Source organism: Kitasatospora sp. NPDC057738 (assembly GCF_042798815.1).
Classification (GTDB): Bacteria; Actinomycetota; Actinomycetes; order Streptomycetales; family Streptomycetaceae; genus Kitasatospora; species Kitasatospora lactacystinica.
The window spans coordinates 1-57,204 of record NZ_JBHVJT010000066.1; the positions used below are offsets into that span (position 1 = coordinate 1).

Annotated in this window: 47 protein-coding genes; 14 read left to right on the forward strand and 33 right to left on the reverse strand. The window is 73.7% G+C overall.

Going from position 1 to position 57,204, the window contains the following annotated elements:
* Positions 1–4 precede the first annotated feature (4 nt).
* On the reverse strand, positions 5–823 hold the full coding sequence (locus ACFVGO_RS29585) for a proline hydroxylase (protein WP_380635065.1): 819 nt from the start codon (positions 821–823) through the stop codon (positions 5–7).
* 364 nt (positions 824–1,187) lie between these two features.
* Positions 1,188–2,453, reverse strand: coding sequence for an FAD-dependent monooxygenase (locus tag ACFVGO_RS29590; RefSeq protein WP_359910251.1), 1,266 nt, complete (start codon positions 2,451–2,453; stop codon positions 1,188–1,190).
* A gap of 207 nt (positions 2,454–2,660) precedes the next feature.
* Here ACFVGO_RS29590 and ACFVGO_RS29595 point away from each other — a divergent pair, with 207 nt between their 5' ends.
* Positions 2,661–3,587, forward strand: coding sequence for a LysR family transcriptional regulator (locus ACFVGO_RS29595; protein ID WP_359910254.1), 927 nt, complete (start codon positions 2,661–2,663; stop codon positions 3,585–3,587).
* Positions 3,588–3,916: 329 nt separating this feature from the next.
* On the forward strand, positions 3,917–4,684 hold the full coding sequence (locus ACFVGO_RS29600) for a serine hydrolase (RefSeq protein WP_380635068.1): 768 nt from the start codon (positions 3,917–3,919) through the stop codon (positions 4,682–4,684).
* Between the two features lie 128 nt (positions 4,685–4,812).
* On the opposite strand, the gene ACFVGO_RS29605 is transcribed toward ACFVGO_RS29600, so the two are convergent.
* The 4 genes from ACFVGO_RS29605 to ACFVGO_RS29620 all read right to left on the reverse strand — a co-directional run bounded on the left by ACFVGO_RS29605 (position 4,813) and on the right by ACFVGO_RS29620 (position 8,356).
* A complete protein-coding gene (locus ACFVGO_RS29605) occupies positions 4,813–5,856 on the reverse strand; it encodes a hypothetical protein (RefSeq protein ID WP_380635070.1) in 1,044 nt (347 codons plus the stop codon).
* Positions 5,838–7,124 carry a hypothetical protein gene (locus tag ACFVGO_RS29610; protein WP_359910263.1) on the reverse strand — a complete coding sequence of 429 codons (1,287 nt, stop codon included), beginning with the start codon at positions 7,122–7,124 and terminating at the stop codon, positions 5,838–5,840. The genes ACFVGO_RS29605 and ACFVGO_RS29610 overlap by 19 nt, the downstream gene beginning before the upstream one ends.
* 60 nt (positions 7,125–7,184) lie before the next feature.
* Entirely contained in the window at positions 7,185–7,505 is a 321-nt protein-coding gene (locus tag ACFVGO_RS29615; RefSeq protein ID WP_359910265.1) for a chaplin family protein, read from the reverse strand.
* Positions 7,506–7,714: 209 nt separating this feature from the next.
* A complete protein-coding gene (locus ACFVGO_RS29620; RefSeq protein WP_359910268.1) occupies positions 7,715–8,356 on the reverse strand; it encodes a nucleotidyltransferase domain-containing protein in 642 nt (213 codons plus the stop codon).
* 599 nt (positions 8,357–8,955) lie between these two features.
* Between ACFVGO_RS29620 and ACFVGO_RS29625 the strand changes: the two genes are divergently transcribed.
* Positions 8,956–10,218, forward strand: coding sequence for an APC family permease (locus ACFVGO_RS29625; protein ID WP_380635074.1), 1,263 nt, complete (start codon positions 8,956–8,958; stop codon positions 10,216–10,218).
* Positions 10,219–10,411: 193 nt separating this feature from the next.
* Here the strand turns inward: ACFVGO_RS29625 and ACFVGO_RS29630 are convergent, their stop codons facing one another.
* The 4 genes from ACFVGO_RS29630 to ACFVGO_RS29645 all read right to left on the reverse strand — a co-directional run bounded on the left by ACFVGO_RS29630 (position 10,412) and on the right by ACFVGO_RS29645 (position 14,765).
* Positions 10,412–11,050, reverse strand: coding sequence for a class I SAM-dependent methyltransferase (locus tag ACFVGO_RS29630; protein ID WP_380352749.1), 639 nt, complete (start codon positions 11,048–11,050; stop codon positions 10,412–10,414).
* Positions 11,051–11,148: 98 nt separating this feature from the next.
* Positions 11,149–12,225 carry a tRNA (adenosine(37)-N6)-threonylcarbamoyltransferase complex transferase subunit TsaD gene (gene tsaD, locus ACFVGO_RS29635; protein ID WP_359910277.1) on the reverse strand — a complete coding sequence of 359 codons (1,077 nt, stop codon included), beginning with the start codon at positions 12,223–12,225 and terminating at the stop codon, positions 11,149–11,151.
* Between the two features lie 186 nt (positions 12,226–12,411).
* Positions 12,412–13,071 carry a fasciclin domain-containing protein gene (locus ACFVGO_RS29640; RefSeq protein ID WP_380352753.1) on the reverse strand — a complete coding sequence of 220 codons (660 nt, stop codon included), beginning with the start codon at positions 13,069–13,071 and terminating at the stop codon, positions 12,412–12,414.
* Positions 13,072–13,196: 125 nt separating this feature from the next.
* Positions 13,197–14,765, reverse strand: a complete 1,569-nt coding sequence (locus tag ACFVGO_RS29645) for a molybdopterin-dependent oxidoreductase (protein ID WP_380635077.1) — start codon at positions 14,763–14,765, stop codon at positions 13,197–13,199.
* 350 nt (positions 14,766–15,115) lie between these two features.
* Here ACFVGO_RS29645 and ACFVGO_RS29650 point away from each other — a divergent pair, with 350 nt between their 5' ends.
* The gene (locus tag ACFVGO_RS29650) at positions 15,116–15,700 is read left to right on the forward strand and encodes a sigma-70 family RNA polymerase sigma factor (protein ID WP_359910286.1); all 585 of its coding nucleotides are present in this window, start codon (positions 15,116–15,118) and stop codon (positions 15,698–15,700) included.
* A complete protein-coding gene (locus ACFVGO_RS29655; RefSeq protein ID WP_380635079.1) occupies positions 15,697–16,446 on the forward strand; it encodes an anti-sigma factor domain-containing protein in 750 nt (249 codons plus the stop codon). The genes ACFVGO_RS29650 and ACFVGO_RS29655 overlap by 4 nt, the downstream gene beginning before the upstream one ends.
* 115 nt (positions 16,447–16,561) lie before the next feature.
* Here the strand turns inward: ACFVGO_RS29655 and ACFVGO_RS29660 are convergent, their stop codons facing one another.
* The 10 genes from ACFVGO_RS29660 to ACFVGO_RS29705 form a co-directional block, all read right to left on the reverse strand.
* Entirely contained in the window at positions 16,562–17,059 is a 498-nt protein-coding gene (locus tag ACFVGO_RS29660) for a MarR family transcriptional regulator (RefSeq protein ID WP_359910292.1), read from the reverse strand.
* Between the two features lie 19 nt (positions 17,060–17,078).
* Positions 17,079–17,807 (reverse strand): alpha/beta fold hydrolase, encoded by a 729-nt coding sequence (locus ACFVGO_RS29665; protein ID WP_380635082.1) that lies wholly within the window; start codon positions 17,805–17,807, stop codon positions 17,079–17,081.
* 202 nt (positions 17,808–18,009) lie between these two features.
* Positions 18,010–19,125, reverse strand: coding sequence for a YncE family protein (locus ACFVGO_RS29670; RefSeq protein WP_359910298.1), 1,116 nt, complete (start codon positions 19,123–19,125; stop codon positions 18,010–18,012).
* Between the two features lie 106 nt (positions 19,126–19,231).
* Positions 19,232–20,098, reverse strand: coding sequence for an alpha/beta hydrolase (locus ACFVGO_RS29675; RefSeq protein WP_359910301.1), 867 nt, complete (start codon positions 20,096–20,098; stop codon positions 19,232–19,234).
* Positions 20,099–20,117: 19 nt separating this feature from the next.
* Positions 20,118–21,263: a glycosyltransferase family 4 protein gene (locus ACFVGO_RS29680; RefSeq protein ID WP_380635110.1), complete on the reverse strand. Its 1,146-nt coding sequence runs from the start codon at positions 21,261–21,263 to the stop codon at positions 20,118–20,120.
* Between the two features lie 62 nt (positions 21,264–21,325).
* The gene (locus ACFVGO_RS29685; RefSeq protein WP_380352763.1) at positions 21,326–22,405 is read right to left on the reverse strand and encodes a fatty acid desaturase family protein; all 1,080 of its coding nucleotides are present in this window, start codon (positions 22,403–22,405) and stop codon (positions 21,326–21,328) included.
* 257 nt (positions 22,406–22,662) lie between these two features.
* Positions 22,663–24,003, reverse strand: coding sequence for a cytochrome P450 (locus ACFVGO_RS29690; protein WP_380635085.1), 1,341 nt, complete (start codon positions 24,001–24,003; stop codon positions 22,663–22,665).
* Positions 24,004–24,210: 207 nt separating this feature from the next.
* Positions 24,211–24,516 (reverse strand): GNAT family N-acetyltransferase, encoded by a 306-nt coding sequence (locus ACFVGO_RS29695; protein WP_380352766.1) that lies wholly within the window; start codon positions 24,514–24,516, stop codon positions 24,211–24,213.
* Between the two features lie 114 nt (positions 24,517–24,630).
* Positions 24,631–25,983 carry a cytochrome P450 gene (locus ACFVGO_RS29700; protein WP_380352768.1) on the reverse strand — a complete coding sequence of 451 codons (1,353 nt, stop codon included), beginning with the start codon at positions 25,981–25,983 and terminating at the stop codon, positions 24,631–24,633.
* The gene (locus tag ACFVGO_RS29705) at positions 25,983–26,993 is read right to left on the reverse strand and encodes a hypothetical protein (RefSeq protein ID WP_380352770.1); all 1,011 of its coding nucleotides are present in this window, start codon (positions 26,991–26,993) and stop codon (positions 25,983–25,985) included. Before ACFVGO_RS29705 ends, ACFVGO_RS29700 begins: the two co-directional genes overlap by 1 nt.
* Positions 26,994–27,604: 611 nt before the next feature.
* Here ACFVGO_RS29705 and ACFVGO_RS29710 point away from each other — a divergent pair.
* Together ACFVGO_RS29710 and ACFVGO_RS29715 are read left to right on the forward strand one after the other, a co-directional pair.
* Positions 27,605–28,624 (forward strand): hypothetical protein, encoded by a 1,020-nt coding sequence (locus ACFVGO_RS29710; protein WP_380352772.1) that lies wholly within the window; start codon positions 27,605–27,607, stop codon positions 28,622–28,624.
* A 42-nt stretch (positions 28,625–28,666) separates the two neighbouring features.
* On the forward strand, positions 28,667–29,662 hold the full coding sequence (locus ACFVGO_RS29715) for a TauD/TfdA family dioxygenase (RefSeq protein WP_380352773.1): 996 nt from the start codon (positions 28,667–28,669) through the stop codon (positions 29,660–29,662).
* Positions 29,663–29,792: 130 nt separating this feature from the next.
* Here the strand turns inward: ACFVGO_RS29715 and ACFVGO_RS29720 are convergent, their stop codons facing one another.
* Positions 29,793–31,607 carry an amidohydrolase gene (locus tag ACFVGO_RS29720; protein WP_380635089.1) on the reverse strand — a complete coding sequence of 605 codons (1,815 nt, stop codon included), beginning with the start codon at positions 31,605–31,607 and terminating at the stop codon, positions 29,793–29,795.
* Between the two features lie 462 nt (positions 31,608–32,069).
* The gene (locus tag ACFVGO_RS29725) at positions 32,070–32,297 is read right to left on the reverse strand and encodes a hypothetical protein (RefSeq protein ID WP_359907425.1); all 228 of its coding nucleotides are present in this window, start codon (positions 32,295–32,297) and stop codon (positions 32,070–32,072) included.
* Positions 32,298–32,711: 414 nt separating this feature from the next.
* Between ACFVGO_RS29725 and ACFVGO_RS29730 the strand changes: the two genes are divergently transcribed.
* On the forward strand, positions 32,712–32,915 hold the full coding sequence (locus ACFVGO_RS29730; RefSeq protein WP_359907422.1) for a cold-shock protein: 204 nt from the start codon (positions 32,712–32,714) through the stop codon (positions 32,913–32,915).
* Between the two features lie 109 nt (positions 32,916–33,024).
* Here the strand turns inward: ACFVGO_RS29730 and ACFVGO_RS29735 are convergent, their stop codons facing one another.
* From ACFVGO_RS29735 to ACFVGO_RS29765, 7 genes are all read right to left on the reverse strand, one after another.
* Positions 33,025–35,691, reverse strand: a complete 2,667-nt coding sequence (locus ACFVGO_RS29735) for a TIM-barrel domain-containing protein (RefSeq protein WP_380635092.1) — start codon at positions 35,689–35,691, stop codon at positions 33,025–33,027.
* 120 nt (positions 35,692–35,811) lie between these two features.
* Positions 35,812–36,831: an SIS domain-containing protein gene (locus ACFVGO_RS29740; RefSeq protein ID WP_359907419.1), complete on the reverse strand. Its 1,020-nt coding sequence runs from the start codon at positions 36,829–36,831 to the stop codon at positions 35,812–35,814.
* A 53-nt stretch (positions 36,832–36,884) separates the two neighbouring features.
* Positions 36,885–37,724 carry a carbohydrate ABC transporter permease gene (locus tag ACFVGO_RS29745; RefSeq protein WP_380352781.1) on the reverse strand — a complete coding sequence of 280 codons (840 nt, stop codon included), beginning with the start codon at positions 37,722–37,724 and terminating at the stop codon, positions 36,885–36,887.
* Positions 37,721–38,743 (reverse strand): carbohydrate ABC transporter permease, encoded by a 1,023-nt coding sequence (locus ACFVGO_RS29750; RefSeq protein ID WP_380635095.1) that lies wholly within the window; start codon positions 38,741–38,743, stop codon positions 37,721–37,723. The genes ACFVGO_RS29745 and ACFVGO_RS29750 overlap by 4 nt, the downstream gene beginning before the upstream one ends.
* Before the next feature lie 19 nt (positions 38,744–38,762).
* Positions 38,763–40,034, reverse strand: a complete 1,272-nt coding sequence (locus tag ACFVGO_RS29755; RefSeq protein WP_380635097.1) for an extracellular solute-binding protein — start codon at positions 40,032–40,034, stop codon at positions 38,763–38,765.
* 255 nt (positions 40,035–40,289) lie between these two features.
* Positions 40,290–41,048: a DeoR/GlpR family DNA-binding transcription regulator gene (locus tag ACFVGO_RS29760; protein ID WP_359907407.1), complete on the reverse strand. Its 759-nt coding sequence runs from the start codon at positions 41,046–41,048 to the stop codon at positions 40,290–40,292.
* Between the two features lie 116 nt (positions 41,049–41,164).
* Positions 41,165–42,169, reverse strand: a complete 1,005-nt coding sequence (locus tag ACFVGO_RS29765; protein WP_380352787.1) for a LacI family DNA-binding transcriptional regulator — start codon at positions 42,167–42,169, stop codon at positions 41,165–41,167.
* 282 nt (positions 42,170–42,451) lie between these two features.
* Between ACFVGO_RS29765 and ACFVGO_RS29770 the strand changes: the two genes are divergently transcribed.
* The 5 genes from ACFVGO_RS29770 to ACFVGO_RS29790 all read left to right on the forward strand — a co-directional run bounded on the left by ACFVGO_RS29770 (position 42,452) and on the right by ACFVGO_RS29790 (position 50,067).
* Positions 42,452–43,750, forward strand: a complete 1,299-nt coding sequence (locus tag ACFVGO_RS29770; RefSeq protein ID WP_359907401.1) for an ABC transporter substrate-binding protein — start codon at positions 42,452–42,454, stop codon at positions 43,748–43,750.
* Positions 43,751–43,752: 2 nt separating this feature from the next.
* Positions 43,753–44,718 carry a sugar ABC transporter permease gene (locus tag ACFVGO_RS29775; RefSeq protein ID WP_359907399.1) on the forward strand — a complete coding sequence of 322 codons (966 nt, stop codon included), beginning with the start codon at positions 43,753–43,755 and terminating at the stop codon, positions 44,716–44,718.
* Positions 44,719–44,763: 45 nt separating this feature from the next.
* Complete coding sequence (locus tag ACFVGO_RS29780; RefSeq protein WP_359907397.1) at positions 44,764–45,609, forward strand: carbohydrate ABC transporter permease; 846 nt, start codon at positions 44,764–44,766, stop codon at positions 45,607–45,609.
* Positions 45,606–47,492, forward strand: a complete 1,887-nt coding sequence (locus ACFVGO_RS29785) for a DUF5107 domain-containing protein (RefSeq protein WP_380635101.1) — start codon at positions 45,606–45,608, stop codon at positions 47,490–47,492. Before ACFVGO_RS29780 ends, ACFVGO_RS29785 begins: the two co-directional genes overlap by 4 nt.
* Positions 47,493–47,580: 88 nt before the next feature.
* A complete protein-coding gene (locus tag ACFVGO_RS29790; protein WP_380635103.1) occupies positions 47,581–50,067 on the forward strand; it encodes an RICIN domain-containing protein in 2,487 nt (828 codons plus the stop codon).
* Positions 50,068–50,341: 274 nt separating this feature from the next.
* On the opposite strand, the gene galT is transcribed toward ACFVGO_RS29790, so the two are convergent.
* The gene (galT, locus tag ACFVGO_RS29795) at positions 50,342–51,448 is read right to left on the reverse strand and encodes a galactose-1-phosphate uridylyltransferase (RefSeq protein ID WP_380635105.1); all 1,107 of its coding nucleotides are present in this window, start codon (positions 51,446–51,448) and stop codon (positions 50,342–50,344) included.
* A 265-nt stretch (positions 51,449–51,713) separates the two neighbouring features.
* Between galT and galK the strand changes: the two genes are divergently transcribed.
* Entirely contained in the window at positions 51,714–52,859 is a 1,146-nt protein-coding gene (galK, locus tag ACFVGO_RS29800) for a galactokinase (RefSeq protein ID WP_359907386.1), read from the forward strand.
* Between the two features lie 24 nt (positions 52,860–52,883).
* Here the strand turns inward: galK and ACFVGO_RS29805 are convergent, their stop codons facing one another.
* The 3 genes from ACFVGO_RS29805 to ACFVGO_RS29815 form a co-directional block, all read right to left on the reverse strand.
* Positions 52,884–53,690, reverse strand: a complete 807-nt coding sequence (locus tag ACFVGO_RS29805; RefSeq protein WP_359907383.1) for a DeoR/GlpR family DNA-binding transcription regulator — start codon at positions 53,688–53,690, stop codon at positions 52,884–52,886.
* A gap of 623 nt (positions 53,691–54,313) precedes the next feature.
* Positions 54,314–55,354, reverse strand: coding sequence for an ABC transporter permease (locus ACFVGO_RS29810; RefSeq protein ID WP_359915158.1), 1,041 nt, complete (start codon positions 55,352–55,354; stop codon positions 54,314–54,316).
* Positions 55,355–55,427: 73 nt separating this feature from the next.
* On the reverse strand, positions 55,428–57,020 hold the full coding sequence (locus ACFVGO_RS29815; protein ID WP_380635108.1) for a sugar ABC transporter ATP-binding protein: 1,593 nt from the start codon (positions 57,018–57,020) through the stop codon (positions 55,428–55,430).
* Positions 57,021–57,204 lie beyond the last annotated feature (184 nt).

Below are 57,204 nucleotides of genomic sequence, written 5' to 3' on the forward strand. Positions count from 1 at the left end.
GCGGTCAGGACCAGACGATCAGTTCGCCGTTCAGGGTGAATCCCAGGAAGAGGGAGAGGGTGATCCGGCGGCCGCCCTCGAAGTCCCGCACCTGGTGGAAGTTGCGGCAGTCGAAGAAGACGCCTTCGCCGGGGTCGGCCCGCACCGTGGCCGACGGCGCGTCGGCGACGACCTCGGGGGCCCAGCCGTAGCCGTCCCTGCGGGTGTCGTCGGCGGGGATCCAGCGGTGCCGCCAGACGGTCAGCGCGCCGCCGTGCCCGGCGACGGTGAGGTGCAGGTTGAAGGCGAGTTGCACGAGGGGCTGGTCGTCGAGGCGGCCGGGGAACTCCCGCACCACCTCGTCGTAGTGGATCTTCGAGCCGGTGGGGAACTCGCGGAGGATGCCCGCGTGCAGCGGGCGGCCCCCGATGGTCGCGGGGCGCACCGGAATGCCGAGTTCGGTGCCCAGCCGCCGCATGAGGGTCACCGTCGGGTCGGTGTCGCCGTAGAGGTCGCGGGCGGCCTTCCGGGTCTGCTCCGCCTTCTCCCAGTAGGCGTCCCGGACCCGGCCCTGCCCGTAGTAGTCGTACACCGCGGGGCCGAACTTCAGGATCGGCGGGTCGAGCCGCTCCTCGTCGTAGGGCTCGAAGTCGGCCTGCTCGATGCGGGCGACGAGGTCGCTCAGGTCGCCCCGGTCGCCCCGGAGCAGGTCGGGCACCCGGACGATCGCGCAGGTGCCGGCGGCCAGCCGCTGCAGAGCCTCCCGCAGCTCCCCGTCCCGGACCGTCTCCGCTCCGAACATCGCCTCGTCGTCGTCCTCGTCGTCCTGCCGGGTCGGTGTCATGGCAGCCGTGTTCCCCTCGGTGAGAGGCCGGACGGAAGGGCGGCAGCACCCACCCCGGAGCCCCGCCGTCGCGGGCGGTTTCGGGCTCCGGCGCCTCGGTCGCCTGGTGCCACGCGTGATGCCACGCCTGGTGTCACGCGTGATGCCACGCGCCCGCTCGGCCTGTCGCGTAAGGTCACTATCCCTTCGCCACGGGTCGTGGGCGAGCGTGCTCGTCCGGCCGGGTGAACAGCACGAGGGGCAACCCCGACCGGGGCCGCCGCTGGGTCGGGGGGAGCCGGTCGCGACGGGCGATGCTGACGGCCCGGCTCCGGTCCGGCGCACCGGACCGGCCTGGTACCTGATGGCGACCGACGATCACGTCTCATCCAGGGAGTCGCTCGTGACCAGCGGCGACGGCAGGGACCGTCCAGGACGGGTGGGTGTTGACCTGGGTCACGGTGGCCCCGGCCAACTGCTTGTAGCGGGTCGCGATCCGCTCGGCCTCCTCGACGGGCAGCGGCCCACCGTGCTCCTCGGCTCGCGCGATGGTCTCCTCCGGGCCCAGGTCCCGGTTGGCCAGCACGATCGCGTTGACGACCGGCCGGCGCATCCGGTCGTAGCGGCGGAGCGCGGTCACGGCGTCGTCGTCCCGGGTCAGGCACCAGGCCAGCACCCGGCTGTCGACGACGGACTGCGAGCCGCCGTTCATGCCCATGGGGAACATCGGGTGCGCGGCGTCGCCGAGGAGGGTGACCCGTCCGAAGCTCCAGCGCGGCAGGGGGTCGCGGTCGAGCATCGGGTACTCGACGATCACCGAGGAGCGTTCGGCGAGAGCCGCGAGGTCGATCCACGGCAGGTTCCACGACGACAGCCCGGCGCGAGCCTCCGCCGCGGTGACGCGGCGGCCGGGGCCGCCAGGAGGCGGGGCGGACGGGTCGTGCCGAACCTCCAGCACCCAGTTCACCAGGGCATCGGCAGCCGAGGTCGCGGGGTCCTCGACCGGGTAGGCGATGAACTTCGCGCCGGGGGTGCCCCCGGCCACCACGATCGAACGGCCGTCGAGGACGTGCGGGTGCCGTGCGAGCCCACGCCACATGTGGACGCCGTTCCCGCTCGGGGGGCTCTCGTCCGGGTACAACCGGCCGCGGACCACGGAGTCGATGCCGTCGGCGCCGACCAGCACGTCGCCGTCATCGACGACGGGCCGACCGCTCGACCGGTCCAGGAAGTGGGCACGGACGCCGCCCGCGCTCTGCTCGAACCCCTGGAACAGCAGGCCGGTACGGACCGAGTCCGGCCCCAGCCGCTCACGTACCGCCGTCAGCAGCAGCAACTGCAGACGCCCCCGGTGCACGGAGTACTGCGGCCAGCGGTATCCGGCCGCGCGTCCCAGCGGCTCCTCCCAGACCGTCCCGCCCGCCCGGTCGTGGTAGCTCAGCCGGTGCGGGGGCAGCGCGACGGAGTCCAGCCCGCCGTCCAGGCCGAGTTCGGCGAGTTCCCGGACGGCGTGCGGCAACAGGTTGATTCCGACACCGACCGCTTCGACCTTCCGCGCCGCCTCGTACACCCGTGGCGCGAAGCCGGCGGCGTGCAGGCTCAGGGCACAGGTCAGCCCGGCGATGCCGCCGCCCACGACGATCACTCTCATGTGTCTCCTCGCCCTTCGCCGGAGCCGCGGGTCCGGCCGATACCCGGCCACCAGCCTCGGGGCCCCGGCCGCGCGCGTCCAATACACAGCGGTGATGGCGGCCGTCACGATCGCTGATCGCACCGGGGGACCGCCGTACCGGCCCCGGACCGGTCGGAGGGTTCCACAATCCGTGCTCTCAACTGCGGAGTTGATAGCTTGTCGGTCATGGAACTCCGTACGCTCGAATACTTCGTCGCGGTGGCGGAGGAGCGGTCGTTCACCAAGGCGGCGGCCCGCTGCCATGTCGTGCAGCCCGCGATCAGCCAGCAGATCCAGGCCCTGGAGAAGGAACTGGGGGAGCCCCTCTTCGAACGCCTGCCCCGGCAGGTGGCCCTCACGTCCGGGGGCGCCGCCCTGCTGCCGCACGCCCGGGCCTGTCTGGCGGCGGCGGCGTCGGCCGTCCTGGAGTTCGCCGACCGGTCCGGTCTGGTCGGCGGATCGTTCGCGCTGGGGACCGTCGGCGGCCTGGAGGGCACCAGCATCCCCCGGCTGCTGGGGGAGTACCACCGCCGGTACCCCCGGGTCGCGGTGAGCCTCATCGGGGCGTCGAGTCCCTCGCTGCTGGCGAAGGTCCGCGACGGGGAGATCGACGCGGCCGTGGTCGCGGGACCGCTGGACGGCGAACCCGCCGCCGTGGCCTCGCGAGTGCTCCTGGAGGACCGGATCGTCGCGGTCCTCCCCGTCGGAAGCCGGCCCGCGAGCCGTCCGATGACCCTCGACGAGGCGGCCCGGAGCCCGGTCATCAGCTACGGTCCCGACAGCGGGGTGCACGCGTTCATCCGTGAGGCCTTCGCCGCAGCGGACCTGCGGCTGGACATCGCCTACGCGACGAACGACGTCGCCCTCCAACTCGCGCTGGTCGCGGAGCGGATCGGTATCGCCCTCACCTCCCACGCGAGTCCGGTCCTCACCGCCGACCGGCGTTTCGCCGTCGTGCCGCTGGAGCCCGCCATCAGGTTGCGGAAAGTGTTCGTGTGGCGAGCGGGCACCCGGCCGAGCGCGCCGTTGCGCGCCTTTCTCGACCTGTGGACGGAGCTCTCCGACCGGCCGGTGCGCTACGACGCCGACTCCGGCGCCACCACTGGTGGATGACGCGGATCCTCGCCCGGCTGCTGTCCGTTCCGATCGCCGCCTTCGGAGGCAAGACCTTCATGCCGTCCTCAGGCTGCTCAAAGCGGCGCGCTCTAGCGTCATCCAGCATGTCGAAGCGAAGCGTCCCCCTGGCAAGGGTGTTGGCACCCGCGAGCGTCCTCGCAGCGGTCGGGCTCGTCATCGCGGTGCTGCAGGGGCAGTCGAGCGGAGCGGAGGGCCGGCCGCCCATGTCCGTCCAGTCGGACTCGGTCCCGTCCCCGTCCCCCTCGGCCCCGTCCCCCTCGGTACCGTCCCTCTCCGCGACCCCCTCGGCGCCGGTGACTTCCCCGGTGCCCGTGACCCCCTCGGCGAGCACCGGGGCCGGTCCCACCGTCCCTCCCGCCCCGGTCGCCGACGCGGCTCTGCGCAGCGCCGCCGCGCAGGCCGACGGCGCGGTCTCGGTCTCGGTCACCGACCTGGCCACCGGGCAGTCGCTCGCCTACGGCGCGTCCGGGCACGCCTTCGCCACCGCCAGCATCGTCAAGGTCGACATCCTGGCCACGCTGCTGCTCCAGGCCCAGGACCGGGGCACCGGGCTGAGCGACGCGCAGCAGAGCCTCGCCGCCGCGATGATCGAGAACAGCGACAACGACTCGGCCACGGCCCTGTGGAACGCGATAGGCCAGGAGGCCGGTCTGGACGCCGCCGACGAACGGTTCGGTCTGACCTCCACCGTGGCCGGCACGGACGGCTACTGGGGCCTCACCTCCACCACCGCCACCGACCAGGCGCGGCTGCTGCGCCAGGTCTTCACCGGCGACTCGATCCTCTCGTCCGCCTCGCGCGACTACATCCGGCAGTTGCTCGGCCAGGTCGAGAGCGACCAGCGCTGGGGCGTGAGCGCGGCGGCGACCGGCGGCGCGTACGCGGTGAAGAACGGCTGGCTGTCGCGGGAGGCGGACGATCTGTGGGTGATCAACAGCATCGGGACGGTCGAGTGCGACGGACACGAACTGCTGATCGCGGTGCTCTCGGACGGCAACGGGAGCGAGGACGCGGGCATCTCGCTGGTGCAGTCGGTGGCCCGGGCGGCTGCCGGTTCACTGAACGGGAGTTGAGCAGCTGGGCGGGAGTCGGGCGGCAGCTGCTCCTCCCGCCCGGTGAGCGCGGTCCGAGGGGGCCGTCCGGACCGTCCGGAGCGTCCGGATCCCGGCGGAATCCCGGCAGAAGGCGCGGTGGCCAGGTCTCAGCGGATCGCGTTCCGGTCGGGACGGTCACCGGGTCGGTGCGAGCCGGGCGAGCCGGCTCCGGTCGGGTCGGCACCGGTCGGGTCGGCTCCGGTCGGGTCGGTACGGGGAGGCAGGAGGTCGCCGTGGTGCTGCTGGAGGAGGCGTTCGTGCTCGGCGCTGAAGTGGCTGCGCCAGATGCCGACGGGGAGTTCGCCGCTCGCGGGCCCGGGCAGGGCGGCGGCGAGGGCCGAGGCCGGGTGGGGGTGGCCGATGGCGGTCAGGAGCCGGTGCAGGGCGCGGTCGCGGGCTTCGGCGGAGCCGCCGTGGGCGGGGCCGGCGAGCTCCTCGTGGGTGAGCACGCAGACGGCGGGGTGGCGCAGCAGCCACTGGCAGCGGTGGGCTTCGCGCATGCCGGGGAAGCCCGGGTCGGTCAGGGCGAGGGTGATCCTGGCGTCCATGGTGGGCAGGGCGCCGACGATGTCGCGGTAGACGAGGTGTTCGGGCATCGAGCCGACCTGGCCGGCGGGTCGGGAGAGCAGGCGGATCTGCTCGATGACGCGGTCGCGGACGTCGCGGTGGTGGTAGACGATCGGCGGTCGTGCGGTGGTGTGCCAGGCGCGCAGGAAGCCGGCGTCGGCTCGTTCCAGGTCCAGGCTGTTGACGTACCAGCAGCCGCGGCCCGGCAGCAGGCGGGGCAGTTCGCTGTCGGGGACGCGGGACAGGCGGTCCTCGAGGACGGGGTCGACGGGTGAGGCGGCGGTGACCGGTTGGCCCAGGCGCCTCCACCACACCCGCCACAGGGCGGTCACCGCCAGCTGGAAGGCGGCCTCCAGCTCGGCCCGGTCGTCGCGCTGCCGCAGCAGCAGCCGTCCGGCTCTCTCCTGGCCGTAGGCGGCTCGGAGCACGGGGGAGACCTCGCCGGGGCCGGGCCGGTCATCGCCGTCCTGCTCGATGCCGCTCATGGTGCCGTAGGGGGTGTAGCCGAGTGCGGTGGTGATGCGGGCCAGCAGGGGAGTGCCGCTGCCGCGCGGCGAGACGACGATCAGCTGGGGCGCGGACATGGGAGGACTCCCGGGAGCGAGGCGGCGACGGGGGTGCGGGGTGCGCGGGCCGGGGCGGCGGGCGGGGCGAGGAGGAGGTCCTCGTAGGTGCGGTGGCGTCGGGTGGTGAGGCGCTCGTGCAGCAGGGCGGCGGCGCGGGCGTGCTCGCCGGTGTCGACCAGGGCGCGGGCCAGCGTGTCCTGGACGATCTCGCGTTCCACCCGTACGCCGCCGATGCGCTCCACCTGTCCGCCCAGGCGGGTCAGGAGGTCGACGGCCGCGGGGGAGCGGCCGGCGGTCACGTGGGCGAGGGCCCGGACGACCGGGGCGAGGACCTCGCGGTAGTCGGGGCGCTCGTCATCGGCCGCCAGCCGCGCCAGGGCTTCGAGGTCGTCGGTGGCCGACTCGACGGCCAGGGCCAGGGCCAGGTTGAAGGTGTGGAAGACCTCCGCCATTCCGCCCTGCCCGGCCAGCAGGGCCCGCACGTGGTCGAGGTCGCAGCGGCCGGCGGGCTCCTGCCCGGCCAGCAGCAGGCGCCAGTTCGTCGCCGAGCGCATTCCCACGTCCGCACGGCCCAGGACCTCGTCGGCCCGCCGACGTGCGTCCGGGAAGTCCCCGCAGGCCAGCGACTGCAGGGCGGCGTGCCAGTTCAGGTGCTTGAACTGGACCGCCCGCGGGTCCTCCGCCAGCCACCGGTCGAGGAACGCGACGGCGGCGGGGCCGGCGCCCAGGTCCTGCTCGGCGTGCGCGCGGGCGTGCGCCGCGAGTCCGGCGCGCGGAAACCGGTCCAGCGCCTGCGCGGCCAGGTCGAAGGCCTCCTCGGCGCGGCCCTGCTCCGCGCGCGTCCACGCCAGCCTGCCCGTCCAGGGCCAGCTGTCCGCGCCGACCAGGGCGTGCTGCCGCTCGGCCAGCGCGTCACCGTGTGCGCGGTAGTCCGGCTCTCCGCAGGCGTGGAAGGCGTCCAGCAGAAGGGAAGCCACCTCGTCCCCGGGCCACTGCGCGAAGTGCGCCACCAGGTGGTCGGCCGTCAGCCGGAACTGCCGGTGGGTGTACAGGAAGACCCCGTACACCAGGCTCGCCGACCGTGCGTCGGCGTCCCGCGCGTCCCGGTACGCGACCACCAACTCCTCCCGCAGCACCTCGTCGCCCAGGCCCCCTCCGGTCGCCAGCACCAGGAGGGCCCGCGCCACGCCCAGCCGCGGAAACTCGTCCACCCACTCCCGCAGCAGCGGCACCGCGCGCCCGCTCAGCGCCGCCAACTCCCGCACCGCCGCGTCCTCCACCGACACACCCGTCGCCCCGGGACCGGCCCCGGCGCCACCGCCTCGCACCACGTCGGGTCCGCCGGATCAGACGCTCGACATGAACACGGCCGTGCAGACGATCCCGCTGCTCCCGCAATGGTTGCGGGGCAGGCTCAGCGGCAGACCGAGCTGATTGCCCGTCACCGTGCCGCTGTCGGCGACGGTGCCGCCGGTGGCCTGCGTGCCGCCCTGGTTGACACAGGAGTTGCCGAACACGGCGTTGCCCGCACCGAGGATGTCGGCGTGGCCGACACCGGCCGGGGCGAGCGCCGCTCCCACGGCCGCACCCACCACCGCCACCCGCTTGCCCACGGCACGTCCACCGGCGCCCGCGCTCTGCCGTCCAGCACCCGTCACCAGGCTCATCGTTCCCCTTCCCGGCGCAGCCCCGGCGACAGCCGGTCCCTGCGCAGACCTCGCCCGGGCAACCGCCCGGCGCGGTCTGGTCAACGACGGAACCGTGCTCCGGATACGCACCATCGGGTCGGTGCGCCCGGGCCGGGGGAACCGGGACGCCGCGGAGCCGATGTGCCGCCGACGACAGGTGATGTGCGAGCCCAACGGTGGAGGGCCGGCTACAGGGCCGCGATCCAGGGATGCCCGGGGTGTACGCGGGCGAGCAGCCCGGTCAGGGCCTCGCGCTGAGCCGGGGTCATGTGCGGGACGGTCGCGTCGAAGTCCGATTGATCCTTTCGGCGGACATGTTTGGCCTTGAACAGCAGGACCAGTTCGGGTGCCAGGTACGGGATGCCGTCCCGGGTGCGGAGGATGATGTCGCGGTAGGGAAGCCGGATCCTCTCATCGCGTCGGCAGATCCAGGTGTCGCCGTCGTGCGGTTCGCGGAACACGTCGAGCAGATAGCTTCCGGTGACCGGATCGCGGAGCCAGGTCTGGTGCACGGCGGCCAGCACCTCCGGTGCGGCGTCCTCCCAGATCCGGCCGCTGCCCGCCGCGTCGAAGACGTACCCGGGGAAGCGGGAACGGACCTCGAGGAAGCTCGCGGCCGGAATCGCGATCTCGATGTCTCCATGAGCGCGCGTCCGCCTGCCGCGGAACAGGTCCAGCGCCCAGCCCGCGGCGACGTACCAGGGGGTGCCGATCCCCGCCAACCGCTGCGCGACCTCACCCGGGGTCCAGCAGGACGACCATCTGGCGTCGAGGGCTTCGATCTCGTCGGGCGACAGCTCGATGCCGCCGCCGGGCAGTTGCTCGCTCACCGCAGGAATCTATCAGCGGGCTCGACGGCCCGGCCGGGTTCGACGCAGGAGGCCGGCGGGCAGCCCCGACGTGGATGATCCCGTCGTCGGCGTAGCCGAGGTCGTCGACGGCGATCCGCTGATCTGTCGGGACGCGCGGTACGGTCCCGGTCTCCATGGAGAGGATCACGACCGTGCAGCATCGCCACCCGGTCCGCCGCGGAGCAGTGGACCGGCCGGCAGGCCGACCTCAGCGGCACAGTCCTGGACCAGGCCGAGGCCGAACGCCTGGGCGCGGACATCCTCGGCCCACTGCTGGCCGCACCCACCCAGCAGCCCGCCAGATCACCGGCCGACGCCCGCCGCTACTGGCCGTTCCGATCCCCGCGGGCCGCCACGCCCGCGGCCGGCTCGTCTTTCATCTCTTCGCCGCCCTGGCGGAGTTCATCCGCGAGCTCATCGTGACCGCGGTGGGGCGGCCGCCGACCTCGCCGTGGGCGGGCGGCGGCCAGGCCGTCGCTCCGGTCCGATCCGGGAAGTCCGCTCGACACCTTGCTCCTATAGCGTGCGCCGGTACCGAAAGTCCGTAACGGCCGTAGGCCGTGGTCAAGGAGCCAGCGATGGGGACACCGGCATCCGCCCGGGCCGGGGAGCTGAGGCGCCATCTGGGCCTGTCCGACGCCGTGGTGATCGGGCTCGGGTCGATGATCGGCGCGGGGATCTTCGCCGCGCTCGCCCCGGCCGCCGGCGCGGCCGGTTCCGGTCTTCTGCCGGGCCTCACCCTGGCCGCGGTGGTGGCGTACTGCAACGCCACCTCCTCCGCCCGGCTGGCCGCCCGCTACCCGCAGTCCGGCGGCACGTACGTCTACGGCCGTGAGCGGCTCGGGGAGTTCTGGGGCTACCTGGCGGGCTGGGGCTTCGTGGTCGGCAAGACCGCCTCCTGCGCGGCGATGGCCCTCACCGTGGGCTCCTACGTGTGGCCCGGTCGGGCGCACGCGGTCGCGGTCGCCGCGGTGGTGGCGCTGACCGCGGTGAACTACGTCGGCGTGCAGAAGTCCGCGTGGCTGACCCGGGGGATCGTCGCCGTCGTCCTGGCGGTGCTCGCCGCCGTGGTCACCGCCTGCACGACCGGCCCCGCCGTCGAGGGCGCGCGGCTCGCCATCGGCTCGGACGCGACCTTCGGCGGGGTGCTCCAGGCCGCCGGGCTGCTGTTCTTCGCGTTCGCCGGCTATGCGCGCATCGCCACCCTCGGCGAGGAGGTCCGCGACCCGGAGCGAACCATCCCCCGCGCGATCCCCATCGCGCTCGCCGTCGCGCTCGTCGTCTACGCCGCCGTTGCCGTGGCCGTGCTCGCCGTGCTCGGGCCCGACCGGCTCGCCCACACCACCGCACCGCTCACCGAGGCCGTGCGCGTCGCCGGCGTTCCCGCACTCGCCCCGGTGGTGCGCACCGGGGCGGCCGTCGCGGCGCTCGGCTCGCTGCTCGCGCTGATCCTCGGGGTCTCGCGCACCACCCTGGCGATGGCCCGCGACCGGCACCTGCCCCGCGCCCTGGCCTCCGTCCACCCGCGCTTCCACGTGCCGCACCGCGCCGAGCTCGCGGTCGGTGCGGTGGTCGCGGTCCTGGCCGCCACCACGGACCTTCGCGGCGCGATCGGTTTCTCCTCCTTCGGCGTGCTGGCCTACTACGCCATCGCCAACGCCTCCGCCTGGACCCTCACCCCCGCCGAAGGCCGCCCCGCCCGGGTCGTCCCCGTCGTCGGCGCCGTCGGCTGCGTGCTCCTGGCCTTCGCCCTGCCACCCGCCTCGGTCCTGTGGGGAGCCGCAGTGATCGCGGCCGGTGCCGCCGCCTACTGCCTGCGCAAGGCCATCACCCGCTGCTGACATCACCATGCAGTGATGCGCCGGTCGGTGTCGGTGGCGGCTCCGAGCCCGCCGCCGAGTCCGCCGGTCGAACGGCGCCTTGACGAAGCGGAGCGGCGCGGGCAGGTGTCGAGGACCGCGCCGCTGTGAGGGCGGCAGGGTGAGTCGGCACGGAAGGGTGTTCGTCGACAGGGCGCCGGCTCTGAAGACGGGGTCAACTCTGGGCGCGGCTCAGGATCCAGACGCCGTAGGCGTCGTTCGCGGGGTGCAGCTGGTAGGTGCCCGCCCGAAGGTCGACGCGCAGTCCGGCGGCGGTCAGGTCCGCTTCGAACTCCGCCACCGTGTAGGTCCGGGCGTGCGGCGGCGGGTCCTGCAGGTGGAAGCCGACCAGGATCCGGCCGTTCTCGCCGAGCACGTCGCGCATCGCGACCAGTGCCCTGCGTTCCGTGCCCTCGGCCAGGTAGACGATGACGTTGCCCACGCAGACGACCAGGTCGAACGGGCCGTCGTCGGGGCCGAGGTCGAGGATGTCGCGTTCCTCGATCGGCAGCCCGGGGTAGGTCTCCCGAGCCTGCCGGACCAGGGCCTCGTCGGGCTCGATCGCGACCACGTCGTGCCCCCGCTGCAGGAGCGCGGCGGCCACCCGCCCCATACCGGCGCCGGCGTCGAGCACTCGGGCACCGCGCGGCAGGAGCGTGTCGGCGAGCCGGGCCTCACCGTCGACGTCCTCGCCCGCGGAGATGAGCTCGGCGAACCGCTTGCCGAAGTTCCCGCTCTGTCCCGCCTCCTGCCAGCGGGTTCGCCTCGTCGTCATCGGTATGAGCTCTCCGTGCGGCAGCGTGGTCCTGTCCATGTCCCGCATCCTAAGGCGAGACCGCCGGCACCGGTCATGGCCACTGAACGCCCACCCATGGGCCCTGGCGCGGTGCGGCCGCCGCACCGGGACGGCCGTTACGCGGCCCGGGCCGGGGCCGCCGGGGCGAGCGGGGAGAGCGCCGCGTACTCCAAGGGGGCGGACGGGTCGATCGAGAGGTTCATCGGGGAGGGGGCTGCGCCCGAGCGGACCAGGAGGTCGCCGATGGCCGCGATCATCGCGCCGTTGTCGGTGCACAGGCGCAGCGGCGGCACCCTCAGGGTGATCCCGGCCGCGGCGCACCGCTGTTCGGTCAGGGCGCGGATGCGGGAGTTGGCGGCGACCCCGCCGACCACGACGAGGGTGTCGATCCCGTGGTCGGTGCAGGCCCGGACGGCCTTGCGGGTGAGGGTGTCCGCGATGGCCTCCTGGAGCGCCGCGGCCGCGTCCGGGACGTGCGGTTCGGCGCCGGCCGCCCGTCGGGCCTCGACCCAGCGGGCGGCGGCGGTCTTGAGGCCGGAGAAGGAGAACGCGTACGGGGGGTCGTTGGGCCCGCTGAGCGGGCGGGGGAGGCGTACCGCGTTCGGGTCGCCGTCGCGGGCGGCGCGGTCGATGGCGGGCCCGCCGGGGTAGGGCAGGCCGAGGATCCGGGCGACCTTGTCGAAGCACTCGCCGGCGGCGTCGTCGAGGGTGTCGCCGAGGTGGACGATCGGGTCGCGGGCGAGGTCGCGCACCAGCAGCAGGGAGGTGTGCCCGCCGGAGACGATCAGCACGACGCACGGGTTCGGCAGGGGTTCGCCGTCCAGCGCGGCGGCGGCGACGTGTCCGGCGAGGTGGTGGACGCCGTAGAGGGGGACGCCGAGCGAGAAGGCGTAGCTCTTGGCCGCCGCGACTCCGACCTGGAGCGGGCCGGACAGGCCGGGTCCGGCGGTGACGGCGACGGCGCCGACGTCGGCGAGGGTGAGTCCGGCCCGGTCGAGGGCCTCGCGGACCACGGGGGCCATCGCGTGGACGTGGGCGCGGGCGGCGATCTCCGGTACGACCCCGCCGTAGCGGGCGTGCTCGTCCATGCTCGACGCGACCGCCTGTCCGAGCAGGACCCCGTCGCGGACGAGACCGGCGCCGGTCTCGTCGCACGAGGACTCGATCCCCAGCACCACCGGCGAGTCCGGCATCACGCGCACCCCTTATTGCTGATCGATGTGCAATTGCGACCATTGTGCAATAAGGCTGGGAGTGCTGGTCCGGCAGGTCCGGTTTCCCCGGTCCGTCCCGCAGGGAGTCCATCGGGTCCATCGGGTCCACCGGGCCCGCCGGCGGCCCGCGATCGGGCGGTCCGCCGGCGGGACGCGAACGGTAGGTCAGGAGGCGGGCATCAGGACCGTGTCGACGATGTAGACGGTGGCGTTGGCGGTCTGGACGTTTCCGCACAGGACCTTGGCGTCGCCGTCGACGGTGAAGTCGGGTGCGGCGCCGGTGACCGTGAGGTCGTGGGTCTCCAGGGTCTTGTGGCCCCCGGCGAGGGCGGTGGGGGCGAGGCGCTGGGGGACGACGTGGTGGGTGAGGATCTTGGTCAGCGTGTCCTTGTCGGCGAGGGCGGCGTCCAGGGTGGCCTTGGGAATCTTGTCGAAGGCCTCGTTGGTGGGCGCGAAGACGGTGATGTTCTGCGCGGAGTTGAGGGTGTCGACGAGGCCCGCCTGCTTGACGGCGGTCACCAGGGTGGACAGCAGCGGGTTGTTGGAGGCGGCGGTGGCGACCGGGTCCTTGGCCATGCCGGTGAAGGAGCCCGCACCGTCCTTGGGCACGGCCGCACAGGCGGTGCCGAACGGCCGGTCGCCCATGGCGGCACCGGCCGCCGACGCGGTGGTACCGGCCGCCGGCGCGGCGGCGGGGGCCTTCGACGGGGAGACGGAGGCGGAGGGCGATCCGGAGCCGCTGCCGCAGGCCCCGAGGCCGAAGGCGAGCGCGGTCGCGGCGAGGACGGCGGTGACGGTGTCGCGGCGGCGGGTGGTGGCGTTCATCGCAGTGATCTCCTTGTGAGGGTGCAGCGGTCGGCCCCTCGGGCGGACCGCCCCGGACGGCGCCGGGTACGTGAAGGTGGTCGTGAAGGTGGTCTGGTGGAGGCCGGGCGGGTCGGCCGGGGCTCTCAGGTGACGGTGACGACGGTGCTGTGCCAGCCGGTGGCGCCGGACGGGTAGGGGGCGGCCCGGTCCCCGGTCTGGACGGCGCCGGTCGCATCGGTCGCCCGGACCTCGATCCGGTGGGTACCGGGCGCGGCCCCGGGCCAGGTGTGGGTCCACTGCCGCCACAGGTCCGGTCCGGCGTCGGCGGCGAGCATCGCCTGCTGCCAGGTGCCGCCGTCGATCCGGACTTCGACCGCGGCGATGCCGTGGTGGGTCGCCCACGCGGTGCCGGCGACCGTGACGTCCCCGGCGGGTACGCGGGCGAACGGGGCCGGGACGTCGATGCGCGAGGCGGTGCGCACCGCACCGGTGCGGTCCCAGCCCCGGCGCACCCAGTACGGATCGAATGCGGCGAAGGTGGTGACGTCCAGGTCGACGAGCCACTTGGTGGCGGAGGCGTAGCCGTAGAAGCCGGGGACGACGCTGCGGCAGGGGAAGCCGTGGGCGACGGGCAGGGCCTCGCCGTTCATCGCGACCGCCAGCAGTGCGCGCCGTCCGTCGAGCACCGATTCCAGCGGCGTTCCGATGGTCATGCCGTCCTGTGAGCGGCCGACCAGCTGGTCCGCGCCGCGGTGCACGCCGGCACGGCGCAGCAGGGCGGGGAGGGAAGCGCCGAGCCAGCGGGTGGTGCCGATGTAGGGGCCGCCCACCTCGTTGGAGACGCAGGACAGCGTGTGGTCCATCTCCTCCAGGGGTTCGTGCAGCAGGTCGTCGAAGGTCAGCAACAGCGGGTGGTCGACCAGGCCCCGGATGCGCAGCGCCCAGCGCCGCGGGTCGATACGGGGGAGTGCGAGCGCGGTGTCCACCCGGTAGAAGTCCGTGTTCGAGGTGACGAACGGGGGCAGGCCCGCGACCTTCGGACGGACCGGGGACGGCAGGGGCGGCAGCGGTTCCACGGCGGGCGGGATGCGGACGGACGCGCGGACGGCGCCGACGTCGAAGAGGCGGTCGGCCAGGATCCTGCCTCCCGTGACCGCGACCGCGCCGACGGCGATCGTCCCGCCGGTGACGGCGAGAACGGCCCGGCGGGTGGTGCCCGCGGGCCCGGTGCGCCGCTCCTGGCCGGCGCTCCCGCCGGTGGGGTGTCCGATCGTGGGGACCGTGTTCACCGGCTGCGGGGCCGACCCCGTCATGCGTGAGAGGGCGAGGACGGTGGCCGCGCCGACGAGGCCCGCCACGAGGGCCGGTACGACGTCCGCCGCGCCCGCTCCCGGCCGGGAGAGCGCGGCCCAGGCACCCAGCACGCCGAAGGCCGCGAAGACGCCCGCTCCGGTCCTCGGGCGGCCAGCCGACAGCCATCCGGCACCGGCGGCGAGCAGGGCCGCCGTCAGGTGGATTCCGCCGAGCAGCACCGTCTTGTCGTACGCGCCGAAGGTGCGGACGGCGTATTCCTTGAGCGGGGTCGGCGACAGGTCGACGGCCGCGGAGCCCACCGCGATGACCGGCGCGGTGTCGGGCCCGGTGAAGGCGGCGGCCAGGTCTCCCGCACCGAGTGCGGCCGAGGCGGCCGCCAGCCCGGTCGCCGCTGCCACGCCGACGCGGCGGAGGCGGTCGGGACGGGCGCGGAGGGGCGCGGAAGCGTCGGATGGATTCTTGCTCACGCCGAGGGTTCGAGGCGCCCGGGGCCGCGGATGGGTCGCCGCGCCGGACTCACCCCAACGGGTCGGGCGGCATCCGGCATTGACGGTGGGCGCAGCAGGCACGGACCGGCAGGCGGTTCGGCCAATCCGGGCGCGGGCCCGCTCCGAAGGGCGGATGTGAGTTCCGCACTGTCCGCCCGGCCGGGACCGCACCGCTGTCCCGCCGGGACCATGAGGAGGCCCTCGATGTCTGCCGTCCGCCGATCGGGCTCGACGCCCGCCCAGTGCGAAGGAACGGACGGATGAGCGCCGTCGTCCACCTGTCCGGTCCCGGACGGCCGGTACCGGACCTGACGGAACTGCTCGCCCGCGTCGCGCGCGGGGACCAGGACGCGTTCTCCCGGCTGTACGACGTGGTGGCCGGTCCGGTGCTGGGGCTGGTGCGCAGGGTTCTGCGCGATCCCGCGCAGTCCGAGGAGGTCGCCCAGGAGGTGCTGCTGGAGGTGTGGCGCACCGCTGCCCGCTACCGGGCCGAGCGCGGTGAGGTGATGCCGTGGGTGCTGACCATCGCGCACCGGCGCGCGGTGGACCGGGTCCGATCGGCGCAGGCCGCCGCCGACCGCGACCAGCGCGTCGCGGCAGCCTCCCACACCCCGGTGTTCGACGAAGTCGCCGAACAGGTCGAGGGCAGACTGGAGCGCGAGCAGGTCAGGCGCTGCATGAGGACGCTCACCGAACTGCAGCGGGAATCGTTGACACTGGCGTACTACCGCGGTTACACCTACCCCCAGGTCGCCGAGGTCGTCGGCGCACCGCTGGGCACGATCAAGACCCGCGTGCGCGACGGACTGATCCGTCTGCGCGACTGCCTGGGGGTGGGAGCATGACCGCCGCCGACCTGCACACCCTGACCGGCGCCTACGCCGTCCACGCCCTCTCCCCCGCCGAAAGCGCGGAGTTCGAAGGCCACTTGGCCGACTGTCCGGCCTGCGCCCAGGAGGTGGCCGAGTTCGCCGCGACCCTGGCCAGGCTCGGGGCCGCGCGGGCCGTCGTGCCACCCGAGGCCCTCAAGGCCCGGGTGATGGCCGCGCTGCCCGGCGTGCGGCAGGAGGCGCCCCGGACCGCCGCTCTGCCCGGTGCGGGCTCCCGGTCCGGCCGGCGGGCGGGCGGGTGGACGAAGTTCGCGCTGGCCGCCTGCCTGGCCGTGGCGGTCGGCTCCGGTGGCCTCGCCGTCCAGCAGCACCGGCAGGCCGGCGACGCGCGCGCCCGGGCGGCCGCGCTCCAGCAGCAGGCGGACCGGCTGACGGGTCTGCTGACGGCGCCCGACGCCCGCACGGCCACCGGAACCGCGGCGGGCGGAACCGGCGTGGGGACGGTGGTGTGGTCGCACGACCGCGGTCAGGCCGCCTTCCTCGCTTCCGGCATGCCCACCCCGGCCGAGGGCACCACGTACCAACTGTGGTTCGACGACTCCGGGACGATGCGATCGGCCGGGCTGCTGTCCCGTGGGGACGGCGGGCTGGTGCTGTCCGGGCCACTGGGCGGGGCGACGGGTATCGGCGTCACCGTGGAGCCCGCCGGGGGTTCGACGCACCCCAGTGGGGTACCGGTCGTGCTCCTGTCGCTCACCTGAGAGGGCGTTCGGGCTCGCGGGCTCCGGGCCGTCCGGTCCGGGTGCCTCGCCGGGTCGGCGCTACATCATTGGTGGGGCGCCGACCCGCACCCGATCCGTCGCCGGCGGCAGGGCCTCACCCGGAGGGCCTGTCGCCCACGGTTCCGCGTACTCCCTGGTCGAGGCCGAGGCGTTTGTTGAGGGCCTCGCCCGAGGGGAGGGGGTCGATGAAGCTGTGCAGGAAGGCGAGCATCGCGTCGGTGTCCAGGCCCTCGCAGGCGGCGTCCATCGAGGCGTAGAGGAACTCCTCGATCCCGGCGACCGCGGTGGCCAGGCGCTCGCCCTCGGGGGTGAGGCTGAGCTGGAGGTAGCGGCGATCCTCGGCGTCGGTGCGGCGCTCGACCAGTCCGGCCGCGACGACGCGTTCGACCAGCCGGCTCGGGTTGGTGCCGCTCTCGCAGACCAGGAGCTGACCGAGCCCGTTGAGGCTCAGGGTGCCGTGCTGCTGGAGCAGGCGTAGCACCTCGGCCTGCGAGGGGGTGATGCCGTGGGGTTTGAGGGCCTGGATCAGCAGCCGGTTGCCTTCGCGCTGGGCTGCCAGGATCGCGAACCGCAGGTGCTCGGCCTTGCGCATCGATGTCCTTCCGGGTGGTCTACGGGGCGGCGAGGAAGTTCTCGACCGCGGCGGCGTAGGTTACCGGGTGCGAGAAGCGGAACATGTGGCCGGTGCGCGGCAGCACGACCTCCCGGGCGTCGGGGATGCCCGCGAGCATGACCTTCGAAGCGTTCTCGCCGATCAGCACGTCGTGCGAGGGGGTCAGGATCAGGGTCGGGACCTGGATCCGGTCGAGCACGTCGACGTAGTCGGCCGTGAAGACCGCCGACACGCGCGCACCGAAGGAGGCGGCCGGGGTGTTGGCGAGGAAAAGTTCGCGGCTGCGCGCCTCGCTCCAGGGCACCTGGCCCTCGCCGTCGAACGGGGAGGCGAGGCGGTGGGCGTGGAACCGCAGCGTCAGCTGCCGGTAGAGCGGGCCGGGCGCCTTGCCCATCGCCTGGGCCAGTGCCTTCATGGGCTTCGAGTCGATCGGGTTGGCCGCGAATCCGCCGGACAGGACCAGGGCGCGCAGGCCCTGCGGCCGGCGGGTGGCGAGGGCGAGCGCGATGTTCGCGCCGAACGAGTCGCCGACCAGTACGTAGTCGTCGAGGTCGGCGATCGCGGTCTCGACGTGGTCGGCGTAGCGCTCGATGCTGTCGACGCCCTCGGGCAGGCGCAGCGTGCGCTTGGGCGCCTCGCCGTAGGGGGCGAGCTGTTCGGCGCTCCACGGGGCGCCGGAGAAGCAGGGGATGAAGACGAGGGTCGGATTCTTCGCTGCAGTGTTCATGGAGAATATATTACACGACACATGTGTCGCGTCATATGTTGGCGAGCGAGGCGCGGAGGCCCGGCAGCGCCGAGTGGTGCCCGGCGGCTCGTGTCGCCCTCGGACCACTCCGCGCAAAGGCGACGGCGGGGCGGGGCCGGGTGTCCGGACCTCCGCCCCGCCGTCGCTGCGGGGTGGTGCTGGGCGTGGTGGGCGGGCTCGGTCAGTAACCGACGATCTGCAGGCCGGAGTTGACGGTGAGGTAGAAGGTGTGGGCGTCGGGCCCGAGGGCCAGGCCGGTCACCCAGTTGAGGCCGGTGATGCCCTCGGCCGGGACGAGGGTGTTGGTCGCGGTGTCCAGGGCGAGGACCGAGGCCTTGCCGTCGCTGCTGGTGAGGTCCTGCTGGACCATGTACAGCCGGGTGCCGTCCGCGCCCACCGACGGGTTCTGCAGCCACTGGCCCGGGGAGATGTCCAGGGTGGAGAGGGCGTCCGTGGCGAGGTCGACGGCGTAGCCGGTGCCGTCGTTCCCCACGCCGTAGAGCCGGGTGCCGTCCGGGGAGAGGGCCAGGCTCGGGACGGAGCCGATCGGGGCGGCGATGGCACCGGCGACGGTCGGGGTCCCGGTGCCGGTGTCCAGGCGGACCAGGTTCTCGTCGGTGGCGGCGTAGGCGGCGTCACCGGCCGGAGGCGTGACGATCGAGCCCAGGTAGCGGCCGGGGACCGGCACGGCGGCGGTGAAGCCCTGCTGCTGCGGGGAGAAGGAAAGGACCCGGGCGCTCGGCTCGGCCGGGCGGTGGTAGCGGGCCGGTCCGTCCTGGCCGACGTAGACCCTGGCGCCGTCCGCGCTGACCGCCAGCGAGGTGAGCGCCCCGGGGAGGGTCCCGTCGGGGCGCGGCTGGTCCGGTGCCTCCGTGCTGGAGACCACGGTGTCGGTGGCCGTGTCGATGGCGCCCAGGCTGGACAGCGGTGCCTTGCGGGCGGTCGAGAAGAGCACGTAGACGCGCGAGCCGTCGGGGCTGACGGCCAGCGGTCCCGGACCGGCCCCGAGCCCGGTGGACAGCGTGACCACCGCGGTGATCGCCCCGCTCTGGGTGTCGACCACCTTCACCTTGGCGCCGTTGATGCTGTCCTTCACCGCGACGTACGCCTTGCGCCCGTCCGGGCCGACCGCCACCGAGGCGGGTGACGAGTCCAGCTCGACGGTCCGCGGGACCCCCGGGACCGGCTCGCCGGACGTGCCGGTGACGGCGCCGGCGGAGCCGGACCCGGCGAGCAGCAGTGCCGCGCCCGCCGCCAGAGAACCTAACCAACGAGCCTTCGACAAAAGTGAGTTCATGTGACCCTCCCCTTCGGACACCGCGGGTCCCCGCGATGGAAGGCAAAGGCTACGGGACGTACGCGTACGGGGTGCGGCTTCAGGATGCGGGGCCGGGGCGGGCGGTTCACCCGCCAGGCGTGCGACGGGGCTCCGCGAGCAGGGCGCGGAAGGCCGTGGCCACCGCGCCGGGGTGTTCCTGCATGGCGACGTGGCCGACGCCGGGCAGGGTGAGGAGCCGGGCGTCGCGGAAGGCGGCGTAGGCCCGGGCCGCCGAACGGAAGGGGACGAGGCGGTCCTCGCGGCCGTAGACGAGCAGGGTGGGGGCGGTGACCCGGTGGGCCTGGTGCCAGGCCGAGGCCTCGCCGGCGGGGCGCAGGTGGGATCGGACGACAGCGCGCACGCCCTGCGCCAACATCTGCTGGGCGTAAGGGAGTTCGGCGCGGCGCAGGCGTTCGCGCGCCTCCGTCGCCCGCTGTTCGGCGTCGACGCGGGACGGGTCGGCGTAGATCAGGCCGTAGAGGTCGTCGAGCTGCCGGTCGGGGCTCCGGGCGGACAGCAGCCGGGCGTACAGGCGGTGAGCGCCCGGCAGGCCCAGCAGGGAGATCCGCAGGGCCTGGGGCGGCGGGAGGGCGGGCAGGACCGGCGAGACCAGGGTCAGGGTGGAGACCAGCTCCGGGCGGTGGGCGGCGAGGTGGAGGGCGGTCAGGCCGCCGAGGGAGTTGCCGACCAGGTGGACGCGGCGGTGCCCGGTGCGGTCGAGGTGGCGGGCGACGGCCGCGGCCTGGCGCCGGACGGTGACGAGGCCGTCGGGCGGGGGAGCGGAGCGGCCGAAGCCCGGGAGGTCGAGGGCCAGGCAGTGCACCGACGGCCGGAGGCGCTCGATCAGGGCGGCCCAGTTGTGGGTCCAGCCGCCCAGCCCGTGCAGGAAAACGGCGGTCTCGGCGTCCGGGCGGGCGCCGGGTGCGTACTCGGCGGCGAGCGGTCGGCTCATGACGGTTCGCTCCCCGCTCTCACGCGCGCCGTGCCGCGGAGGACTCCGCCACCGCGAGCCGGTAGTGGTCGAGGAGCCGGTCGCCGACCGCCTCCCAGCTGCGTTCCGCCACCGAGGCCCGGCCGGCCAGGCCGAGCGTTCGGCGCAGTTCCGCGTCGCGGGCGAGCCGCTCCACCGCCTCCCGGAAGCCCCCGGCCGCGCCGGGCGGCACGAGGAAGCCGGTGCGTCCGGGGAGGACGATGTCGAGCGGTCCGCCGGCCGCCGGGGCGACGACGGGCAGGCCGCTGGCCATCGCCTCCTGGAGGGTCTGGCCGAAGGTCTCGAACGGCCCGGGGTGGGCGAACACGTCGAACGAGGCGTAGAGCCGGGCGAGTTCGTGCCCGGTGCGGCGGCCCAGGAAGAGCGCGTCGGGCAGTGCCGCACCCAGCCGGGCGCGGCACGGGCCGTCGCCGACCACCACCAGCCGTACGCCCGGGAGCCGGGACGTCTCGGCCAGCCGCTCGACCTGCTTCTCCGGTGCCAGCCGCCCGACGTAGCCGACCAGCACCTCACCGGGCCGGCCGAGGTGGCGGCGCAGGGCCTCGTCCCGGTGGCCGGGATGGAAGCGCACGCAGTCGACGCCGCGCGGCCACAGGTGGACCCGGGGGATCCCGTGGGCCGTCAGGACGTCGAACGAGGCCCTGGACGGCGCCAGGGTCCGCGCGGCCGCCGTGTGGATGTGCCGCAGCCGGCGCCAGGCCAGCCGGGCTCCGGCCGCGCCTGCGAAGGGCAGGTAGGTCCGGGCGTAGGCGGCGAGGTCGGTCTGGTAGACGGCGACGGCGGGGACGCCCGCGCGCCCGGCCGCCGCCGCGCCGGCGGCCCCGAGCGCGAACGGGCTCGCCAGGTGGACCACGTGCGGGCGGTGCCGTTCGACGGCGTCGGCCACCCGGCGCCCGGGGAGAGCGATCCGCACCTCGGGGTAGCCGGGCAGCGGGACCGACGGGACGCGGACCACCCGGTAGCCGTACGCCGCCCCGCAGTCCTCGTTCTCGCGCCGCTGCGCCGCCGGTGCCACCACCAGCGGGACGTGCCCCCGGGCGAGGAGGTGCTCGGCGGTGCGGAGCACGCTGTGGGCCACGCCGTTGAGCTGCGGGGCGAAGGACTCGGCGACGATCACCACCCGCAGCGGCCCGTCGTCGTCGGCCGGGCCGTCCGTGGCGGGCGCCGCCCGCCCGGGCAGGACCCCGCTCACCGGGCGGCCTCCGCGGCCGGTGCGGTCTCCGCCGCCACGGCCTCGGGGCGGGCCGGGACGGACCGGCCGACCGCGCGCAGGTCCCGGAGGATCTCCCGGAAGCAGGCGGTCAGTCCCGCCTCGGCGTACGGCACGCCGATCTCCGCGCAGTACGCGCGCACGATGCGCGAGGCCGGGCGCAGCGCCGGCACCGGCATGGCCGGGAAGAGGTGGTGCTCGATCTGGTGGCCGAGCCCGCCGAAGAGGAAGTGGACGAACCGGCCGGCCCGCAGATTGCGGGAGGGCAGCACCTGCCGCCGGAGGAAGTCGGTGCGCTGCGCGCCGGGGCCGGTCAACGGCATGCCCTTGTGGTTGGGGGCGAAGATGCAGCCCAGGTAGACGCCGAGCAGCGCCCCGAACAGCGCGGTGAAGGCGAGCGCCTGGAGCGGAGCGAGCACGAGGACGGTCAGGGCCGCCGCGAGGACGTAGTGCAGTGCGGCGAGGGTGCGTTCCAGGACGGGGTGGCGGACGGTGCCACGGGTGAGGGTCAGGCCGGTGGCGACGAGCAGGCCGAGCGCCTGGAGGGAGAGCAGCGGGAAGAACAGCTCCGCCTGGTACCGGGCCATGAGGCGTCGCAACCCCCGTGCCCGGTCGGCCTGTTCGGCGGTTCTGGCGAAGAGGATGGCATCGGCGGCCGGGTCGCGGCCCTCGTGGTTCGGGTGGGCGTGGTGCCGGTTGTGGTCGTCGACCCACCAGCCGTAGCTCATGCCGACCACCAGGTTCCCCAGCACGATGCCCACCAGGTCGGTCGTCCGGCGGTCGGCGAACACCGCGCGGTGCGCGACGTCATGGCCGAGCAGCGCCAACTGGCCCAGTACGAGGGCGAACAGCGGCGCGAGGCCGAGCTGCCACCAGCTCGCGCCGAGCGCGACGAACCAGGCGAGAAGCCCCGCCAGCGCGGCGAACAGCCCCACGCTCCGGCACGCGTAGTAGAGCGGGCGCCGACGCAGCAGACCGGCCCCGGCCACGCGCCGGTACAGCTCGGCGAATTCGCCGCGCCGGGCGGTCCCGGCACTCGGAGTGTCCTGAACGGTCATGCCACCAATCCGGTCTCGGGCCGCCACGGCCGGCCGTCGCCGCGCGGCGTGCCCCGGGCAGGGGAGCCCTGAGACTTCCTTACTCCACCGGCCGCTGTCCCGCGCCGCCGGTGAACGCAACCTGATCGAGTGGGTGGCGGGCACGGGTTGACGGTCCGCTGTTCACGGGTCGAGAACCCGTACGGAACGCTGCCGGGGGAGAAGGACCGCCCCTGACTGCTGCCGTCGGCTACCCGCTACCGGCTACTGGTTGCCGACTACCGGCTGAGCATGCGCAGCCGCAGCCGGTGCGGCCGCAGCACCGTGGCCAGCCGCACGGGGCGGGCGTCGGCCGGCCCGGGCGCCGCGACCGGCTGCCAGCGGCCCAGCACGGTGGCCAGCGCGATCGCCGCCTCGGCGCGCGCGTAGTCGGCGCCGACGCACTGCCGCGGCCCGTTGGCGAAGCCGGCGAAGGCCCAGCGCGGCAGAGCGGCGGCCCGCTCGGGCAGCCAGCGGTCCGGATCGAAACGGGCGGGTTCCGCGAAGATCGACGGGTTGTGGTGGGCCACGTAGGAGCTGAGCAGCACCTGGCTGCCACGCGGCAGGGTGCGCCCTCCCAGGTCGGTCTCGCGGGTACAGGTGCGCGACAGCACCCAGCCGGGGGGATGGAGACGCAGCGCCTCGGTCAGTACCCGGGCCGTGCGGGGCAGGAACGGCAGGTCGGCCCACTCGGCCGGGCGGCCGCCCGGCAGCACCGCGTCGAGTTCCGCTCGCAGGGTGCCCAGCACCTGCGGATGCATCGTCAGTAGGCCAAGTGTCCAGGAGAGTTGGGAGGCGGTGGTCTCCGAGCCGGCCAGGAGCAGCGTGACCACCTGGTCGTGCAGCTCGGTGTCGGAGAGCGTGGAGCCGTCCTCGTCCCGGGCCGCCAGCAGCCCGGCCAGCAGATCGGTGTGCCCGGTACCGTCGGCCCGGCGGTCGCGTACGAGCTCGGCCACCGTCCGCCGCAGGGTGCGCACCGCCGCGTGGTGGCCGGGGCCCGCGGGCAGCATCAGCACCCGCCGCAACGCGCCGGCCAACGCGGTCCCGAAGGCGTGCTGCAGACGGTCGGCCAGCGCGTCCGGCGCCTCGGTGCCCAACAGGCTGCGCGCCACCACCCGCAGGGTGAACCGGTAGCACGCGGGAAAGACCTCGACCACCTCGCCGTCCCGCCAGGAGGCGGCCAGCTGCGCCGCCTCGCGGGTCATCACGGTGGCGTACCCGGCCAGCCGCTCGGGCCGGAACTCCGGCTGCAGCAGCCGCCGTTGGCGTCGATGGTCGGCGTGCGCACAGGTGGCCAGCCCGTTGCCGAGGACCCGGCGGAAGCGCTGGTGGACCGCTCCGTCCTTGTCGAAGGTCCGGTCGTCCGCGTAGACCTGCCGCAGCAGTTCCGGGTGGCAGGGCACCACCATCCGGTTCGGTCCCAGCCGGACCTCCATCAGGTCGCCGTACCGGGACAGCCGCCCCAGGAACCCCGTCGGATCCCGCACCAGTGCGGGCAGGTGCCCGAGCACCGGCAGCGCCCCGGGCAGAGTCGCGTGGGAGTACGTCGTGGGTGCGGGATCCTGGGCGGACGAGGACACCGGATCAGCATAGGTCCGCAACCGGGCGGAGGGGCGGTTCGGCGCGGCGCCGCGGCGGCCCGGGGTTCGGGTTCCCCGCACCCCGGGCGGGGCCGCGCGACGGGTCCGACCGCCCTGCCCGGGGACGGCCCGGACGGCGGACTCTCCGCCGGGGACGGGCCGTTGCCCCGGGGGGCGGTCACGCCTGCGCGCCTTCGGCTTCGGGGTTCAGAGGCCGAACCGGGCGCGGTGGGTGGCGGGGACGAGATCGGCGTACTCGGGGTGCTTGGTGATCCAGCCGCGGATGAAGGGGCAGTAGGGCAGGACGGCGAGCTGCTGGTCGCGTGCGGCGTCCAGGGCGGCGCGGGCCAGCCGGCTGCCGAGGCCGCGGCCTTCGAAGCGGGGGTCGATCTCGGTGTGGATGAAGGCGATCTCGTTGCCGGAGCGGTGGTACTCGGCGAAGCCGGCGAGTTCGCCGTCGTCCTGGATCTCGAACCGGGACTTCTCGGTGTTGTCGGTGACGGACTGCTCCATGGTTCCTCCTCGTGCGGTCGGATTGCCGGGTCGGCATCCCTGACTATAGTTGAATAATAAACATTTGTCGCGGTCGACACGCGGCGGGGTGACGACTTCGGTGCGCCCGGCCGCTCACCGCGGTTCGGCGACGAGCAACGGGCCGCGCGGGCGGACAGTGGCGGCCGTGGCGCTCTCCCGGACGGGGGCGGCCGTCGCCGTCCGGAGCCGCAGGCGGGCGAGGACGGTAGCGGCGATGACGAGCATCTCGGCCCGGGCGAAGGACTCGCCGACGCACTTGTGGCGGCCGGCGCCGAAGGGGATGAACAGCCCGGGGCGGGCAGGGTTTCCTGGGCGGCGCCAGCGCTCGGGATCGAATCGCAACGGGTCGGGGTGGAGTTGCGGGGAGCGGTGCAGGGCGGCCGGGCTGAAGAGGATCTCTGCCCCCGGGGCCAGGAGGGCGCCGCCGCAGTGGAGCGGCGCCACCGCCCGGCGCATCAGGATCCAGTTGGGGGTGTGGAGCCGGAGGGTCTCGCTGATCGCGTGCCCGGTGCGTTCCAGGCGCGGCAGGTCCTCCAGGGATACGGCGCCGTCGCCGGCGACGGCGCGCACCTCCTCGCTCAGCTCGTCCTGCAGGTCCTGGCGCCGGGCGAGTTCGTGGAAGAGCCAGGCGAGCGTGGTAGCGGTCGTCTCGGTGCCGGCCAGGAGCAGCGAGACCGCCTCGTCCCGGACCTGGACCGGTGCCATGGCGAGTCCGGTCTCCTCGTCGCGGGTGGTCAGCAGCAGCGACAGCAGCGTGTCGTCCCGGCCCTGATGCCGGAGGGCGGCCCGGGCGACGATCTCGTCCACGACGGTGCGCAGGTCCCGGACCGCGGTGTCGAAGCGCCGGTTGGCCGGTACGGGCAGCTTCTCCAGCAGCGGCGACGGGTAGAGCGCCCGCTGGACGAATCCGGTGAGGACCACGGGCACGGCCCGGTCGATCCGGGCCTTCTGGGCGTCGCTCAGGCGGGCGGCGAACAGCGCCTCGACCACGATGTCCCGGGCGAGATCGTGCATCCGGTGCTCGATCGGCGCCGCCCGCCCGGGCTCCCAGCGGGACACCGCGGCCGCGGCCAGTCGCGTGGTCAGGGCGGCGTACCGGCGGATGCCGTCGCGGTGGAAGGCGGGCTGGACCAGGCGCCGCTGGCGGAGGTGGAACGCGCCCTCGGAGATGAACAAACCGTTGCCCAGCACGCCGCGGGCCTTGTCGAAGACGAAGCCCTTCTCGGTCTTCGCGGCGTCCTCGACGAGCAGCCGGTGCACCAGCTCCGGTTCGGTGAGGACGTGAACCGGCCTGCGCCACAGGTGGATCCGCACCACCGGGCCGTGGTCGGCCAGCGACTGGAGGAAGGGCAGGGGGTCGGTCAGCAGTGGGAGCAGGTGTCCGAGCAGGGGCAGGCGGCCCGGCGCGCACGGCACCGCGAGGTTCGGGGCGTCGTCCTCGCGCATCAGGGCCTCGCCGTGGGGGCGGGCACGTCGAACCGGGAGCTGCCGCGGGACCAGTCGATGTGTCCGCGCAGCCACAGCCCCAGGCTCCGGGCGTACGCGGAGGCCGCGTCGCCGCCGTTCGCGTGGACGGTTCGGCTCAGCCCGATGAACGCGCGCATCTCGGCGTCACGCATGGCGACGGCAGACCGTCGGGCCTCGGCCGGAGAACAGTGGTGGTGGCGGGCCAGGACCTCGACCAGGTTGTGGCGGCCCTGGCCGCCCGCGGTCTCCTTGGCGTGGGAGTACAGGTCGTTGTCCCAGCTCACCAGGTTCGCCGTGAGGTCCCTGAGCCTGCGCAGCGAAGGGCCGTCCGCCTCCGCGGCCGGGACTTCGCGGCCGGCCGCGAAGTCGACCAGGGCGAGGCAGGTGTACGTGGCTCCGGCGTGCCTGCGCATGGCCACGTACTCGGACAGGCCCGGCACCGTGCCCGCCTCGCGGTTGGCGGCCTCCCACACCTGCGCGGAGAGGTACTCGCGGACCGTGCACTCCCACCGGAACAGCTGTGACGGTGAGGCCTGCGCGGCGACCCGGTCCCGGATCTCCCGCAGGGCCGTCGCGTAGGCGCCGGCCGGTCCGGACGGCCGGCCGCCGAAGACCTCCTCGCCGGGCGGCTCGGGGTCGATCACCCGGGCGAGGAGAGCGGTCGTGCGGGCCAACGGCCCGGGGTGGTGGCCGTGTTCGCGGTCCTCGCAGTACCCGTCGTCGAAGGCGAAGAGCCAGACGTACCAGTCGGACAGCAGACGGAGCATCTCGGCGGAGACCTCGGGGTTGGTCCGTGCGGCCAGGTGACCGCTGCGCTGGCGCCCGATCCCGTCGGACTGCCGCAGGCGCCCGTCCAGCAGCCGGTGGCGCGCCAGCCAGGCCAGGCTCTGCCGGTCGGCCTGTTCGGCGTGGGGGTTCGTCAGGGAGGGGAAGGGGCACCACAAGTCGTCCGGGGTGCTGTGCGGTCGCCCGTCGCGGAGATCGGTCATCGCTGTGCCGGCCCTCGTCTGGTTGGGGTCGCGGCCGGAGTTCGGTGCCCCGCGACGATCGCGTGGGGTCGCCCGGCCTGCGCGGGAGGCCGAAACTATTCCGGATCGGGGTGGGGTGGTGGACTGTGCGCGCATCCGTGGTTGCCTCCCGGCGCACGGCCGGCCGGCCCTTCCGGTCCAGAGCGCCCCGGCGTACTCGCGGCTGCCGGTCCCGCCGGTCGTGGTGGGCCTTCATGCGGCCAGGGACGGGACGCTGCCCCGGATCGTTCCCGGTGCTGCTGGCCGGACGTGACGATCAGGGGTGTGTTGGCGCGGTACGCCGCCGCCAGGTTGCCCATGGCGCTGCCGGTTCCGGTGGTGAGGACGGCACCGCACGGGCGGCGCACCGGCACGGGCCCGGACCGACGGGGCACCGCCGGAAGGGCGGCCGCGGTCCCGCGGCCGCCCCGGGGCCGGAACCGTGTCGCCGACCAGGGTTTCGTGTGGCGTGTTCCTGGCGAAATATTTCCACCATGGGCTTATCGCCGGTCGCCGGTCATCCTCCTGTCGCTGTCTTCCGTGAGCCCCGAGGCGGGCGGCCCGTCCCGGCGCTGGGTGCGCGGGTCGCCGCCGTGGCGAGGCGGGCCGCGCGGGTGCTGGCCGGGGTGGCGACCCATGCCGGGCCCGTCGAACGGACCGCCACGCTGCGGCAGGCCGCCGCGGCGGCAGGCGAGTCGGTGGCCGCGCTGGCGGCTCTGGCTCCGGCCGTGGCGGGTGAGGACGTGCCGGCGGAGTCGACCAGTCAGTCGTACTTCCGGGTGCGTGAGGTGGAGCTGTCGGATCAGCAGGCTGCCCTGCACGGGCTGCTGGTCGTCCACCGCGGCCTGGAGGACCTCTGCGAGGCTCCGCTGTCGGGTGCCGACCTGGCGCTGGAGGTGGCCGGGATGCGGCGGTCGGTGCTCGACCTCACCGGCGTGGCGCCGGGCGCCGACCACGACCCCGTCCCGCCGGTGGTCGTTCCCGAGCCCGGTGCGCGGCCGTCGCCGGAGAGCGCGTGGAGCGCGCGGTGGCTCGTCGGGCACCAGGTCCATGTCCTGTTCAACGTCTGCGCCGCGGTCGCCGTGGCCGACGCCACCCGCCACCTGCGGCACGGTGACGGCGATGCCGCCCTGGGGCGGCTGGCGGACGCGACGGAGTACGTGCGCGGCTTCCCCGCGGCCATGAACCACGCCGGCACGATCCCGGCCGACCACTACATGGCGGCGATCCGCCGGACCATGGAGCCGCCGTCGACGGACATCCCGCTCAGCGGGCGCCAGCACCGCGGGTACAGGCTGTTCCGGACGGCGATGAAGGACCTGTTGTCGGCGATCCCCGACTCCTACGAGCAACTGGCGGCCCGCGCGCCCGAGTTGGCCGAGGCGCGGGGCGCGCTCCTGGAAGCCGACCTCGTGGACGCCGAACGGCACGTCACCCTCGCGTACTCGCTGGTGCACCTGCGCCGTTCCATCGCCCAGCGGCCCGAGGGCCCCGACAACGCCGTCGCCGAACTACGGCTCATGCGCCACCGCCGCGCGGCCCAGTACGCCCCCCTGATCCGCTTCGGGGACCACTACATCGCGGACGCCGTGGCCGGCCTGCGCCACTCGTGAGCCCGGCCGTCCACCGTCCGCACTCCCGGCAGGAGAGACCCGATGCCCGGCACCCCGCACCACACCGCCCTCGCCGCGGACTGGAACCTGGATCCGGCCGATGCCGACGCGTGCCGGCGCCTGGCCCGCTCCCTGTCCGCCGGTGGGCAGGACCGGGTCGACAGCCCCGAGTGGGTGGCCCGGGCCCGGGACGCCTGGGACGAGCTCCCGCTGCCGCTGCGCCGTGCGGTGCGCCGGTTCCGCAGGAGCTCCGGCCCGCACGGCACCCTGGTGATCGGCGGCCTGCCCGTCGACGAGGCGGCCCTGCCCCCGACACCGGCCGTGCCCGGCTCGGTCCAGCGCCGGGCCACCGTCCCCGCCGCGCTGCTCACCATGGTGGCCTGCGGGCTCGGCGAGCCGCTCGCCTACCTGGCCGAGAAGTCCGGCGCTCTCGTGCAGGACGTGGTGCCCGTGCCCGGGCAGGAGGCCTTCCACGGCAACGCCGGATCGGTGCCGCTGTCCTTCCACACCGAGAACGGCTTCCACCCCCACCCGCCGGACTACGTGGTCTTCCTGTGCCTGCGCGCCGACCACGACCGGATGGCCGGGATGCGCGTCGCCGGCATCCGCCAGGCGCTGCCGCTGCTCACCCGGGCCGACCGGGAGGCCCTGTTCGCACCGGAGTTCATCACCACGCCACCGCCCTCCTTCGGCCCGGACGCCGCGAGCGGAGCCGGAGCCGAACCCCGGCCGGTGCTGTTCGGCGCATCGGAGGACCCCGACATCCGCATGGCCCAGCTCGTCACCACCCCGCTCACCCCTCGGGCCACCGCCGCGCTGGCCGAGTTCGGCCGGGCCTGCGAGGAGACCGCCCGCACCCTGCGCCTGGCCCCCGGTGACCTGGTCGTCGTCGACAACCGCGTCACCGTCCACGGCCGTACCGCGTTCCGGCCCCGCTACGACGGGGCGGACCGCTGGCTGCAACGCACCTACGTCGCCGTCGACCTGCGCCGCTCCCGGGATCACCGTCCCCAGGACGGCCAGGTACTCGCCCGCTGACCGGCCCGGAGCGGCGGCCGGCCCGGTGCCGGACCGAGCCCCGCCCGTCGCGAGCGTGTCGGCGATCGACGGCGCGCCCGTTGCCGCCCCCGGGCCCGCAGGTCCGGGGGCGGCGGCGCGGGATGCGCCGTCAGCAGCAGCCGTGCCACTGGTAGTCGGTGGGGATTTCGAGCCCGGCAACGGGGTCGTCGGCGTTCGCGTCGCTGTTCGCGTCGGCGACGGAGTGGATGGTGGTGCCCTTCTTGATGGTCTCGGCGACCTTGATGTCCTTGATCTCCTCCGGCGGGACCGTCAGCGGGTTCGCGGAGAGGATCACCAGGTCGGCGAGCTTGCCGACCTCGATGCTGCCCTTGCGGTCCTGTTCGAAGTACTGGTGGGCGGCGTTGATGGTGATGGACTTGACCGCGTCGAGGGCCGACACGCACTGCTCGGGGCCGAGGACGACCTGGTCGGTGCGGGTGCGGCGGGTGACCTGGCTGGAGAGGATGGCGATCGAGTTGGGCAGGGCGACCGGGGCGTCGTGGTGCGAGGTGTAGATCATCCCCCGGTCCACGGCCCAGCGGGCGGGGGAGATGGTGGCGGCCCGCTCCGGCCCGAGGACGGTCTTGCGGTACCAGTCGCCCCAGTAGTACGTGTGCATGGAGAAGAAGGACGGGATGATGCCCAGGCGGTCGAAGGCCTCGATCTGCTCCTCGCGGGCGGTCTGGGCGTGGATCGCCACCGTCCGCCGGTCGCCGGAGTCGGCCTCCCCGGCGGCGGTGCCGACCGCCTCGATGAACTGGTCGATCGCGGCGTCCCCGTTGACGTGGGCGAGCACCTGCCAGCCCTTGGCGTACGCGGTGCGCACCTGGTCGAGCACGACCTCGGGGTCCTCGATGGTGGGGTAGCCGCGGTAGCCCTCGGGGGTGCCGTCCGGCCGCTCCTCGTAGGGCTCGGTGAGCCAGGCCGTGCGGCCCTGCGGGGATCCGTCCAGGTACATCTTCACGCCGGCCGCGCGCACACCCCGGTGGTACTCCTGGCTCGCGCCGACCGGGTCCGGCTCCGGTGCGGCCGTCGCCTCGTCGGCCCGCGCGTAGGCGACGACGTCGATCTTGAACGGCACAACGGCGGCGGCGTCCCGCAGGGCCTTCAGGTTCTTCAGCGTGGCGCCGCCCTCCTGGACGGTCGTGAAGCCGAAGCTCGCGGCCGACGCCACGCCCTTGCTGAAGAGGGCGGCCAGTGCGGTCAGCGGCAGCCCTTCGGTGGCCTTTTCGGAGGCCGGGCTGAAGGCCGTCTCCTCCAGGACGCCGTTGGGCTCGCCGTACGGCCGGGCCACGGGGCCGGGCCGGCGGCGGATGACGCCGCCGTCCGGGTCCGCGCTGGCCTTGGTGTAGCCCAGCTCCCGCAGGCCGCGGCTGTTCACCGCCCCGAGGTGGAAGGACTGGTGGATGGCCAGCACCGGCCGGGTGGTGGACACCTTGTCGAGGTCCTCGCGGGTGGGGTGCCGGCCCTCGGCGAGCATGGCGTCGTCGTAGCCGAACCCGATGATCCACTGGGAGAAGGCGCCCACCGGGGTCTTCGCCCACGCGCGCAGCTTCTCCTGGAGCGAGGCGATGTCGGTGACGTCGCCGTCGGGATCGGCCAGCAGGTTGGCGAGGGTGGCCTGCAGGCCGATGCCGCCCAGGTGCCCGTGGGCGTCGATGAACCCGGGCAGCAGGGCGCGGCCGGCGAGGTCGCGCACCTGTGTTCGCGGCCCCTGCCAGCGGTCGACGGCCTCCCGGTGGTCACCCACGTGGACGATGACACCGTCCTTGACGGCCACCGCCTCGGGGCCGGGAGCGGACTCCTGGGCATCGGCGGCGACCGTCACGATCTCCCCGCCGTGGAAGATGACATCGGCCTCGTCGTACGGTGCCGCGGCCCGGGCACCGCCGTCGTCCGTCGTCCCTGCCGGCTGACCGCTCATTCCGGTTCCCTCCTGTTACCGCTGGCTACTCCTGGTGCTCACCTGCCTACCCATGGCAACCGGATCGCGAACCCGGCTCCTGCCGCGGCCGGGTCCATGGGCGAGCGGCCGGCAGGAGGGGCGAGGCCGACCGGGGGCCGCAGGGGGGATGACGAGTGGGTGGCGCCGGGCGCGTGAAAACGGGAGCGGCGCCGGCGTGGAGGAGGGGGAGGAGGTTCCGGCCCCGGGCGACCCGGTGGCCGTCGCCACCGGCATGCGGTCGGTGACGACGGTGACGACGGTGATGCGGGGGCGGGCCGGCGGGCGCGCGCGTACGGGGCCGTGCCGGAGTCCCGGCACGGCCCGACGGATCGGCCCCCGCGGTGTGCACAGTGGCGGCCCGGAGACCGGGCACCGTCGGCTGCGCCGTCGGGGTCCGGACCGCACCCCGGGGCGGTGACGGCATCGCCGCCGGTGTGTCGGTCAGAGGGTGTACATGGCGGCGTACGGCGGGGTGATCCGCTCCTGTCGGGTGCCGAAGTCGACGAGGACCGCGGGGTAGGCCCCGTCCTCCACCGCGATGACGCGGCCGAGACCGTACTTGTCGTGGCTGATGCGGTCGCCGACCGCGAAGTGTTTGGGCGGTGCTTCGGGCCGGGGCTTGAAGGGACTGGTGGGCAGAGGGCGTCGGACTGCCGGTGATTTCGTCATCCTGGTCAGTATGCTCCGAAAATCGAGGGAACGGGCCGTCCCGGCGGGGGTGAATCCGTTGCCGGTCATCCTCGGGGCGGCCCGTCCTCCCGGCGTGGCGAAAGTCGCGACCGGGCCGGGGCGGGGCGGGGCGCCCCCAATCTCCCCGTGGCAACCGGTTGTTGCGGTCCCCCTGGGGGTGAGGGGCACGCCCGGAAGGGTGAAGCGAAAATATTCGCGTGGTTATCCGCCGCGGCGGCCCGAAGTCTGCTACGGTTGTTTTAGTTGCAGTTGTGGTTCCCATGAACTTTGTGTGCGCCTGCTCTTCGCAGGCGCATTTTTTGTTTTCCGGCTCTTTCCCGGAGGGTTCTCATCGCGGCGACTCGAAAGTCTGCATGGTGCAGGCTTCGGACAGTCTCTCGAAGGAGATTTCTCATGGCTACTGGCACCGTGAAGTGGTTCAACGCGGAAAAGGGCTTCGGCTTCATCGCGCAGGAGGGTGGCGGCGCGGACGTGTTCGCCCACTACTCGAACATCGTTGCCCAGGGCTTCCGTGAGCTCGTTGAGGGCCAGAAGGTCGAGTTCGACGTCACGCAGGGCCAGAAGGGCCCGCAGGCCGAGAACATCCGCCCGCTGTAGTCCTCTGCTCCGGCTTTCGCCCGGCAGAAAAAGGGGCCCGTACCGTGCGTCGCGCACGGTGCGGGCCCCTTTTGCCGTACCGGGGTGGAAGCCCCTCGCCGTCGGGCGGTCAGTTGCCGCCGTGGACCAGGTTGAGCGAGAAGCCGTCGCCGGTGGGGACGGACGGCGTCCGGACCGTCGTCACCCCGGTCGCGGCGTCGTAGTACCAGCCCGAGCCGGCCGCGTCGAGCGCGGCCGCCGAGTCCAGCCGGGGCAGCGGGCCCGCGTCGCCGGCCACCAGGCGCGGGGCGGGGCGGCCGTGCACGGTGAGGCGGTACGACCGCTGGGCCGGCTTGCCGGCGTAGTCGCCCTCGCTGGCGCCGATGCGGACGTTGGTCACGGCGCGGTTCGTGTGCACGTCCACCCGCTGGGTGGCCGAGGAGCCGGCGTTGAACTGCCGGGTGACGCCGTCGTCCTCGTACAGGGTGTAGGAGGAGTCGCCCGCGGCCTGCGGGTAGAGGTCGTAGTCGAGCTCGGAGCGGTCCCGGTTCTCCCAGGACAGCGTGCCCTTGGGCCACATCGGGACGATCGCGCCGCCGCGGACGAACAGCGGCAGCGTGTCGAGCGGGGCGGAGTAGCCGTTGACCGTGGTCGGGCCCTGGTAGGTGCGGCCGGTCCAGTAGTCGGTCCAGGTGCCCTCGGGCAGGTAGATGCCGTCGCGCACGGTGGTGTCCGAGTAGACCGGCGCGACCAGGAAGTCGGGCCCGGCCAGGAACTCGTACTTGGCGTTCGGGCCGAGGGCGTTCGGGTCGTGCGGGTACTCCAGGGCCAGCGGGCGGACCGCGCCGACGCCGGTGCGGGTGGCCTCCGCGGAGAGGGTGTACATGTACGGCAGCAGCCGTTCCTTGAGCTGCAGGTACTTGCGGTTGATCGAGGTGTAGGGCTCGCCGTCCAGCCAGGGCTGCTGGTCCCGCTGCTGCTTGCCCGTCATGTCCCGGGCCCAGCCGTCCATGGTCATGATCGCCGGGAGGAAGGCCTTCCACTGCAGGTCGCGGGCGTACATCTTGGGGTCCCGGCGGTAGATCGAACCGACGTCGCCGGTGTTGTAGGCGATGCCGGACATGGTGGCGCCGGCATAGGTCGGGATCTGCCAGCGGATGTAGTCCCAGGACAGGCTCTGGTCACCGCTCCACAGCACGCCGCAGCGCTGCGCGCCGGCCCAGGAGACCGGCAGCCAGACGAAGCCGCGGGCGTCGCTGTTGTCCTCGATGCCGGCCTTGGCCTGGTCGCAGGCGTTCAGCGCGAAGTCGTAGCCGTTGCCGACCCAGGCCACGTCGAGCTTGCGCACCCGCACGCCGGCCTTGACCTCCTCGGCCTGGTTGGGCAGGCCGTTCTGGGTCCACAGACCGAGCTGGGCGTGGTCCTTGCGCAGGCCCGTGCCGGTCTGCGGCAGGTTCTCGTAGCCGCAGCCGTAGCCGTCGTTGACCAGCATCCAGCCCAGCGGCATCTGGTTGTCCACGTAGCCGTCGGCGACCTTCAGCGCGTCCAGGGTGTGGCGCTCGCCGCGGTTGGCGTTGTGCAGGTAGCAGTCGGAGTCGCCGGGCTCCAGCCCGTAGACGGGCGGCATGAAGGGCTTGCCGACCAGGTCGGTGTACCGGCCGATCACCGCCTTGACGTCACCGGTGAAGTAGTAGGCGTCCAGGCGGCGTTCCTGCTGCCCGGTGCGGACGGGCGAGCCGAAGTCGTAGATCCCGGGCGTGAAGGTGTTGCGGAAGACGCCGTAGCCGGCGGAGGACACGTAGAACGGCTGGGAGTTGTTCCAGCCGCCCTCGTTCCAGTCGGTGCTGTTGGCGACGTGGACGGTCCGGTCGCGGTGCGAGAAGGAGCCGTTCTGCTCGCCGCCGCCGAAGAACTGCTCGTCCGCGCCGCGCACCAGGCTCTGCCGCAGTCCGCCGGTGCTCCAGCGCAGTGGAGCGCTCTCCTGCCAGAGGGCGGTGCGGTCGTCCGCCTTGTACAGGCCGAACCGCAGCGGGTGCTTGTAGACCCGCAGGACCAGGCCCTTGGAGCGGATGCCGTAGTACGCCCCGGCGTCGAAGGTGCTGGTGTCGCGCTGCGGCTCGGGCTGCGTGCGGACGATCGTGCTGCCCGCCGGATCGGTGAGGACGCCGTCCGGGGCGGCCCGCAGGCGCAGCTGGTCGTCGGCGAGGAAGTCGACCCGGGCCTTCAGGGTGCCCGCGGAGATGTCGTAGCTGCCCTGGGAGCCGCCGAAGCCGGTCAGGTCGCCGGCGTCGGCGGTCTGCGGCAGGTAGGCGGTGCCGGTGTAGGAGCCGCCGTGGACGTCATAGGGGACCACCAGGACGCGGTAGGTGCCCGAGGCCTTCGGGATCACCGTGGCCTCCGGGTCGGCGGTGCCCGCGCTGCTGGCCACCTGCTTGCCGGTGGCGTCGTAGATGTAGAGGTCGAAGTCGTCGGTGGGGTTCCGCCAGCGGACGGACACCGGGACGCCGCCCTCCGGATTGTCGTCCCAGTAGCCGGCCGGCACGTTCACGGTGAGGTCGAAGTGGTCGCAGACCGTGCCGCCCGGGTCCTGCGCGGCCGGGGGGCAGCTGCCGGGGTCGCCGAGGGTGCCCTTGGCGTACTGCGGGCTCTGCCAGGTGACGCTCTGGTGGCCCTGGTCGAGGACGGCGGAGCCGGGGGTCGCGGCCCGGGCGGGCAGGACGGGCCCGGCCAGGGCGGGTAGGACGGCCAGGGCCGCGGTGAGGGCGGCCCGGCGGAGGTGGGGCCGGAGTAGGCGCACGGTGGTGTCTCCGTTCGACGTTGAGGAGGTGGGCGGTCAGGACCTGCCGGACGCGCCCGGGCGGGCGAGGAGGCGCGGAGGTGACGGGGCACGCGGTGGTGAGAGGGCGAACGGCGCCGGTCAGGGACGGTGCCGGTCCCCGAGGACGACGGACCGGGTGAGGTGCCGCGGCCGGTCCGGGTCGCAGCCCCGCGACTCGGCCACCGCGACGGCCAGCCGCTGGGCCCGGACGAGGTCGGCCAGCGGGTCCAGGTCGCCGTCCGTTCCACCGGATCCGGCGACCAGGAGGGCGCCGGCCCGGGTGATGTCCTCGGCGAGCCCGGCGGGCGGCGCGCCGAACACCCAGGCCACCCGGCCCGGTTCGGCGATGCTGATCGGCCCGTGCCGGTACTCCATCGCCGGGTACGCCTCGGTCCAGGCGCCCGCCGCCTCGCGCAGCTTCAGCCCGGCCTCCAGCGCCAGCCCGTACGTCCAGCCGCGCCCGAGGAAGGTGAACTGCCCGGCGTCGCGCAGTTCGGCGGACAGCGGCACCGCGACGGCCCGTTCGGCGTCCCGGACCGCGCGGGACAGCGGGTGGACTCCGGCCGGAAGCGCGCCCTCGGCTTCCAGGTGGGCGCGCAGCAGGGCGAGCACGCTGGTGGCGAAGCGGGTCTGCACGACGGACCGCTCGTCGGCGAAATCCAGGACGGCGACGGCGTCGGCGAGCGCCGCGACCGGGGTGGCGGGATCGGCGGTGACGGTGCTGGTGGGCACCCCGGCCGTACGGGCCCGGCCGAGCAGGTCGAGCACCTCGGTGGTGGTGCCGGAGCGGCAGATGGCCAGGATCCGGTCGTAGGCACGCCCGGGCGGGAACTCCGAGGCGGCGAAGGCGTCCGTGGTCCCGTGGCCGCCGCCCTCGCGCAGGGCCGCGTAGGCCTGGGCCATGAACCAGGAGGTGCCGCAGCCGACGACGGCGATCCGCTCGCCCCGGCGGGGCAGGGCGGGGGCGTGCCGCGGCAGGGAGTCGGCGGCGCGGCGCCAGCAGTCGGGCTGCGAGGCGATCTCGGCGGCGGTGCGGGAGGGCGTGCCTGCGGTGCCTGCGGTGCCTGCGGTGCCTGCGGGGTCGGGGGTGCCGACGGGGTCGGGGCTGGCGGGGGCCATGCGGCGGGCTCCTTCGAAGAGGCGGCGGACTTTCAACCCGTGGGTGCGGTCGGCTACTTGACCGATCCGGCGGTCAGTCCCGAGACCACGTGCCGCTCGATCAGGGCGAACAGCACCACGACCGGCACGATCGCGACGACCGACCCGGCGAACAGGTAGTTCCACTCGACGGTGTAGTTGCCGATGAAGCTGTTGATCCCGACGGTGAGCGGCTGGCTCCCCGGCTCGGTGGACAGGGTCAGGCCCATCACGAACTCGTTCCAGGCCGAGATGAAGGTGAAGATCACCGCGGTGACCACGCCCGGCATGGCCAGCGGCAGGACCACCCGGCGCAGGGCCCCGAGCCGGCCGAGGCCGTCGAGCAGCGCGGCCTCCTCCAGTTCCACCGGGATGGCCGAGATGTAGGCGGTGAGGATCCAGATCGCGAAGGCCAGGTTGAAGGCGGCGTTGCAGAGGATCAGCGTCCAGACCGAGTTGAGCATGCCGAGCCGGTAGAACTCGCGGTAGAGGCCTACCAGCAGCGAGGTCGGCTGGAACATCTGGGTGACCAGGACGAGCAGCAGGAAGAGCCGCCGGCCCCGGTACCGGACCCGGGCGGTGCAGTACGCGGCGGGCAGGGCGACCAGCAGCGCCAGCACGGTGGACCCGCCGGCGACCAGCAGGGTGACCCTCAGGTTGCCGCCGAGGGTGGAGTCGCGCCAGACGCCGACGAAGTTGGACCAGGCGAAGTGGTGCGGCAGGTAGCCCGCGTCGCGCAGCTCGTCGGCCGGGCGCAGCGCCGTGACGACCATCTCCAGGTACGGGAGCAGGAAGACCGCCGCCAGCAGCCAGGCGACGCCGGCGAGCACGACGGTGCGCGGCCGGATCGGGCGACGGCCGCGCCGCGCCCTCAACTCTCCTCCCCGTTCCAGCGGCTGACCTTGAGGAAGGCCAGCACCATCAGCACCACCAGCGCGAAGTTGACCACCGAGACGGCCGCGGACTCGCCGATGTCGGTGCTCTTCACCTGGTACATGAACACCGTGGTGGTGGCCGTGTCGCTGCTCGGGCCGCCCCTGGTCATGGCCCAGATGACGGGGAAGGAGTTGAAGACGTTGATCAGGTTGATGACGACGCCGACCAGGAAGGCCGGGCGCAGCAGCGGCAGGGTGATCCGCCGGTAGGTCTGCCAGGGCGAGGCGCCGTCCGTCCGGGCCGCCTCGTACACGTCGGCGGGGACGGTCTGCAGGCCGGCGAGCAGGGTGTAGGTGGTGAACGGCAGCGAGACGAAGACCGCGACGAACACCATCCAGGGCCAGGCCGTCGCGGGGGTGCCGAGCCAGTCCCGGGGGCCGTCGATCAGGCCGAGGTCGGTCATGGCGGTGTTGAGCACGCCGGCGGTGCGGTCGAGCATCCACCGGAAGCCGATGGCGGTCATCAGCACCGACGCGGCCCAGGGGACGATCAGGGCCCAGCGGGCGTACCGGCGGCCGGGGAAGCGCTGGTCGAAGAGCTGGGCCAGGCCGAGCGAGAACAGCATGGTCAGGCCGACCACGACGGCCGTCCAGACCACGGTGGCGAGCAGCACGTGGCCGAGGTCGGCCTCGCCGAAGAGCTTGCGGTACTTGTCCAGGCCGGCCGGGCCCCGGACGAAGCCGCTGGTGCTGATGCGCAGGAAGGAGGTGCGGACCATCTCGTAGACGGGCCACAGGACGACGGCGAGGATCAGCAGGACGGCCGGGGCGATCCAGGGCAGCGGCCCGAGCCGGCCCGGGCGGGAGACCGACGGCGCGGCGCGGCGCGGCGGCCTCGCGGACGGCGGCCTCGCGGACGGTGCGGGGGAGCCGGCGGCGGCGCCGGGGCCGCTGGGGGAGCCGGTGGTGGGGGAGCCGGGGGTCGTGGGGGACCCGGCGGCGGGGGAGCTGGAGGTCACTGGGGTGCCTTCCGCGGGGTCACTTGTCGGCGACGGCGTCCTGGGCCTTCTTCTGCAGGTCGCCGAGCACCTTGGCCGGGTCGCCGGAGACGGCGCTGCCGACGCTCTTCTTGAGCTCGGCCGAGACGACGTCCCAACTGGTGTCGCCCAGCGGGTAGAAGGCGGCGTGCGGCAGCGGGGCGAAGAACGGTTCGAGGTCCGGGTGCTTGCCGCCGGTGGTCATCGCGCGCAGCGTGTCCTGGGTGACCGGCATCAGGTTGTAGGTCTCGTCGAACCGGAGCATGTTGTCCTCGGTGTACGCGAAGTCGAGGAACTTCCTGATCTGCTCGCGGTGGCCGTTCTTCTTGAAGGCCATCGTCCAGTCCGCGACGCCGAGGGTGCTGGTGAGCGGGCCCGCCTTGCCGGGGACGGGGGCCACTCCGTAGTCGACCTTGCCCGCCTGGGCCATCCGGATCAGTGACGGGTGGCCGTTGAGCATGGCGGCCTTGCCCGCGGCGAAGTCGGCGAAGGCGGTCTTGCGGTCGGTGGTGGCCGGGTTGGGGTAGGTGAGGCCGGGGCCCACGAGGTTGGACTTGAGCCAGGAGAAGGTGTCGATGTCGGCCTGGCTGTCGAGGGTGTACCCGCCGTCCTTGTCGGTGGGGCCGCCGCCGTTGCCGAGTTCCCAGAGCATGCTCTCGCCCTGGGCCTCCTCCGGGCCGAGCGGCAGCGCGTACGGGGTGACGCCGGGCGCCGCGGCCTTGATCTGCTCGGCGTCCTTGCGCAACTCCTCCCAGGTGGTGGGGGGTTGGGTGATGCCGGCCTGCCGGAGGATCGCCTTGTTGTAGAACAGGAGCCGGGTGGAGGAGACGAACGGTATGCCGTACTGCACGCCCTTGACCTCGCCGGCCTTGGCGAAGCTGTCGATCAGGTTGCTGCGGGTGGCGGGCGACAGGACGTCCTGCGCCTTGTAGAGGAGGTCGTCGGCGACCTTGTCGGCGTAGCCGCCGGTCTGCAGGACGTCCGGTACGTTGCCGCTCTGGATCATCGTCTTGACCTGCTGGTCGATGTCGTTCCAGTTCACCACCTGGACGTCGACCCTGATGTCGGGGTTGGCGGCGGTGAAGGCGGAGGCGACGCCGTTCCAGTAGGCCTTGGAGCTGTTGGACTCCTTGTCGCCGTAGTCGGCGGCGACCAGTTTGAGCGTCACCTTGCCGTCGGCGTCCGTGCCGCCGCCACTGCCGCTGCCGCAGGAGGTGAGGGCGAGGGCGCCGAGGGCGCACACCGTGAGGAGGGCCGGCACACGTTTGTCCACCGCAGTTACCGCCTTCGTATGCGCTTGATGGGTGATCGGAGATGCTTGATACACGCTGATTCTGCGCAGGTGCGAAAGAGCTTCCTGTGTTAGTGAGTTCATGTCAACCGTTGCGGTGACAGAAACGCCCGGCCGGGAGGCCCGGCCGGGCGTTGCGTGAGGAGGTGCGGGATCCGGGCCCGCGGGATCCGGGGTCTGCGACTTCCGGGCTTCCCGACTTTCGGGACCCGGGCCCGTGGGGCCGGCGGCCCGGCGTCAGGCGCGCAGGACCCGTACCCCGTCGGCGGCGATCGCCTCCTCCTGCTCCGCCGTGACCTCGGCGTCGGTGACCAGGTCGTGGACCTCGGAGAGCGGGCAGATCCGGGCGAAGGTGACCCGGCCGATCTTGCTGCTGTCGGCGAGGACGACCGACCGCGCGCTGCTGCGCAGGAACGCGCGGTCGGTCTGGGCCTCCATCTCGTCGTGCGTGGTGCAGCCCTCCTGGGGGGTCAGGCCGTCCACGCCGATGAACGCGATGTCGAGGTGGTACTGGGCGAGCATCCGGTCGGCGGCCGGCCCCACCAGTTCGTAGCTGGTGGTCCGGGCGATGCCGCCGACCACCACCAGGCGGATGTCCGGCCGGACGATCAGGTCGGCCGCGATGTTGACGGCGTTGGTCACGATGGTGATCCCGCCGCGTTCGGCCAGGACGCGGGCCAGCTCGCTGGTCGTGGTGCCGCCGGTCAGGCCGACCACCGCGCCGTCTGGCACCAACCGGTCGGCCGCCAGGGCGATCCGGCGCTTCTCCGCCTGCCGCGTGCCGTGCTTGTGGCGCAGCGGCAGTTCGAGGTTGACGGCGCCGGTGACCGCCCCGCCGCGGGTGCGGTGCAGCAGGCCCTGGTCGTGGAGTTCCTGCAGGTCCCGGCGGACGGTGGCCGCCGACACCCGCAGGAGCCCGGCCAGCTCGTGCACGTCGGCGCTGCCCGTCTCGGTGAGGTGCGTGAGGATCCGGGAGGTGCGGTCAGCTTTGAGCATGGCGGAAGTCTAGTGCCGTTCGTGCGAGGGACGATCTTTGCGCGGAGCTGCGTGGAACCGCCCGGAACGGGAGCGGTGCGCTCGCCTCCGGGGGCGGCTCCCCGGGTTGGGCCGGTTCAACGGCCACCGACCGGGCCGGTGCTGTCGCGGACGACGAGCTCGGGGCGCAGCAGCTGGATCGAGTTGGCCGGGCTGCCGGAGCGGGTGAGGGCGCGCAGCAGCAGTTCGACCGCTTCCCGGGCCATCTCCCGCTTGGGGATGGCCACGCTGGTGAGCGCCGGTCGGGCCACGCCGACCTCCGGGTTGTCGTCGTGCCCGACGATCGACAGGTCGTGGGGCACGGAGCGGCCCGCTTCCCGGGCGGCCTCCAGCGCCCCCAGGGCGAGGACGTCGTGGGTGGCGAAGAGCGCGGTGATCGTCGGGTCGGCGGTGAGCGCCGCCGTCGCCGCGGCGAAGCCGCCCGCGGGGGTGGGTTCGCGCGCGGTGTGGACGGCGTGGTCGGGGACGGTCAGGCCGTCGCCGGCGAAGGCGCGCCGGAAGCCCGCCACCCGCGGGGCGTGGTCGGGGCTGGCGAGCACCGCGACGCGCTCGTGCCCGAGTTCGCGCAGGTGGCGCCCGGCCAGGTGGCCGGCCCGCTCGTAGTCGATGGTGACCACGGGGAAGCGGTCGGGGGCGTCGGTCTCCCAGGCGCACAGGGCGACCGGGAAGGAGGCCTCGGCCAGCAGCGGCAGGTGGTCGATCAGGTCCCGGTCGCCGGCGATCAGCAGCGCGTCCACCGAGCGGCTGGTCAGGCTCGCCAGGTGCCGCTTGGCGCGCTCGCCGTCGAGCCGGGTCGTGCAGAGCAGCAGGTGGTAGCCGTTCGCGTCGAGGACGTCCTCGACCTCCTCGACGATGTCGGGGTAGAAGGAGCCCGTCACCGTGGGGACCAGCAGGCCCACCGTCCGGGTGGCGCCGGTGGCGAGGGAGCGCGCGACCAGGTTGGGGGTGTACCCCAGTTCCCCGATCGCGGCGCGCACCCGGGCCGCGGTCGCCGGGCTCACGGCCCCCCGCCCCCGGATGACGTTGGAGACGGTCTGCTTCGTGACCCCGGCGCGCTCGGCCACGTCCTGCATCGTCACCATGACTGGATCCTTCGGCTTTACCGGTCAACTTGCTTTCGGTGAAAGGTAGGGCACCGGTGAAGGGGCGTCAAGGTAGATCAAACCCCAGCTCCGGTGCGCAACTTGAGAGCCCCTTGCGCAATCGGTGTCGAAGCGCCGCAGTCCGGAGCAGGTTTTTGCAAGGACTCTTGATTTACCGGTCAACCCGACCGTATCGTCCCAGCCATCCAGCCGCTCCCCGTCCTCGGGCCCCGGCTGACGACACGTCCGCGCGGCATCTCGCGCCTCCGAGAGGAACCACCCATGGGGAGAACGACCATGCCCGCCGCCCGCATCATCGGGGCGGCCACCGCCGTCGCCCTCGCGCTCGGAGCGAGCGCCTGCGGCAGCGGCTCGGAGGGCGGCGCGAAGGCCGCCGGCAGCTTCACCTACTGGTCGATGTGGCGCGCCGACGAGCCGCAGGCCAAGGTGCTGAAGGCCGCGATCGACGACTTCACCGCCACCACCGGCGCCAAGGTGGACGTCACCTGGGCGGGCCGGGACATCGCCAAGAAGATCGGACCGGCGATCGCCGCCAACCGGGCCCCGGACCTGTGGGACGAGTCCGACGACAAGGTCTACGGCACCACCGCCGCGGCCGGCCAGGCACTGGACCTCTCGCCGGTGCTGCAGCTGCAGGTGCCCGAGGAGAACGTCCCGGTCTCCCAGGTCGTCCCGGCCAAGTACTTCGAGATGCTGCCGAAGGACCCGTCCGGCTCCAACCACTACGTGATCCCGTACGAGGTGGTCACCAACGCCATGTTCTACAACGCGGCCGACCCGGCGATCGCCGCCGCCATGCCCAGTCCGCCCACCGACTGGGCCGGACTGCTCAAGGTCTGCGACGCGCTGAAGACGGCCGGGAAGGCGTGCATCGCCTCCGAGGGCGAGGACCCCTGGAGCAACGCGCTGTACTTCGACTACCTGCTCAACGGGGCGGGGGTGAACGTCGCGCAGCTCGCCGCCGACAAGTCCGGCGCGACCTGGGACGATCCGGCGGTCCTCGCCGCGGCGCAGCAGGTGGAGCAGCTGGTGAAGGGCGGCCACCTGATCGAGGGCTACGACGCCACCAAGTACCCCGCGCAGGAGACCAACTGGGCGGGCGGCAAGGCCGCCTTCTACATGGACGGCAACTACGTCACCGCCGAGGTGGCCAATCAGGTCCCGGCCGGCTGGAGGACGGCGTCGATGCTGCCGCCCACCGCGAAGACCCCGGATGCCGGCCTGTTCGGCTTCGCGATCCCCAAGCGGGCCAAGAACGCCGCCGCCGCACAGAAGTTCATCGCCTTCTTCCTGCAGAAGAAGCACCTGTCCGGGATCTCCACCACCGCGCTCAACCTCACCCCGCGCAGCGACATCCCGGCCCCCGCCGAACTGGCCGACGTCCAGAAGGCCCTGGAGGCCCCGACCGTGCGCCTCGGCTTCGACGGGGTGGCCGGCAGCTGGCTGCCCAAGGTCCTGAACGAGAACTACCTGGACTTCTGGCACGGCAAGACCACGGCCGACCGGTTCGTCGCCAAGTGCAAGGCCGACCAGGTCACCTACTGGCAGACCCAGGGCTGACGGTGGCGACGACGATCGACAACCCGCCCCGGACGGACGCCGTCCCGGGCCGGTCCGAGCGCGCCGCCCGCTCCGGCGTCGGCCCGCTGGAGCGCCAGCGCCGCCGGGTGTTCTGGCCCTTCACCGCGCCCGCGCTGATCGTGTACGCGGTGCTGTTCGTCGCCCCGGTCGGCTACGCCCTGTGGACCAGCCTGTACGCGTGGGACGGCATGGGCGAGATGGAGTGGCGCGGCCCGCGGAACTACCTCCTGCTGTTCCAGGACCCGAGGTTCCGCACCTCGCTGTTCAACACGCTCGAACTGATGGTCGTCGGAGGCACGATCACCTTCGTGCTCAGCTTCGCGCTGACCCTGGTGCTGCGCGAGATGCGGGCCAGGCTGTTCGCCCGGTCGGTGCTGTTCTTCCCCTCGCTGGTCAACGGCATGGTCTTCGGCATCGCCGCCGGGTTCCTGTTCTCGCCCACCGGCCCGGTCAACCAGGCGCTGAAGCTCCTCGGGGTGACCACACCGCCCAAGTGGCTGTCGACGGACAACCTGCTCCCGATGGTCCTGGGCACCCTGGTCTGGACGGCGACCGGCTACTACACCTCCATCATCATGGCGGCGGTCGACCAGATCCCCGACTACCTCTACGAGGCGGCCGAACTCGACGGCGCCGGCGCCTTCCAGCGCTTCCGGCACATCACCCTGCCGTGCGCCTGGGACGTCATCGCGGTCTGCGCGGTGCTGTGGACCGTCAGCTCGGTGAAGATCTTCGAGCTGATCCTGCTCTACGGCGGAAGCACCAACGCCTATCCGCCGGTGAGCAGTTGGAACACCGCCGTGTACGTGTACGCCGAGGCCTTCCCGCAGGGCACCGTCCCCCGGCTGGGCACGGCCACCGCCGCCGCGATCGTCAGCCTGGCCATGGTCACCCTGATCACCGTCGTGCTGCGCCGCCTGCTGCGCCGCGAACCGATCGAGTACTGACCCTCGCGTCCCGGCTCCCCGCACCCAACCGGAAAGGTCCCTCCCGTGCGACGCAGTAACCGACCCACCGGACTCGCGAGCAGGATCGGCACGACCGCCGTCTGGATCGTCGTCGCCGCCGACCTGCTGCTGGTCCTGTGGATCCTGCTGACCTCGCTGCGCAGCGGCCCCGACATCCTGCGGCACGGCTTCGGCCTGCCGACCAGCCCGGACACCGGCAACTACACCACCGCGCTCGACGAGGGCGGCTTCGCGCGGGCGGCCCTCAACAGCGTGCTCACCGCCGGCCTCTCCTCCGTGGTCGCCGTCGCCCTCGCCGCCCCCTGCGCCTACGCCCTCGCCCGGCGCCGCTCGCGGACCTCCTCGGCACTGACGATGAGCTTCGCCATGGGCCTCGGCGTGCCCGGCCAGGTCCTGGTGGTGCCGCTGTTCATCGGCCTGTCCCGGGTGGACCTGACCGACAGCGACCTCGGCCTCGGCCTGGTCTACGTCGGCCTGGCGATGCCGTTCACCGTCTTCCTGCTGACCGGCTTCTTCCGCGGCATCCCCGGCGTGCTGGAGGAGGCCGCCGTCCTGGACGGCGCCGGCCCGCTGCGCACCTTCGTCCAGGTGGTGCTCCCGGTCGCCCGGGGCGGGCTGGTCACCGCCTTCCTCCTGCAGTTCATCACCGCCTGGAACGAGACCCTGTTCGCCCTCGTCCTGACGAACAGCCAGGGGACGACCACCCTCCCGGTGGCGCTCTCCTCGTTCGTCGCGGCACAGCAGTTCAACGGCCTGGACTTCGGCACGATGTTCGCCGGGGTCTGCATCATCCTCGCCCCGATGATCGCGCTCTTCTCCTGGATGGGCTCGCGGATCATCCAGGGCATGACAGTTGGGATCGGCAAGTGACCTCGACCCTGCGCACCGACCCGCTCCGCATCCACGGGACCCCCGATCCGGTCGGCGGCACCCTGCCGATCCTGCACGGCCTGCCCCGGCAGACCGGCGCCGGCGCCGGGGTCGACGACGAGATGCGCCGCAACCTGGCCTACGGGGTGCCCGACACCCTGCTGCCGTACACCCGGCAGGGCGGGTACGACCGCGTCCGCACCGAGCGCGAACTCCCGTGCGTGGTACTGGAGAACGAGACCCTCACCGCGACCTTCCTGCCCTCCCTCGGCGGGCGGCTGTGGTCCCTGGTCCACCGCTCCACCGGGCGGGAGCTGCTGCACCGCAACCGGATCCTGCAGCCCGCCAACCTCGCCCTGCGCGACGCCTGGCTGGCCGGCGGGGTGGAGTGGAACCTCGGCGCCACCGGGCACTGGCCGCTGACCTGCGAGCCGCTGCACGCCGTCCGGGTGAGCGCGCCCGACGGCACCCCGGGCCTGCGGATGTACGCCTTCGAGCGGCTGCGGCGCCTGGTGCTGCGGATGGACACCTGGCTGCCCGCCGGCTCCCCGGTGCTCTACGTCCGCATCGCCGTGCACAACCCCGCGCCGACCGAGACGCCGGTCTACTGGTGGTCCAACATCGCCGTGCCCCAGGACCGGGACGTGCGCGTCCTCGGCCCGGCCGACCACGCCTTCCACTGCGACTACGTCAGCGACCTGCGCCGGGTGCCCTTCCCGGAGGTCGACGGCGCCGACCGCAGCTACCCCGGCCGTGCGGCGCGCGCCGCGGACTACTTCCTCGACCTCCCCGGCGGCGAACGCCCCTGGATCGCCGCGCTGGACGGCACCGGTGCCGGGCTCGTCCAGACCTCCACCGCCCGGCTGCGCGGCCGCAAGCTGTTCTGCTGGGGCACCGGCACCGGCGGCAGGCACTGGCAGGAGTGGCTCTCCGGCCCGGACTCCGCCTACCTGGAGATCCAGGCGGGCCTGGCCCGCACCCAGCTGGAGCACCTGCCGATGCCCGCCGGAGCCACCTGGTCGTGGACCGAGGCGTACGGGCTGCTGCAGGCCGATCCCACGGCCGTGCACGGGAGTTGGGACGCTGCCCGGAAGGCCGCCGGCGAGGCGCTGGACCGGTTGCTCCCGCCGCTGGAGCTGGAGCGGGCCGACGCCCGGGCCGGGGAGTTCGGCGCGCCCGAGGAGGTGCTGTCCGAGGGTGGCGGCTGGGCCGCGCTGGAGATCGAGGCCGGTGCCCTGCCCGCCTCGCCCGCCCTGCCCTTCGGCGAGCCGGCGGCCGCCCAGGAACCCTGGCGGCAGCTCCTGAAGACCGGCACGCTCCCGGTCTGCGACCCGCCGGCCGAGCCGGTCACCGGGGCGCACTGGCGGCGGCCGCTGGAGGCGAACGCCACGGACTGGCACGCGCTGTACCAGCTCGGGCTGCTGCGCCTGGCCGACGGGGAGCGGGAGTCCGCCCGCGAGGCGTTCGAGCACTCCGTCGCCGTCCAGCCCTCGCCCTGGGCGCTGCGCGCGCTCGCCCTCCTCGCCCCGCAGGCGCGGGAGGCCGCCGACCTCATGCTCTCGGCCCACCGACTCCGTCCGGAACTGCGGGAGTTGACGATCGAGACGCTGGAGTCGCTGCGGCGCGCCGAGCGCCCCGCCGAGGCACTCGCGCTGATCGAGGCGCTCTCCCCGGCCGACCGGGCGCACGGCCGGATCAGGCTGGCCGAGGCTGAGGCGGCGCACGCCCGCGGCGACGACGACCGGGTCCGACGGCTGCTGGCCGAGGGCATCCAGGTCGACACCATGCGCGAGGGCGAGCTCTCCCTGGACACCCTCTGGCTCGCCGTCCACCCCGGCACACCGGTGCCCCCGCAGTACGACTTCCGCATGGCGGACGGCTGACCGCCCGCCTCCCCCGGACCACTCTCCCGTTCCGCACCCCCCACAGCAGGGGCGCAACCGTGCGCCCCGCCACGGAAGAGGAGTACCAGTGCCACCTCTACGCACCCGATGGACCCGCGTCCTCGCCGCCACCGCCCTGGCGGCACTCGGCGCCGGAACCCTGGCCGCCACCCCGGCGCCCGCCGACACACCTGCCGCCGGCAAGCCGGCCCCCGCCACGTACACGGTCTCGGTCGGCAGGACAGGCTCGTACGCCTACCCCGACGACACCCAGGCCAGTCCCTACATCGACAAGGACGGTACGTTCTACTTCCAGCAGTCGCACTCGCTGTACGGCGCGAACGACTCCCGGAAGTGGAGCTTCTTCACCGGCCGGGACTTCGACAGCGCCACCAGGTCCGCCGCGATCAGCGACGCCGTCAACCCCGCCGACCCGTCGGACCGCAACGACGACACCACCGCACGCTGCAACAACAGCCCCACCGGACGGCAGTCCAGCTACGCGCCGCAGGGTTCGCACTACGCCCAGCGGAACTACTGCGACCTGGCCGGGGTCTGGGTCGACCCGGACAGCGGGGCCTGGTACGGGCTGGTGCACAACGAGTTCACCCCCCAGCCTTTCGGCGACGGCCTGCACTACGACGCGATCGACTACGCCGTCTCCACCGACCAGGGCCGGACCTGGACCATCAGGGACCACGTGCTCACCTCGCCGTACAGCACCACGCGAGGCGACACCGCGGCCTTCCCGCAGCAGACCTTCTCCTACGGCGACGGCGACCAGCGGCTGTTCGCGGACACCGCCTCCGGATACTTCTACGTCTTCTACGGCTCCCGGATCGTCGACAAGGGCGGCAGCTGGGGCGCGTTCCAGCAGCACGTCGCGCGGGCCCCGATGTCCGCCAAGATGGCGCCGGGCAGCTGGCAGAAGTGGTACGACGGCGCGTGGTCGCAGCCCGGGGCCGGAGGCCTGGAGAGCGACATGGTGCCCGCCGACGGCGCCAACCCCACCGGGTACCTCCCGCCGGCCAAGGAGTACAACCCCGCCAACCCCGGCACCGTCAGCCAGCAGATCGCGGCCGGCACGCTCGCCCCGAGCACACCGCTGTTCGTCATGAACATCAGCTACGACGCCTATCTGGGCCTCTACATCGGCACTCCGCAGGCCGTCGACCAGAGCGGCAACGCCCCGCAGCAGATCTACGCCACCAAGGACCTGGCCACCCAGAAGTGGACCCTGCTCGGCGACACCGGCAGCTACCACACCGCCTCCTGGTACCGCTGGTTCCTGGACAGCGCCAGTCTGACCGGCTCCACGATCGTCGGGAAGACCTTCCGGCAGTACTGCTCCTTCGGCTGCGCCGGCTCGGAGGGCCAGTACGTCGAGCTGACCGTCGGCTCCTCCGCGCCGGCCGCCGCGCCGGTCGACCTGACCAGGACCTACCGGATCCAGAGCGGCAACGGCCGGGTCCTCGCCCAGAGCGCCGGCGGCTCCGCCGTCACCTCCACGGCCAAGGCGGCCGGCTCCGCCCGCGAGTCCTGGCGGTTCCTGGCCGAGGGCGACGGCTCCTACCGGATCGTCAACACCGCCACCGGTCAGCTGCTGGGCGTCGACGCCACCTCGACGGCGGGCCGGGCCTGGGGCGCCGCGCTGACCGCCACCGGCGCCGCCGGCGGGAACGTCACCGTCGGGCAGCAGTGGTTCATCCTCCCCAGCAAGGCCGGGAAGGGCCGGTTCCAGCTGGTGAACCGGTACAGCGGCCTGGTGATCGGCATGTCCGGCACCTCGGGCCGGCTCGCCGAGACCGTGCCCGCCCGCTCCTGGAGCGACACCACCGGCGGCACGGTCGGCGGCGGCCGCACGGCGGCCGAGCAGACCCTCGCCCTCGCCCCGACCGGCACGGCCCCCGAGGCGGTCGTCCTCACCGCCCCCGGTGACCAGGCCGGCACCGCGGGCAAGGCCGTCTCCGTCCAGCTCGGCGCCACCGACAGCGCCGGCAAGCCGCTCACCTTCACGGGGTCCGGGCTGCCCGCCGGGCTCTCCGTCAGCCCCTCGGGTCTGATCACCGGCACCCCGACCGGGCCCGGAGTCTCGAAGGTCACCGTCACCGCCTCCTCCGGCACCGCGAGCGCCTCGGCCGTCTTCACCTGGACCGTCGAGCCGGACCTCAGCGGCAACCACACCCTGACCACGGGCGGCAAGGCCCTCGACGACGCCGACAGCAGCACCGCCGCCGGCAACCCCCTCATCACCTGGACCGCCTCCGGCGGCAGCAACCAGCTCTGGCAGTTCCGCCCCCAGCCCGACGGCTCGTACGAGCTGGTCAACGGCCTCTCGTCGATGTGCGCCGACGTCAGCGGCGGCTCCACGGCCGCGGGCGCCCAGGTGATCCAGTGGCCATGCAGCGGCGGCGCCAACCAGCACTGGAACGTCCGGCCGACGGCCGACGGCTCGTACACCGTCACCTCGGCCCACAGCGGCCTGCTGCTCACCACCGCCTCCGGCGCCGACGGCGCCGCGGTGACGCAGGAGCCGGACACCGGATCGCCGCTGCAGCGGTGGTCGATCTCCTGACCCGGGCCCGCAGGGCGGTCCCGCGGGGGCGGTCCTGATGCCGGGCTCCCGGGGCTGTCCCCGGGAGCCCGGCATTTCCGTCGGACCGGACCGCACGCACGAACGCGCACGGAACCCGGGAGGACGTCGGGGCCCGCGCGGACGACGAGACCGCCGGTCGGCCCGAGCCGCCGGCGGCGCGTCCTCGCCCCGATTCCGATCCCGGCCCCGATTTTGACCCTGACCCCGGCACGGCTCGTTCGACGGCCGCGCCGGGGTCCTCCTGTGGGCCGGGTCAGCCGGCCGCGGCCTCGCGCAGCCGCGCGGCGGCGGCCTCCGGGCTCACGTCGGTGACGAAGGCGTCGAGTCCGGATTCCACGCCCGCCAGGTACTTGAGCTTGCCGGGAGCGCGCCGGACGGTGAACAGCTCCAGGTGCAGGGCGAGTTCGTCGCCGCCGTCCTTCGGCGCCTGGTGCCAGGCGGAGATGTACGGGGTCCGGTTCGGCGCGGCGCCGGCGGGAGCGGGGAACAGCCGGTCGAAGCGGCGCAGCAGGTCGAGGTAGAGGCCGGGGAACTCGGCGCGCTCGGCCTCGTCCAGCGCGGTGAGGTCGCGCACCCGGCGGTTGGGGTAGAGGTGGACCTCGTACGGCCAGCGGGCGGCGAAGGGCACGAAGGCCGTCCAGTGCTCGCCCCGGAGCACCAGCCGCTCGGGGGCGGCCCGTTCGGCGGCGACGAGGTCCTCGAAGAGGTTCCGGCCGGTGCTCGCCCGGTACGCCTCGGCGCGGCCGATCATCCGGGCGGTGCGGGAGGGGACGAAGGGGAAGGCGTAGATCTGCCCGTGCGGGTGGGCCAGGGTGACGCCGATCTCCTCGCCGCGGTTCTCGAAGCAGTACACCTGCCGGACCTCGGGCCGGGCCGACAGTTCGGCCGTGCGGTCGGTCCAGGCGTCCAGCACCAGGCGGGCCCTGGCCTCGTCCAGGTCGGCGAAGGAGGCGTCGTGGTCGGGGGCGAAGCAGACCACCTCGCAGCGGCCGGTGCCCGGCCGCAGGGTGCGCAGGGGGTCGTCCTCGTGGGCGGTGACGTGGGCGGCGGAGTCCGGAGCGAGCGAGGGGAAGCGGTTCTCGAAGACCACGACCTGGTAGTCGGCCGCCGGGACCTCGCTCAGCCGGCCGTCCCGGGAGGGGCAGAGCGGGCACTCGCCGGCCGGGGGGTGGTAGGTCCGCTGCTGACGGTGGGCGGCGACGGTCACCCACTCGCCGAGCACCGGGTCGAGCCGGGTCTCGGAGAGGCTCGCGGAGGGTTCCAGCGGGCGTTCGTCCACGGCGGTCCGGGCCGTGCCGAACTCCTGGTCGTAGTAGACGAGTTCGCGGCCGTCGGCCAACTTGGTCGCGGTCTTGTGCACCGCTGTGCTCCTTCTGCGGGGGAGTTCGGCCAGCCTGTGCCGATCTCCAACAGAATCAAACATATCCGATCGTTTGTCAACAGGTGTAGACCTGCTGGCAGGTCATCAGGCGCCGCTTCCGGTCCGCGCCGCGATGAGAAATCCGCAGGTGTTGACTGTGGCGGCCGATGATGTTTGATTATGTCGAAATCAACTCCCGTCCGCCGATGGAAGCGCCGGCGGGAGCCGACACAACGCACACGCACGACGTACGGGAGCCGAGCAGATGATCGACCGGGCCGCCACCGACTTCGAGGCCGTCCACGGCGCCCGGCCGAGCGGCGTGTGGGCCGCGCCCGGCCGGGTGAACCTGATCGGTGAGCACACCGACTACAACGACGGCTTCGTCCTGCCCATCGCCCTCCCGCACACCACCAGGGTCACCGCCCGCCGCCGTGCGGACGGCCGGGTGCGGCTCCACAGCACCCAGGGCGACGGCACCATCACCGACCTCGCGCTCGACGGCCTGGCCCCCGGGGTCGTCACCAGCTGGGCCGCCTACCCGGCCGGCGTGTTCTGGGCCCTCGCCGAGGCCGGACACGCGATCGGCGGCGCCGACCTCTCCGTCGACAGCGACGTGCCGGCCGGCGCCGGGCTCTCCTCCTCCGCCGCCCTGGAGTGCGCCACGGCCGCCGCCCTGAACGACCTGTACGGGCTCGGCCTGTCCGCGCCGGACCTCGCCCTGGTCGCCCAGCGGGCCGAGAACGCCTTCGTCGGCGTGCCCTGCGGGGTGATGGACCAGATGGCCTCCGCCTGCTGCACGGACGGGGCCGCGCTGCTCCTCGACACCCGGACGCTGGAGCGGCGCCACGTCCCGCTCGACCTGGAGGCGGCCGGCTTCCGGCTGCTGGTGATCGACACCCGGGTCAAGCACGACCTCGGCGACGGCGCCTACGCCGCCCTGCGGGCCGGCTGCGAGCGTGCCGCCGACCTGCTCGGCCTGGCCGCGCTGCGCGACCTGCCGGCCGCCGGCCTCACCGCGGCCCTGGAGCGCCTCCCCGGGGAACTCGCCCCGCTGGTGCGGCACGTGGTCACCGAGAACCGGCGGGTGGCCGAGGCGATCGAGCACCTGGACGGCGGCCGGATCGCCGCACTGGGGCCGGTCCTGACCGCCGGACACGCCTCGCTGCGCGACGACTTCCGGGTCTCCTGCCCCGAGACGGACCTCGCGGTCGAGGCCGCCGTGGCCGCCGGGGCGCTGGGCGCCCGGATGACCGGCGGCGGCTTCGGCGGCTCCGTCATCGCCCTGGTGGCCGCGGCGGACGTGGCAGCGGTCGCGGACGCGGTGCGGTCGGCCTTCGGCTCCGCCGGCTTCGCCGCACCCGTCGCCTTCACCGCCGTCCCCTCGGCGGGGGCGCGTCGACTGGCCTGACCGGGCGGGGCCCGGAGTGTCCGGTCAGCCGGCGGCCGGTACCACGACGAGTTCGCCGACCGCCTCGGCGAGCGCGCTGCGGGCCGCCGCGGGGAGGGCGTCGTCGGTGATGAAGCAGTCGACCTCCGTCAGGGTCGCGAAGCTGCTCAGGCCGACGACGCCCCACTTGGTGTGGTCGGCGACCACGACGGTGCGGCGGGCCGAGGCGATCAGGGCCCGATTGGTCTGCGCCTCGGCGAGGTTGGGGGTGGTGAGTCCGGCCTGCTCACTGACGCCGTGCACGCCGAGGATGAGCAGGTCCACGTGGAGCGTGCGGATCGTCTGGTCCGCGAGGGAGCCCACCAGGGCCGCGGAGCGGGTCGGCGCCCCACCGGTCAACAGCAGCGACGGAACGGTCTCCGCTCCGTCGCTTTCCGCTGCCCACAGCAGGTCCGCGATCCGCAGGGAGTTGGTGACGACCGTCAGCCCCGGGACCTCCAGCAGCCGGGAGGCGACCGCGTAGGTGGTGGTGCCGGCGGACAGCGCCACCACGCTGCCCGGTTCCACCCGCTGCGCCGCGGCGTCGGCCAGGGCGGCCTTGGTGCCCTCCTCCAGCCCGGACTTCACGTCGAAGCCGGGTTCGTCCGTGCTGGCGGTCCCCACCGCGATGGCCCCGCCGTGGACCTTCTGCACGTCTCCCTGGCGCACCAGTGCGTCCAGGTCGCGGCGGATCGTCATGTCCGACACGCCGAACTGCTCGACCAGCTCGGCGACGCGCACCGCGCCGGCCTTGCGGATGGCCTCCAGGATCAGCGCCTGGCGCTGCGGGGCGAGCAAACTCTGATCAGCCACGAAGGCCCTTTCGATCGAACGGGTGCCTGACCGCTCCCGCTTCCTCCGGCAGGCCGACCCTGCCGCGGTCCGGACGTACCGGTGCCACCGCCGAGGGCCGGGCCGGGCGCCGGAGCGTTCGCGTCGGTGACCGGGGAGCCGTCGGCCGCGACATGATCCAGTATCCCAGGACCCCGGCGGGCCCCGACCCGACCGGTCGGCCGGTACGGCGGGGGCCCGGACGCACCGCACCGGGAGCCGCTCGACGCCCCCGTGTGCCCCCAACCCCCTTGGCAGCCCTTCCCTTCGGGCCCCCGACCCCCCCACACGGAAAGGACCCACCCCCTCCGCCCCCCCCCCCGGGGCCCCCCCCGCCGGTTCCGGTCGCGGTCCGGCCGACCCTCGGCGGCCGACCGCTCGTTCCGCCTCCGGCCGAGTCCGGACCCGCTGCCACTGTGCGGCGGGTCCGGTCAGGGGACGGCCGGGGCGGACGTCATGGGGGGTGGGCGCCGGGGCGCCCGGTCCGGGAGCCCGCGGGGCGCACCCCGAAGGGGAGCCGGCCCGGCGCCGCACGCGTCGGGCCGGCTCAGGGGCCGGTTTCCCGCGCGCCGGGCGGTGGGGCGCCGGCGCACGGGAGACCGGGCTCAGGCGGGCAGTCCGACCGCCCGCTCGCGGTTGCGGCGCTGCTGGATGACGACGGCGGCGACCAGCAGGGAGCCCTGGGCGACGTTCTGCCAGAAGGCGTTGATGCCCTGGACGGTGAGGCCGTTCTGCAGTGCGCCGAGCAGCGCGACGGCGAGCAGGGTGCCGCCGATGCTGCCCTTGCCGCCCTTGAGGGCACAGCCGCCGAGGGCGGCCGCGGTGATCGACTGCAGCTCCAGGCCCTCGCTGCCGGAGACCGGCTGGCCGCTGCCGGTGCGAGCGGTGAGCAGCACGCCGGCCAGGGCCGCGACGGTGCCGGAGAGGGCGTAGGCGGCGATCAGGTACTTGTTGAGGTTGATGCCGGCCAGGCGGGCGGCGGTGTCGTTGCCGCCGATCGCGTAGATGTTGCGGCCGATGTCGGTGTAGGTGAGCAGGGCGTGCACGGCGACGGCGGTGAGGATCAGCAGCCAGACCATGGTCGGCAGACCGGCGATCCTGCCGCGGCTGAGGAAGACGAAGACCGGGTCGTTGAGCACGTAGCCCTGGGCGCGGCCGTCCGAGACGAGCTGGGCGACGCCCTTGTAGGCGGCCAGTCCGGCGAGGGTGGCGATGGTCGGGTTGACCCGGCCGTAGACGATCACGACGCCGTTGAACAGGCCGATGCCGGCGCCGATGGCGAGCGCGGCGCCGATGCCGAGGTACGGGTCGGCGCCGGTGGAGGTGAAGACCATGGCGCTGGTGACGGAGGCCAGGCCGGCCTGGGAGCCGACCGAGATGTCGAGGCCGCCGCAGATGATCACGACGGTCTGCACGACGGCCAGCAGGCCGGAGATGGTGGCGGCCTCGGCGATGACCTGGATGTTGTCCCAGCCGACGAAGTTGGGGTTGAGCGAGCCGAACAGGGCGACGACGGCGACGAGGGCGCCGATCAGGCTGAGGTTCTGGCCGCCGATCGCGGCGAGCAGGGCGCGCGGGCCGCCGGACCGGACGGGCAGGGCCCCGGCGTCCGGCACCGGGGCGGTCGGGGGAGTGGCGGTGGTCATGCGCCCACCTCGCTGCGCTCGGCAGGGGCACTTGCCCACGCGCGCCTTTCGATGGTTCGCTCGCTGCGCTCGTTCACTGGGTCTCTCCGGTCTGGGCGGTGGTGGTGGCGGCGAGGTCGTCGGCCATGGCGAGGTCGTCGGCCATGGCGAGGGCGAGGACGGCCTCCTCCGTCGCCCGGTCACGGGTCAGCTCGCCGGTCGTGCGGCCGTTCTGCATCACCACGACCCGGTCGGCGAGGCCGAGGACTTCGGGCAGTTCGGAGGAGATGACCAGGACGGCGGTGCCCTCGCGGGCGAGGTCGGCGATGATCTGGTAGATCTCGGCCTTGGCGCCGATGTCGACGCCCCGGGTGGGTTCGTCGAGGATCAGCAGGTCGGGCTTGCGGGCGAGCCAGCGGGCGAGGACGACCTTCTGCTGGTTGCCGCCGGACAGGGTGCGGACCTCGGCCTCGACGGAGGGCGCGCGCACGCGCAGCCGGTCGGCGTACTCCTGGGCGAGGGCCTTCTCCTGGCGCTGCTTGACGAACCGCCATCGGCTGAGCCGGCGCAGGCTGACCAGCGAGGTGTTGTCGCGGATCGTGCGCTGCAGGAACAGGGCCTGGGCCTTGCGCTCCTCGGGGGCCAGGCCGATGCCGGCGGCGATGGCGGCGCGCGGGTCCTTCAGCCGCAGGACCTCGCCGTTGAGGGCCACCGTGCCGGAGTGGATCGGGGCGTCGCCGGCCAGGGCGAGGGCGAGTTCGGAGCGTCCGGCGCCGATCAGGCCGGCCAGCGCCACGACCTCGCCGGCCCGCACGGTCAGGCTGACGCCGTGCACGTCGTCGGTGGTGAGGTCGCGGACGTCCAGCACGACGCGGTCGGTGGCGACCTGCTGGCGGACGAACAGCGAGGACAGGTCGCGGCCGACCATGAGCCGGACGAGTTCGCTCTCGTCGGTGGCGGCGGCCTCGACCACCCCGGCGACCCGGCCGTCTCGCAGCACGGCGATGCGGTCGGCGAGCCGGAAGATCTCCTTCATCCGGTGGGAGACGTAGACGACGGCGATGCCCTCGTCGCGCAGCCGCCCGATCAGGGCGAACAGGGCCTCGACCTCGTGCTCGGAGAGCGAGGAGGTGGGCTCGTCGAAGGCGATCGCCCGCGGCGGGACGGCGCCGGTCAGGGCCCGCATGATCTCGACCAACTGGCGTTGCGCGGCGGTGAGTTCGGACCCGAGCAGGTCGGGGTCGAGGACCTTGTCGAAGCCGAGGCGGGCCAGGTCCGCGGTGATGCGGCGGCGCAGCTCGGCGCGGTCCAGGCGGCGTCCGGCCCGGCGGGGCAGCGAGCCGGCGTAGACGTTCTCGGCGACCGGGACGTGCGGGATGATCTCGGGTTCCTGCGGGATGATCCGGATCCCGGCGCGGCGGGCGTCCTGGGGGGACTGCAGGTCCACGGCCTCGCCGTCCAGCAGCACGCGCCCCTCGGTGGGGCGGTGGTCGCCGGTCAGGATGCGCAGCAGGGTGGACTTCCCGGCGCCGTTCTCGCCCATCAGGGCGGTGACCCGGCCGGGCGGGAAGGTGAGGGTGACGTCCTCCAGGGCCCGGACGGAGCCGAAGCGCTTGGACACGCCCTCGGCGCTCAGGCCGGGGGCGCCGCTCGCCGGCGGGACGGGTGACGGTGCGGGTGTGGTCATCGGGGCCTCGTTGGCAGTGCGGTGCGTACGGTCTGGGGGAGCCGTGCACGCGGTCGGCGGTGCCGGTGGTCGCGGTACGGTCTCCGGGAGCGCGGCGGGGTGGGGGGGGGGGGTGGGGGGGTGGGGGTCCCCCCCCCCACCCACGGGTCTGGGAGGGGTCCGCTTCAGGGAACGCCCACGGGAT

Coding starts and splice junctions, on each gene's coding strand:
- ACFVGO_RS29660 (WP_359910292.1), bottom strand. CDS start 17,059: ATGCGCAAGGCCGAGCACCTGCGGTTCGCGATCCTGGCAGCCCAGCGC.
- galK (WP_359907386.1), top strand. CDS start 51,714: ATGATCGACCGGGCCGCCACCGACTTCGAGGCCGTCCACGGCGCCCGG.
- ACFVGO_RS29605 (WP_380635070.1), bottom strand. CDS start 5,856: ATGTCCGCGCCCCAGCTGATCGTCGTCTCGCCGCGCGGCAGCGGCACT.
- ACFVGO_RS29670 (WP_359910298.1), bottom strand. CDS start 19,125: ATGAACTCACTTTTGTCGAAGGCTCGTTGGTTAGGTTCTCTGGCGGCG.
- ACFVGO_RS29595 (WP_359910254.1), top strand. CDS start 2,661: ATGGAACTCCGTACGCTCGAATACTTCGTCGCGGTGGCGGAGGAGCGG.
- ACFVGO_RS29730 (WP_359907422.1), top strand. CDS start 32,712: ATGGCTACTGGCACCGTGAAGTGGTTCAACGCGGAAAAGGGCTTCGGC.
- ACFVGO_RS29630 (WP_380352749.1), bottom strand. CDS start 11,050: ATGGACAGGACCACGCTGCCGCACGGAGAGCTCATACCGATGACGACG.
- ACFVGO_RS29585 (WP_380635065.1), bottom strand. CDS start 823: ATGACACCGACCCGGCAGGACGACGAGGACGACGACGAGGCGATGTTC.
- ACFVGO_RS29640 (WP_380352753.1), bottom strand. CDS start 13,071: ATGAACGCCACCACCCGCCGCCGCGACACCGTCACCGCCGTCCTCGCC.
- ACFVGO_RS29685 (WP_380352763.1), bottom strand. CDS start 22,405: ATGACCGTTCAGGACACTCCGAGTGCCGGGACCGCCCGGCGCGGCGAA.
- ACFVGO_RS29705 (WP_380352770.1), bottom strand. CDS start 26,993: ATGACCGATCTCCGCGACGGGCGACCGCACAGCACCCCGGACGACTTG.
- ACFVGO_RS29815 (WP_380635108.1), bottom strand. CDS start 57,020: ATGACCACACCCGCACCGTCACCCGTCCCGCCGGCGAGCGGCGCCCCC.
- tsaD (WP_359910277.1), bottom strand. CDS start 12,225: ATGCCGGACTCGCCGGTGGTGCTGGGGATCGAGTCCTCGTGCGACGAG.
- ACFVGO_RS29740 (WP_359907419.1), bottom strand. CDS start 36,831: ATGGCCCCCGCCAGCCCCGACCCCGTCGGCACCCCCGACCCCGCAGGC.
- ACFVGO_RS29650 (WP_359910286.1), top strand. CDS start 15,116: ATGAGCGCCGTCGTCCACCTGTCCGGTCCCGGACGGCCGGTACCGGAC.
- ACFVGO_RS29715 (WP_380352773.1), top strand. CDS start 28,667: ATGCCCGGCACCCCGCACCACACCGCCCTCGCCGCGGACTGGAACCTG.
- ACFVGO_RS29665 (WP_380635082.1), bottom strand. CDS start 17,807: ATGAACACTGCAGCGAAGAATCCGACCCTCGTCTTCATCCCCTGCTTC.
- ACFVGO_RS29625 (WP_380635074.1), top strand. CDS start 8,956: ATGGGGACACCGGCATCCGCCCGGGCCGGGGAGCTGAGGCGCCATCTG.
- ACFVGO_RS29695 (WP_380352766.1), bottom strand. CDS start 24,516: ATGGAGCAGTCCGTCACCGACAACACCGAGAAGTCCCGGTTCGAGATC.
- ACFVGO_RS29700 (WP_380352768.1), bottom strand. CDS start 25,983: ATGCGCGAGGACGACGCCCCGAACCTCGCGGTGCCGTGCGCGCCGGGC.
- ACFVGO_RS29590 (WP_359910251.1), bottom strand. CDS start 2,453: ATGAGAGTGATCGTCGTGGGCGGCGGCATCGCCGGGCTGACCTGTGCC.
- ACFVGO_RS29765 (WP_380352787.1), bottom strand. CDS start 42,169: ATGGTGACGATGCAGGACGTGGCCGAGCGCGCCGGGGTCACGAAGCAG.
- ACFVGO_RS29675 (WP_359910301.1), bottom strand. CDS start 20,098: ATGAGCCGACCGCTCGCCGCCGAGTACGCACCCGGCGCCCGCCCGGAC.
- ACFVGO_RS29615 (WP_359910265.1), bottom strand. CDS start 7,505: ATGAGCCTGGTGACGGGTGCTGGACGGCAGAGCGCGGGCGCCGGTGGA.
- ACFVGO_RS29725 (WP_359907425.1), bottom strand. CDS start 32,297: ATGACGAAATCACCGGCAGTCCGACGCCCTCTGCCCACCAGTCCCTTC.
- ACFVGO_RS29770 (WP_359907401.1), top strand. CDS start 42,452: ATGGGGAGAACGACCATGCCCGCCGCCCGCATCATCGGGGCGGCCACC.
- ACFVGO_RS29655 (WP_380635079.1), top strand. CDS start 15,697: ATGACCGCCGCCGACCTGCACACCCTGACCGGCGCCTACGCCGTCCAC.
- ACFVGO_RS29760 (WP_359907407.1), bottom strand. CDS start 41,048: ATGCTCAAAGCTGACCGCACCTCCCGGATCCTCACGCACCTCACCGAG.
- ACFVGO_RS29810 (WP_359915158.1), bottom strand. CDS start 55,354: ATGACCACCGCCACTCCCCCGACCGCCCCGGTGCCGGACGCCGGGGCC.
- ACFVGO_RS29720 (WP_380635089.1), bottom strand. CDS start 31,607: ATGAGCGGTCAGCCGGCAGGGACGACGGACGACGGCGGTGCCCGGGCC.